This window comes from Pseudomonas sp. BNK-44-b (assembly GCF_047456245.1).
GTDB classification, from domain to species: domain Bacteria; phylum Pseudomonadota; class Gammaproteobacteria; order Pseudomonadales; family Pseudomonadaceae; genus Aquipseudomonas; species Aquipseudomonas machongensis.
In genome coordinates this window covers 5,622,031-5,679,701 of sequence record NZ_CP179908.1, presented here as the reverse complement: position 1 = coordinate 5,679,701, position 57,671 = coordinate 5,622,031, and the positions used below count along the sequence as shown (strand labels likewise).

The following is a 57,671-nucleotide window of genomic DNA, read 5'->3' as shown; positions in this document are numbered from 1 at the left end:
TCAGCGTGACGATGGCACGCCAGAGAGGGCCAGTCTTCCATCCCGGCCTCACTACCGGCTACATCCCCGCTGCCAGCCGCCCGCAGGTCGGCGACACTGTGGAGTTGGTGTCGCAGAGCTATCGCCTGGATCAGTTGGCCATGCTCAACGTCAGCTGGCTTGACGTCGACTACTGGCTGACAGCACGAGTCCACCGTACGGACGGCAGCCCCGTGTCCGAGATCACCCCGGCGCAGATCAAGCAGATGGTTCGCGCCCTGAACGTTGGCGAGAGCTACAGCCGCTACCTGCGCACGCACCTGCTGGAGTCACCGACGGCCAAGTGGCGACGCGACAGTTATGCCGCCATCAGCAGAGCGCGCATGCGCGCCGAGGCGGCCAAGGCGCGATACGCCGGCCATTACCTGGAAGACCCTTTCGAACGCGGCTATCTGTGGACCAGCACCGTGCTCGACCATCCCGACAGCGAGCAGCGCAAGGCACTGAAGGTTACGCGCCTGAGCGTGCAACAACTGTTGATCGACGGCCACACCGTGCAGGGGGTCATGCTCGTCACTCCCGAGAACGCCGGCATGCAGCGCTTTCTGGTCTATACACCGGATGCCCCGGATCGACGCGCCTGGCGTGAATATCGCAACGCTCGGCACATGCTGCGCACGCTACGCGAGAAGCCAGCCCTTCGTGACTATGTCAAAGAACGCATGCCCTTGGCCGACCCGGATAACGTCGAGCGCTGGCTGTCCAAGGGAGGGTTGGGCTCACGGGTAAGGCGCCCGGAAATCACCGGCGACTTTCAGCACGCACGCTATCGGGCCGAGGTCCACGCAGCACTCTCAGCGGTGGACGCGGCCACCAATACGAAACTGGAGCTGCTGGGCGATTTCAGCCTGCATGTGCTGTGGGTCATCCTCGACCTGCTCAGCCTGGTTCTGCCCAGCCGGGCCTTGGCAGTACTGTCGTTCGCCAGAGCCGCGATCTCGGTGCTCGACACCCACAAGGCGTACGTCGAAAGTGATCGCATCGGCATGCTGCGCTCGCTGGTGGATGCCTTCAGCTATGCCAGCGACGGCATCAACAGCGTCTCCGGTTCAACGGTGGTTCGCCGGGCAATTCGAGCCATGCCACCGACGCCGCCACTGTCACTCCCCCCGGCCATGGTCAGTGCGGTCAATACCAGCAAGCTTCGCTACCGAGTCGACGGCATCCACAAGGAGGGTATTTATGAACAGCCCTCACCCTATCCAGGATTGACCTTCTACTTCATCAAGGACAGCGCCGGCCAGAGTTACCAGGTCGCGTTCGACGGTTACCGCTGGCGAGTGGTCGATCCGCGCAAGCCGGACGCTTACACCAAGGTCCCGGTCAAGCGTCGCGAGGACGGCGAATGGGTCGTCGACTCCCCCGTGCTGTGGTATGACGGCCTGCCAGACCTGAAAGCATTGTTCGACACCTGTCGGCTCGCCGAAGTGCCTGCGGGGGAAAAACACGAAGATGTCGACGGGTTGTACCAAAGCGACCAAGGGCTTTACCTGCTTGCCGGTGGCCATGCCCTGCCGCTGCGCGCGCATCTGCTCAAGCACCACTACCGGCTGCTGCTTGACGGGCAAAACCACGAAAGCCCCGCCTCGGCCATCTTGCGCTGGCAAGACAGACAATGGAGCCTTCGCGTGCGCCAAGCCGGTCGCAGCAGCGACTGGCTGACGCTGCCGCAGGCTTATTCGGTGAGCCGAGGCAGCAACTGATCGAGGCGTTGGTGCAAGGCACTGCTGCTTGGCCAGTTGCGCAGCAAGCGCGCACGGTCACGTGCGTAGGCAGGAGCGAAGCTGAGCTGAGTGGCGTGCTGGGTCATGGCATCGAGGTCGATCAGCGACCACTGGCCGTTCTGCCAGAACAGGTTGTGGCCCTTGAAGTCACCATGGCTGATGCGTTCGGCAATCAGCCTCTGCATCAGTTTGACCAACGCCTGAACCTGTTCTTCAGGCACTTCGCCATTCTCGATGTAGGGCGCAAAACAGGCCGTGAGATCAGGACCGTCGGCGTATTCGGTCACCAGGTAGGCGGTGCTGCGCAACCCCAGCACCCGTTGCTCGAGCACCGCTAGCGGGCGCGGCGTGGCGATGTCGAGAAACTCGAGGCGATGGCCTTCGATCCAGGAATGCCAGGCACGACTCGGGCGCCAGAAACGCTTGAACCAGTGGGCGGTGTTCTTGATGTTGTAGCGCTTGAGCACCAGCGTGCGGCCACCGGCCTCGATACGTGCCACGCTGGCAGCACCGCCGGTCTTGTACAGGTGGCCCTGCTCGATCAGCGTATCGGCCTGCTCCAGTACCGGCACCAGGGCAGACACCTCCTCGCGCCGGATCGCACGCAGGCCCGAGAGGCTTCGCTCGACGCTGAACAGCGTGCAGTCGCGCCCGGCTTTGTCCAGGTAGTCTTTCAAGCGCCAACTGCGCACCTTGTCGACCTGCTTCTGCAGGGCTTCGAGCGGCAGCGCATGCTCGCCATTGGCCAGCAGATAATGCACCAGCGCCTCTTCGATGAACGGTTCCAGGCGCTTGGGCAACTGGGCGAACAATACCCCGAGGTTTTCCAGCACGCGCTGGCGCGACAGTTGCTGGCCCGGCGTTTCAGCCTTGATGCCGGCACCATCGATCAGGTACAGGTGGCCTTCGTGGCGCAGCAGGTTGTCCAGGTGCAGGTCTTCCTGCCACAGCCCTTTGGCGTGCATCTGCGCCACTGCGGTCAGCGCCTCGCCGAGCACCCCATGCTGCTCGTCCGCCAGCATCGGCAGATGCTCGACCTTGGCCCAGGCGTCGCCCAGGTTTTCGGCGTTTTCAAGGAACTCGAACAGCAGCCAACCACCCTCGCCATCCTTCAGGCCATCGGCCAGCAGTCGGGGCGTGGTCAACCCCTGCGCAGCCATCAAGCGCGCGCCCTCCAGCTCACGCTGGAAATGGCGGGCGGCGCTGCTGCCGACCAGCAGTTTGGCCAGCACCGGCGTGCCGCGCCAGATACCGGCACCGACATAGCGCTGCCCTGGCAGTACGCGCAGCAGGCTGAGCAACTGCAGCTCGGCACTGCCGGCAGCATCTTCGAGCGTCACGCTCAAGGGCAGGCTCGGGCTGCGCCCGGCATCCTTCAGTTCAGACAAGCGCATCAGCGGGCCTCTTTTTCACGACGGCGTTGCGTCAGGCGTTGCAGCCAGGTGCCGACCAGCGCGCTGTCGGCCGGCTGCGCCAGGTAGGCGGCGAGCAGGCTGCGCACGTCCGCCTCGCTCCAGGCACGGGCACGACGCAGCAAGGGCTCGAGGTCCTTGAGGCGGTCACGCATGCCGAACAGCAGTGGCCGGGTCTTTTCCAGGTCGATCAGCTGGGCCTGCCAGCCTTCGCGGCGTTCGCGCAGGAAAATATGCTTGGGATAGAAACAACCATGCACCTGGCCGGCGCCGTGCAGGGTACGCGCGAGCTCGCCACAGGCCGCGAGAATACCCTGGCGTCGAGGCTCGGGCAGTTGCGGCCATTGGCCGAGGAAACTCTCCAGGTCGTTCCAGTCGTCGAGCGCGCGGGTCATCAGGATCGCCCGATGCTGGCCGCCCTGCTTGCGCTCGCCATAGAACACCGCCTGCAGTGCCGGGATGTTGAGCTTTTCGTAGCGGCTGATATTGCGGAATTCGCGGGCGAAGGTGGGCTCGCCGAACGGCCGGTGCAGGGTACGCGTGAGGTAGTCGCTCTGGCGCTTGAGGTAGTAGCCCTTGCCCTCGAGTTCCAGGCGGAACACGCTGCTCCAGCCGCCGCGCCCGGTGTTGGGTTCGTCGACGGCATCCAGTTGCAGCGCCCACAGCGCCTCGAAGTCGTTCAGGCCATGGCGTTGCAGCAGCGCATGATCGGCGCTGGCCAGGTAATCGGTCATTCCCTTCCCTCGAAGAAGCTCACCACCTGGCGAATCCGTCGCTTGTCACGGGCATTGAGCCGCGCGTGCCCGCGATATTGCAGGTAGAAGCGCAGGCGCTGGGTGGCCGAGAGGTGATATTTGGCGACCTTGTCCAGGCACGCCAGATCCTTGATAAGCCGGTGGCGGAGCATGAAGCCACGCCAGAAATCGCCCGTCGGGCAATCGATGAAGAACAGCGTCGCCTGATCATCCACCAGCAGGTTGCGCCACTTCAGGTCATTGTGGGCGAAGTGATGATCGTGCATGACCCGGGTATGGCGAGCCAGTTGACGACTGACATGCTCGACCCATGTGCGATCAGCCAGGCGCGGATCGTTGCGCTCGGCCAGCGCCGAAAGGTCTTCGGTGCGCGGCAGCTCGCGGGTGATCATCGCCCCACGGCCGAACGACAGCCCCTTGCGCTCCAGCCCCCAGGCCACCACTTCGGCGGTAGGAATGCCCCACTTGGCGAACTGCTTGAGGTTCTGCCATTCAGCCTTGATCCGTGGCCGTCCGAGGAAGCGACGCATGTGCTTGCCGGCACCGGTGTAGCGTTTGACGTAGTAGTTGACCCCATCGCGCTCGATGCGGATGACCTCGCTGAGCGGGTCACGGGTCAGGCGCTCGCCGTCGAGGGCGAACACCGCGTCGATACTGCCGAAGTCCGCCGCCAGGTGTTCGTAGCCCGGCGCCAGTGTCCAACCCGCCATCAGAGCGCATCCCCATAGCGTTGCTTGCGATCGTAGAGTTTCTGCGCCTTGCGTTCGAGCCAGGCGAGCAGTGCGGCTTCCTCGGCGAGCACCTGGCGCAGCGGGCGCTGGAAATAGCCCTTGAGGAAGCGCAGCTTGTCGCGACGCGTCAGGCCGATGTCCAGGGCCGAGAAATACAAGGCGGCCAGGTCCTTGTCGCGCCAGCGACGGGTGATTTTCGTACGGGTCTGTGCGCGGTGCAGGTCGATCACCGACAGTTTGAAGTCTTCAGGCGTCACGGGCCGGTCGGTGTGCAGCAGGAAATGGCAGATGTAGCAATCACGGTGGTTGACGCCTGCACGGTGCATGCCGCCGACCATCTTCGCCACCTCATCGATCAGCGCACGCTTGAGACGCGGCTCGGGGGGCTGCCTGAGCCAGTCGATGCTGAAGTCTTCCAGGCTGACGGTGGGGGCCAGCTCCTCGGTGACGATGAACGAATGCTGGGTGGCCGGGTTGCTGCCACGCTCGCCATAGGCGACGGCGGTCATGGTCGGCACGCCGACCTCCTGCAAGCGCTGGATCGCCAGCCATTCCTGGCCGGCACCGAGTACCGGAAGCTTGGCGCTGAACAGGTTCTTGAAAATCTCGCCCCAGCCGATGCCGCGGTGGATCTTGACGAAATAGCCCTCGCCCTCGACCTCGGTGCGCAAGGTTCGGCGCCCTTCGAGCTCACGGTATACCTCGCCCTGCAGGGCTTCGACGGCGTCGAAGGGATCGCGCCCGGCCCACAGGCGCTTGAACGGTTCGGCCAGCATCAGCTTCATGCGTGCTCCTGGCCGAGAATCACATCGGCGGCATGCTGCGGCATGCTGTAGAGATCGGCGCTGTCGGCAAAGGCCAGGCCGTTGCGCGCCCAATCGGCGCGGGCCTGGGGGTCTTCGAGCATGCGCTGCAGGTAGGCGTTGAGCTGCTCTTGCTCGAACGGCTCGTCGAGCACCAGACCGCTGTCGGCCTCGGCGATGTAATGGGCGTAGCCACAGACCTTGGATACCAGCACCGGCAAACCGGCGACCAGCGCTTCGAGCAGCACGGTGCCGGTATTTTCGTTGTAGGCCGGGTGGATCAGCAGGTCGGCGCCGAGCAGGAAGCGCGGGATGTCGCTGCGCCCCTTGAGGAACTGCACCTGGTCACCCAGGCCGAGCGTGGCGCTCTGCAACTGGAACACCTTCGGGTCGTCCTGGCCGATGACCATCAGCCGGGTGCGCTTGCGCAGGCTCGAAGGCAATGCGGCCAGGGCCTTGAGGCTGCGATCGACGCCCTTGGTCTTGAACCCCGAGCCGATCTGCACCAGCAACAGGTCGTCATCGTCCAGCGCGAACTCCTGGCGAAACGCGGCGCGAATCTCGGCCGCATTGGCCGGCGCCCGACGATCCTGGGAGATGCCCGGTGGCAACAGGTGGAAACGCTCCACAGGGGTGTCGTAGTGCTTGATGAACAGCGGCTGTTGCACTTCAGAGATCATCAGGATCTCGGTGGCAGCATCCTTGGCGAACACGGCACGCTCGTATTCGGCAAAATGCCGGTAGCGGCCCCAGCGACGATACAGGCCGCCGCGCAGGGTCTGGGCCTTGTCCTCGAAGCAGCCGTCGGCAGCATAGTAGACGTCCAGCCCCGGCATCTTGTTGAAGCCAATCAGACGGTCGACCGGGCGCTTGGCCAGGTCGGCGGCCATCCAGGCGCTGAGTTTTTCGTTGCGGCGGTGATTGAACAGCGCCTTGACCGGCGCCACCAGCACTTCGAAGCCAGGGGGGATGTCACCTTCCCAGATGAGTGTATAGACGCGGATCTGATGCCCACGCTTCTGGCACTCCAGGGCGATGCGCATGAAATCGCGCTGCAACCCGCCGAAGGGGAAATATTTGTAAAGCACGAAAGCCAGTTGCATCAACGAACATCCTCAGCCAGCAGCAGCGCGCTCAAGCGGCCCGCCACATGCTCGGGATTCAGGCGAGTGAAGCACAGCGGCCACTCGCGTTTGAGATCGAACCGGCGCAGGTCCTCGGCGCTCGGTTTGTAGGTGCACTTCTTCTGCAGGCAAGGCGCACAGGGGAAGTTGCTGGCCTGGTGGATCTGGGCGCGTCCGTAGGCACCGGTCAGACCAGGATTGGTGGGGCCGAACAGCGAGATGGTCGGCACGTCCAGCGCTGCGGCCAGGTGGCCGAGGCCGGTGTCCACCGCCACGCAGGCCTTGGCCGCCGCGAGTATGCGAGCGACCCCTGCGAGGTTCAATTTGGGGAGTACCTGGCAGTTTTCCAAGCCTTGGGCGATGCGATCGGCACGAGCCTTCTCCGCAGGATTGCCCCAGGGCAGCACGACTTTCATCTTGCGCCGCCCCATGCGCTCGGCCAGCTCACGCCAGTAGGCTTCCGGCCAGTGCTTGGTGGCCCAGGTGGTGCCATGCAGGAACACCACGTAGGGGGCCGTCGGGGGCAGTTGCAGGCGGTTCAGGTCCAGGCCGTACTGGCCGATGCCTTCAGGCAGGTCGTAGGCCAGGGACAAGGCGAACAGCTGGCGTACCCGTTCCACCGCATGCTGGCCGACCGCTACCGACAGGCGTCGGTCATAGAAGCGGCTGGCCCAGCCTTCGCGCGCCGAATAGCGGTCGAGCCCGGCCACCGGCGCCTTGACGTAACGGGTCAGCCAAGCCGACTTGACCAGCCCTTGGGCGTCGATCACCAGGTCGTACTTGCGCTCGCGCAGGCGCTGCTTGAACGCCTTCCACTCGCCGCTCTTGAGCGTTTGCCAGAGATTCTTGCGCCAGCGCCGGATAGCCACCGGGATCACCTGGTCGACTGCCGGGTGCCAGCTCGGGATCTCGGCAAAGCCCTCCTCCACCACCCAGTCGAAACGAATGCCGGGGATGGCGTGGGCTGCGTCGGTCAGCGCCGGCAGGGTGTGGATCACATCGCCCAGCGACGATGTCTTGATGATCAGTACCCGCACTTAGTCGACCTCGGCCACGGTATCGATCAGGTTCGGACCACCCAGGCTGTGCAGGGCGGCAATGACTTTTTCGGGCTCGAGCAGGCGCAGGCAATTGTAGTGACCGAAGCGGCAGGTACGTTCGAAGCACGGGCTGCACTCGATACCGGTGCGCACCACCTCGACCTGGTCGGCCAGTGGCGGAGTGAAGCCCGGCGAGGTCGAACCATAGACCGCCACCAGCGGACGGTTCAGCGCCGCCGCCACATGCATCAGGCCGGAATCGTTGGACACCACCGCATCGGCGCAGGACATCAGGTCGATGGCTTCGGCAAGCGAGGTCTCGCCGGCCAGGTTGACGGACTCTTCACGCAAGCCCGGAATCAGGCGGTCGCGGATCTGCTCGCCGACCGGATGATCGTTCTTCGAGCCGAACAGCCACACCTGCCAACCCTGGCGAATCATCGCGTCGGCAACGGCGGCATAATGCTCCGCCGGCCAGCGCTTGGCCTCGCCGAACTCGGCACCTGGGCACAACGCAAGCACCGGGCGATCCAGTTCCAGGCCGAACTTGGCCAGGGCGGCCTCGCGGCTCTGGTCTTCGATACGCAGGCTTGGGCGGGGATAGGGTTGTGGCAGTTGAGCGCCCGGCTCATAGGCCAGGGCCATGAAACGTTCGATCATCAACGGGTAGCGCGCCTTGTCGAGCTTGCGCACATCGTTGAGCAGCAGGTAGCGCATCTCGCCACGCCAGCCGGTGCGCTGGGGGATGCCGGCGAAATAAGGCACGAGTGCCGACTTGAGCGAGTTGGGTAAGAGGATCGCCTGGTCGTACTGGCCGGCCAGTGACTTGCCGATGCGCCGGCGCGTGGCCAGCTCCAGGGCACCGTGGCCGAGCGGGAAGCTCAAGGCCTGGCGCACCTCGGGCATGCGCTCGAGGATCGGCCGGCTCCACTCGGGGGCCAGCACGTCGATCACGCAGTCGGGGTGACGCTGTTTCAGGCACTGGAACAGGGTCTGCGCCATCACCATGTCGCCGACCCAGCTGGGTCCAATGATCAGTATTCTCATGCTTTATCCAGAAACATTCGGGGAGGCTGCAGGCTGCTCTACAACCTGGCCTCCCCTCTTTATATTCAGGCTATGTGGCGGACAGTGTACCACTGACATGCCTCATTCGCGGGCAAGCCCGGTCCCACAGGTACCACACAGACCTTGAGTGCTGTGGAGTACCTGCAGGAGCGAGCTTGCCCGCGAATGAAGCCAGCACGATAGTCAGCTCAAACCCAGCTCACCCCAGATCCGCCGCACCTCGCGGCGCTCATCGACAAGCTGCCCGGCATCGATCACCCCGGCCTGCTTCTGCAGTGCCTGGCGGTGGGAGGCGGAGCGGAAGGTCTTGTACACCTCGCGCAACAAAATCGCGTCTTCGGCGGGCATCAACCCGGCCTGCTCCAACTCTTCGAGGATGCGAATGTTATCGGTCCAGCGCAGCAGGGCCGGATGGTCGTGAGACCAGGCCAAAGCGGCGTATTGCACCATAAATTCGATATCCACGATACCACCGGCATCCTGCTTGACATCGAACGGCTGGCCGGGCTCGAAGGCGTTGTCGGCGGTACCGGCAACGGTGCTCTTGCTGCCCAGGCTGGCGCGCATCTTGGCGCGCATCTCGCTGACCTCCTGACGCAGCGCGTCGAGATCGCGGGCCTTGCCCAGCACGCCGGCACGTACCGCTTCGAAGGCACTGCCGACCTGCTTGCAGCCCACCAGCACACGCGCCCGCACCAGGGCCTGGTGTTCCCAGGTCCAGGCCTCGTTCTGCTGGTAGCGCTCGAAGGCCCCGAGCGAGCTGACCAACAGCCCCGACGCACCGGAGGGGCGCAGGCGCATGTCCACATCATAGAGCTGGCCGGAGTTGGTCTGGGTAGTCAGCAGGTGGATGATGCGCTGACCCAGGCGGGTGAAGAACTGCGCGCCGTCGATGGGCTTGGCGCCATCGGTCTCGGCGTTCGGGTCGCCGTCGTGGATGAATACGAGGTCCAGGTCCGAGCCATGTCCCAGTTCGATGCCGCCGACCTTGCCGTAGCCGACGATGATGAAACTTGGGTCGCACAGGGTGCCATCACTGCGCTTGGGCTGGCCATGACGGGCCACGGTCTGACGCCAGGCCAAGGCCAGCACCTGGTCGAGGATGGCCTCGGCCAGCCAGGTCAGGTAGTCGCTGACCTTCATCAAGGGCAGGTTGCCGCTGATTTCAGATGCCGCCACCCGCAAGCTGTGGGCCAGCTTGAAGTGACGCAGGGCCTCCATCTGCTGCTCCAGGTCGTCCTCGGGAATGCGCGTCAATCTCTCGCGCAGCTCCGACGCCAGCTCAGGCGCCAGCGGCGGGCTGAACAGGCGGCCTTCGTTGAGCAGTTCGTCGAGCAGCAGCGGGAAGCGCGTGATCTGCTCGGCGATCCAGGGGCTGGCGGCGCACAGGGTCAACAGACGGCGCAAGGCGCCTGGGTTTTCGGTCAGCAGCACCAGGTAAGCCGAACGCCGAGCCACCGCTTCCACCAAGGGGAGCACTCGCTCCAGCACCAGGTCAGGGTTCTGGTGCTCCACGGTCTGCGCTAGCAGGCGTGGAATGAAGGCGTCCAGACGCTCGCGGCCAATGCGCTGCATCGAACGCAGCGACGGGCTGGCACGCAAGGAGGCCAAACGACGCAGGGCCTCACCCGACTGCTTGAACCCGGCCTCTTCCAGTTGGCGACCGGCGGCCTCCTCGTCCTGCGCCTGCTCCCACAGCGGCGACCACTCGCCGCCCACTACCAGCTCGCCCTCGGCTTCCTCTTCATCTGGATCGGCGATCACCTGGCGGAAGTGCCAGTCGACCCGTCCGCGCCACTGCATCAGTTGGTCGTGGAACGCCTGCCAGTCGGCAAAGCCAAGGATGTAGGCGACCCGTTCGCGGTCGACCTCCGAGTCCGGCAGCATCTGGGTCTGGCGGTCGGCGATGGCTTGGATCGCGTGCTCGGTGTAACGCAGGAACTGGTACCCATCACGCAGTTCGCTTACCACTGCCGGTGGCAGGTAACCCTGCCCCTCGAGCGTTGCCAGGACCTTGAGCAGCGGCCGCTGCTGCAGGCTCAGATCGCGCCCGCCGTGGATCAGCTGGAAGGCCTGGGCGATGAACTCGACCTCGCGGATGCCGCCGGCACCGAGCTTGATGTTCTCTGCCATGCCCTTGCGCCGCACTTCCTGCTGGATCAGCTGCTTCATGGTGCGCAGCGCCTCGATGGCAGAGAAATCCAGGTAGCGCCGATAGACGAACGGTCGCAGCATCTCCTGCAACTGCGCACCGGCCACCTGGTCGCCCGCCACCACGCGGGCCTTGATCATGGCGTAGCGTTCCCAATCGCGCCCCTGATCCTGGTAGTACTGCTCCAGGGCATTGAACGAGAGCACCAACGCGCCTGCCGAGCCATAGGGGCGCAGGCGCATGTCGACGCGGAACACGAAACCGTCGACGGTCACCGGGTCCAGCGCCTTGATCAGGCGTTGCCCGAGGCGGGTGAAAAACTCCTGGTTATCCAGCGAGCGCTTGACCCCTTCGGTCTCGCCGCCTTCAGGGAAGGCGAAGATCAGGTCGATGTCCGACGACAGGTTGAGCTCCACCGCGCCCAGCTTGCCCATGCCCAGCACCACCATGTGCTGCGGCTGGCCAGTGCGGTTGCCGATCGGCGTGCCGAACTGCTGGCAATGACGCGGGTACAGCCATTGATAGGCTTCGTCGATCGAGGCGTCGGCTAGCTCGGACAGGTCGCGGCAGGTCTCGCCCAGTTCGGCCTGGCGGGTAATGTCGCGCCAGATGATCCGCACCTGCTGGCGATTGCGCGCACGGCGCAAGTTGCGCGCCAGCTCGTCTTCGCTCTGGGCCGCGTCTGCGGCAGCTTTTATATGGGCACGCAACTGGCCGGGGCCATAGGTGCGGTCCATTTCGCCGCTGGCGAGCAGCTCGAACAGCGTTGCCGGTTCGCGCTGCGCCTGCTCGAGGACGAAATCACTGGCTGCAGCCACCTGATCGAACTGCAGGCGATGCACCGCGTTCCAACTGTCTGGATCAAGATCCGGATGCGCCGCCAGCGCCTCCTGCAGGAATTGTCGGTTACGGGCGACCAGCGGTTGCAGGGCGCCAGGCAGATCGAGCGGCAAAGGCAGGCGCATGGTCTATCCTTGATCGGCGTGAATGAGAGGGGTGAGTGCAGGCGAAAGAGGGACGGACCGCGGTTGGACTGTCATACAAAAGTTGTAAATAGCTGAAAAACTCGAATCATTGGTACGAAACATCAAGAAACCTCTTGTGCCAGTGCGATACCAACCAACAGGAACGTTTTTCTCCACAACCCGAAAGGCGGCCAAAAGCCGTTTTTCTGTAGTATTACTACTCCCCCGACTGCTCAAAAGCATGAAATGCCGAAGCATTTGTAGTAAAACTACACGGCGCCGGATGACTGTCCGGCAAATCCAAGAATTCACGACGTCTGCCCAAAAGGCCAGTCGCAAACTCAGGCTTCCGATTCTGGTTGCCTTTCCGCCCTGGAGCAAGCCATGCAAGACCTCGATCCTATCGAAACCCAGGAATGGCTGGATGCCCTGGAGTCGGTCCTCGACAAAGAAGGCGAAGACCGCGCTCATTACCTGATGACCCGCATGGGCGAGCTGGCCACCCGCAGTGGTTCCCAGCTGCCTTACGCGATCACCACGCCATACCGCAACACCATCCCTGTCACCCACGAAGCACGCATGCCTGGCGACCTGTTCATGGAACGCCGCATTCGCTCGATGGTGCGTTGGAACGCCTTGGCCATGGTCATGCGCACCAACCTGAAGGACTCGGACCTGGGCGGACACATCTCGAGCTTCGCCTCCAGCGCCACCCTCTACGACATCGGCTTCAACTACTTCTTCCAGGCCCCGACCGAAGAACACGGCGGCGACCTGATCTTCTTCCAGGGCCACGCTTCGCCAGGCGTCTACGCCCGCGCCTTCATGGAAGGCCGCATCAGCGAAGAGCAGATGAACAACTTCCGCCAGGAAGTGGACGGCAATGGCCTGTCTTCGTACCCGCACCCATGGCTGATGCCTGACTTCTGGCAGTTCCCGACCGTTTCGATGGGTCTGGGTCCGATCCAGGCGATCTACCAGGCACGCTTCATGAAGTACCTGGAAGCCCGCGGCTTCATCCCGGCCGGCAAGCAGAAGGTCTGGTGCTTCATGGGCGACGGCGAGTGCGACGAGCCGGAATCCCTGGGCGCGATCGCCCTGGCCGGCCGCGAGAAGCTGGACAACCTGATCTTCGTCATCAACTGCAACCTGCAGCGCCTCGACGGCCCGGTTCGCGGCAACGGCAAGATCATCCAGGAACTCGAAGGCGTGTTCCGTGGCGGTGGCTGGAACGTCAACAAGGTCGTCTGGGGCCGCTTCTGGGACCCACTGCTGGCCAAGGACACCAACGGTGCCCTGCAGCGCCGCATGGACGAAGTCATCGACGGCGAGTACCAGAACTACAAGGCCAAGGACGGCGCGTACGTCCGTGAGAACTTCTTCAACACCCCAGAGCTCAAGGCCATGGTCGAAGACCTGTCCGACGACGAGATCTGGAAGCTCAACCGTGGCGGCCACGACCCGTACAAGGTCTATGCGGCGTACCACCAGGCTGTGAACCACAAAGAGCAGCCGACCGTCATCCTGGCCAAGACCATCAAGGGTTACGGTACCGGTGCTGGCGAAGCCAAGAACACCGCGCACAACACCAAGAAAGTCGACGTCGACAGCCTGCGTCACTTCCGCGACCGCTTCGACATTCCGGTCAAGGACGCCGACCTCGAGAACCTGCCGTTCTTCAAGCCTGAAGAAGGTTCCGCCGAAGCCAAGTACCTGGCCGAGCGTCGCGCCGCACTGGGTGGCTTCGTGCCACAACGCCGCGCCAAGAGCTTCAGCGTTCCGACCCCGCCACTGGAGACGCTCAAAGCAATCCTCGACGGCTCGGGCGACCGCGAAATCTCCACCACCATGGCCTTCGTGCGCATCCTGGCGCAACTGGTCAAGGACAAGGAAATCGGCCAGCGCATCGTCCCGATCATCCCGGACGAAGCCCGTACCTTCGGTATGGAAGGCATGTTCCGCCAGCTGGGCATCTACTCGTCGGTCGGCCAGCTCTACGAGCCAGTCGATAAAGACCAGGTGATGTTCTACCGCGAGGACAAGAAGGGCCAGATCCTCGAAGAAGGCATCAACGAAGCCGGCGCCATGTCGTCCTTCATCGCTGCCGGTACTTCGTACAGCTGCCACAACCAGCCGATGCTGCCGTTCTACATCTTCTACTCGATGTTCGGCTTCCAGCGTATCGGCGACCTCGCCTGGGCCGCTGGCGACAGCCGCACCCGTGGCTTCCTGATCGGCGGTACCGCCGGCCGTACCACGCTGAACGGCGAAGGCCTGCAGCACGAAGACGGTCACAGCCACATGATGGCGGGCACCATCCCGAACTGCCGCACCTACGATCCGACCTACGGCTACGAGCTGGCGGTGATCATCCAGGACGGCATGAAGAAGATGACCGAAGAGCAACAGGACATCTTCTACTACATCACCGTGATGAACGAATCCTACCAGCAGCCTGCCATCCCGGCCGGTGCCGAGGAAGGCATCATCAAGGGCATGTACCTGCTGGAAGAAGACACCCGCGAAGCGGCGCACCACGTTCAGCTGATGGGCTCCGGCACCATCCTGCGTGAAGTCCGCGAAGCGGCGAAGATCCTGCGTGAAGAGTTCAACATCGGTGCCGATGTGTGGAGCGTCACCAGCTTCAACGAACTGCGTCGCGACGGCCTGGCCGTGGAACGCGCCAACCGCCTCAAGCCTGGCCAGAAGCCACAGCAGACCTACGTCGAGCAGTGCCTGAGCGGTCGCAAGGGTCCGGTCATCGCCTCCACCGACTACATGAAGCTGTTCGCCGAGCAGATTCGCCAGTGGGTACCAAGCAAAGAGTTCAAGGTCCTGGGTACCGATGGCTACGGTCGCAGCGACAGCCGTAAGAAGCTGCGTCACTTCTTCGAAGTCGACCGTCACTTCGTGGTGCTGGCTGCCCTGGAAGCCCTGGCTGACCGTGGCGAGATCGAACCGAAGGTTGTCGCTGACGCCATCGTCAAGTTCGGCATCGACCCGGACAAGCGCAACCCACTGGACTGCTGAGGAGTAACTTAAGTGAGCGAACTCATTCGCGTACCTGACATCGGCAGCGGTGAAGGTGAAATCATCGAACTGTTCGTCAAGGTCGGCGACCGCATCGAAGCGGACCAGAGCCTGCTGACCCTGGAGTCGGACAAGGCCTCCATGGAGATCCCGGCCCCCAAGGCCGGCGTCATCAAGGAGCTGAAGGTCAAGCTGGGCGATCGCCTGAAAGAAGGCGACGAACTGCTGGTCCTGGAAGCCGAGGGCGCCGCTGCGGCGCCTGAGGCTCCGGCCGCCGCTCCGGCTGCTGACGCCCCTGCGGCCGCAGCACCCGCCGCTGAAGCCGCCCCTGCTCCTGCGCCTGCCGCAGCACCGGCTGCCGCCAGCGTGCAGGACATCCACGTGCCGGATATCGGTTCGTCGGGCAAGGCCAAGATCATCGAAGTGCTGGTCAAGGTCGGCGACACCGTCGAAGCCGACCAGTCGCTGATCACCCTGGAGTCCGACAAGGCTTCCATGGAAATCCCATCGCCTGCCGCTGGCATGGTCGAGGAAGTCCTGTGCAAGCTGGAAGATGAAGTCGGCACTGGCGACCTGATCTTCAAGCTGAAAGTCGCGGGCGCAGCTCCGGCTGCCGCTCCGGCACCAGCTGCTGCCCCGGCAGCCGCCAAGGCCGAGGCTGCTCCGGCCGCCGCACCCGCTGCTGCCGCCCCAGCTGCTGCCCCTGCACCGGTTGCTACCGCACCGGCTGCTGGCAGCAACGCCAAGGTTCACGCAGGCCCTGCCGTTCGTCAGCTGGCGCGTGAATTCGGTGTCGACCTGGGCGCTGTTGCCGCCACTGGCCCGCACGGCCGCATCCTGAAAGAAGACGTGCAGGTCTACGTCAAGGCGATGATGCAGAAGGCCAAGGAAGCTCCGGCAGCCGCCGGCGCGACCGGTGGTGCCGGCATTCCGCCGATCCCGGCCGTGGACTTCAGCAAGTTCGGTGAAGTCGAGGAAGTCGCCCTGACACGCCTGATGCAGGTCGGTGCTGCCAACCTGCACCGCAGCTGGCTGAACGTGCCGCACGTGACCCAGTTCGATTCTGCCGACATCACCGAGCTGGAAGCCTTCCGCGTTGCGCAGAAGGCCGTGGCGGAGAAGGCCGGCGTCAAGCTGACCGTTCTGCCGCTGCTGCTCAAGGCCTGTGCCCACCTGCTCAAGGAGCTGCCGGACTTCAACAGTTCGCTGGCGCCGAGCGGCAAGGCCATCATCCGCAAGAAGTACGTCAACGTCGGCTTCGCCGTGGACACCCCGGATGGCCTGCTGGTCCCTGTGATCAAGAACGTCGACCAGAAGAGCTTGCTGCAACTGGCTGGCGAAGCAGCTGCGCTGGCTGAAAAAGCCCGCACCAAGAAGCTGTCGGCCGACGACATGCAGGGAGCCTGCTTCACCATCTCCAGCCTCGGTCACATTGGCGGCACCGGCTTCACGCCGATCGTCAACGCGCCGGAAGTGGCGATCCTCGGTGTTTCCAAGGCGACCATCCAGCCAGTCTGGGACGGCAAGGCCTTCCAGCCGAAGCTGATGCTGCCGCTGTCGCTGTCCTACGATCACCGTGTGATCAACGGCGCTGCCGCTGCGCGCTTCACCAAGCGCCTGGGCGACCTGCTGACGGACATCCGCACGCTGCTGCTGTAATGCTGCACCCCGCCTCCCCCAACCGGGGAGGCGGTACCGATTTCGAGCTGCCACGCTCGTACCTCAACCCCGCCCCTGGCGGGGCTTTTTTTGCCTGGAAACACCCTCCCCATGAAGGGCCGCGAGGCGCACAAGCTTCAGATTTCCCACGCCCAGCCGACAACCTGCATACGCTGCCCCATATGGCCGCTTGCCAGCCCACGGGACATGATGCACCCTTGCTCAACGCGCCGCCGCTTACCTGCGGCATACCGCGCCAAACGCCTTGTTCAAGCGAGTCTTCGATGAAAAGCCAACCCGATGCCGCCAGCCGTGTGGCGGCCGAGGTCGTGACGCAGTTACCCGTGCCCTCGCGGCTCGGGATGCTGCGTTTCGAGCGGCTGAACGAAGCCAGTTGGGCGATGCTCTACCTCGACCCTGGCTGCGATCGCCAGTTCGGCCTGCCCGCGGCCGAGCTCTGCGCCCTGATCGGCTCGCCCTATGCCAGCCTCATGGAGCCTGAAGCGCGCTACAAGCTGCATGACGAGATCCAACTGCAACTGGCGCGGCGCAACCACTACCGCGTGCGCTATACCCTGCACGCGGGCTCCGGGCCCCTGCGCTTGCTGGAAGTCGGCGAGGCCTACAAGCAGCACAATCGCCAGCTGCTGCGCGGCTACCTCACGGTGCTGGACGACCAGGCCGAGGAAACCCCAGGCCAGGACGCAAACGATCTCGAGTCACGCAACAGCCGCCTGCAGCTGGCCCTGCAACTCAACCAGCGCGCCCAGCAGGAGCAACTCGAACACCTGGAGCGGGTGCGTGCCCAGCAGGACCTGATCCTGCGCCTGGCACGCCAGCGCTACAGCGCCAGCAACTCCTTGCTCGAAGCGGCCGAACTGATCACCCGTAGCGCCTGCGAAATCTACAAACTCGACTGCGCCAGCATCTGGTACCTCAACGAGCAACGCCTGGAACCGATCACCGCCTGGTTCCAGCACGAGCAGGCCCACCGCCTGCCGCAGCCGATCGACGCCAGCCACTACCCGGATTACCTCGACGCCCTGCACGCCAGCCGCGCCATCGACGCCCACAACGCCAGCCATGACCCACGCACCCGGGACATGGTCCAGGGCCTGCTCAACACCGCCGACAATGCCATGCTCGATGCCAGTATCCGCGTCGACGGCCAGGTAGTCGGCGTGCTCTGTCTGGAGCAGACCGGCCAGCCGCGGGCCTGGCAGTCCGACGAAATCGCCTTTGCCGGTGAGCTGGCCGACCAGTTCGCCCAGGTCATCACCAACCACAACCGCCGCACCGCCACCAGCGCCCTGCACCTGTTCCAGCGCGCGGTAGAGCAAAGCGCCAGCGCCTTCCTGCTGGTCAACCGCGACGGGGTGGTGGAGTACGTCAACCCAAGCTTCACCGCCATTACCCAGTACAGCACCGACGAAGTGCAGGGCCACCACCTGGCCGAGCTGCCGGCACTGGAAAACCTCAGCCAGATCCTGTTCGACTCACCGTCGAGCCTGGCCATGGGCAACAGCTGGCAAGGTGAATTCAAGAGCCGGCGCAAGAGCCTGGAGCCCTACTGGGGCCAGTTATCGATTTCCAAGGTGTATGGCGACAACCGCGAGCTGACCCACTACATCGGCATCTACGAAGACGTCACCCAGAGCAAGCTTGCCCAGCAACGCATCGAGCGCCTGGCCTACACCGACAACCTCACCAGCTTGGGCAACCGCCCGGCGTTCATCCGCAGCCTCGACGAACGCTTCGCTCGCGACGGCGACATCCCGATCTGCCTGCTGCTGGTCGACATCGATAACTTCAAGCGGATCAACGACAGCCTCGGCCACCAGACCGGCGACAAGCTGCTGATCAGCCTGGCCCGCCGTCTGCGCAACAGCCTCAGCAGCGGTGGCAGCCTGGCGCGCTTTGCAAGCAACGAGTTCGCCGTGCTGCTGGACGACACCAGCCTCGAAGACGGCCAGAACATCGCCCAGCAGTTGCTGCGCACCCTCGACAAACCCATGTTCGTCGACAACCAGCTGATCAACGTCACCGCCTCCGTGGGCCTGGCCTGCGCGCCCCTGCACGGCGCCGACCCGCAGACCCTGATGAAGAACGCAGGCTTGGCCCTGCACAAGGCCAAGGCCAACGGCAAGCATCAGGTCCAGGTGTTCACCGAAGTGCTCAACGCCGAGGCCAGCTACAAGCTGTTCGTCGAGAACAACCTGCGCCGGGCCCTGACCCAGAACGAGCTGGAGGTCTTCTACCAGCCCAAGCTGTGCCTGCGCAGTGGTCGCCTGCTGGGCCTGGAGGCGCTGCTGCGCTGGAACCACCCCGAGCGCGGCATGATCCGCCCCGACCAGTTCATCAGCGTGGCCGAGGAGACCGGCCTGATCATCCCCATCGGCAAATGGGTGGTGCGCCAGTCGTGCCGCATGAGCCAGGAATTGCGCGAGGCCGGCATGGGCAACCTGCATGTGGCGATCAACCTGTCGCCCAAGCAGTTTTCCGACCCCGAGCTGGTCAGCTCGATTGGCGCCATTCTCAAGGAAGAAGCGCTACCCCCGCACCTGCTGGAGCTGGAGCTGACCGAGGGCCTGCTGCTTGAAGCTACCGAAGACACCCGGCGCCAGCTCGACGAGCTCAAGCAGCTGGGTCTGACCCTGGCCATGGATGACTTCGGTACCGGCTATTCATCGCTGAGCTACCTGAAGAAGTTTCCCATCGACATCATCAAGATCGATCGCAGCTTCATCAGCGAGATTCCCGCCAACCAGGACGACATGGAGATCACCTCGGCGGTGGTCGCCATGGCCCACAACCTCAAGCTCAAGGTAGTCGCCGAAGGCATCGAGACCTCCGAACAACTGGCATTCCTGCGTCGCCACCGCTGTGACGTCGGCCAGGGCTATCTGTTCGACCGGCCGATCCCCGGGCGCGAGCTGGTCGACAAGCTCAGGCGCTACCCGCGCGGGCCGGTGGCCTGACAGGCGCGCAAACCTCGGGCACTATAGGGGCCATGTGGGCCTCTTCGCGGGCAAGCCCGCTCCTACAATGGCAGACTGCAATGCAACCCTGCAGGAGTGGGCTTGCCCGCGAACAAGCCACAACCGCTCCCACTGTCAGACAGAGGAACAATCATGGTCCTGCGCTCGGAAATCCTCGTGAACAAAAACGTCATGCCCACTGCCGAACAGGCCCTGCCCGGCCGCGAAACTCCCATGCCCCTGCCCGAATTCCACTACGTGTTCGAAGGCACCCCGCTGCTCGGCCCATTCTTCGAGGGCAGCATCGACTTCGCCATCTTCGGCCTGGGCTGCTTCTGGGGCGCCGAACGACGCTTCTGGCAGCGTGAAGGCGTGGTCAGCACCGTGGTCGGCTACGCCGGCGGTTTCACCCCGAACCCAACCTACGAAGAGGTCTGCTCGGGGCTGACCGGCCACACCGAGGTGGTACTGGTGGTGTTCGACAAGGACAAGGTCAGCTACCGCGAACTGCTGGCGATGTTCTGGGAACTGCACAACCCGACCCAGGGCATGCGCCAGGGCAACGACATCGGCACCCAGTACCGCTCGGCCATCTATTGCACCTCGCCCGAGCAACTGGAACTGGCCAAGGCCAGCCGCGATGCCTTCCAGGTCGAGTTGAACAAGGCCGGTTTCGGTGAGATCACCACCGAGATCGACCAGGCGCCGACCGTGTACTTCGCCGAGGCCTACCACCAGCAGTACCTGGCCAAGAACCCCGAAGGCTATTGCGGCATCGGTGGCACTGGCGTGTGCCTGCCGCCCAGCCTGCAGGGTAATTGACATGGGTATGGTGCTGTTCCATGCGCCGCTGTCGCCTTTCGTGCGCAAGGTCTTGCTGGTGCTGCACGAGACCGGTCAGCTCGACCGCGTACGCCTGCAAACCGTCAACATCAGCCCGGTGAGCGGTGACGAGCAGCTCAACCAGGACAATCCGATCGGCAAGATCCCGGCCCTGCGCCTGGAAGACGGTAGCGTGCTGCACGACAGCCGGGTGATCTGCGAGTACCTCGACAGCCAGCACGTCGGCAACCCGCTGATCCCCCACGAGGGCTCGGCGCGCTGGCGGCGCCTGACCCTGGCCTCCCAGGCCGATGCGATCATGGATGCGGCGGTGTCGAGCCGCTATGAAAGCTTCCTGCGTCCTGAGGACAAGCGCTGGGATGGCTGGCTGCAGGCGCAGTCACAGAAAATCCGCCGAGGCCTGGCGGATCTTGAGCAGCATCACCTGGCAGAGATCGCCTCCGGCTTCGATATCGCCGCGATCGGCGTGGCCTGCGCGCTGGGCTACCTGGACCTGCGCCAGCCGGAGTTCGGCTGGCGTGAACAACAGCCTGGGCTGGCTGAATGGTATGCCCAAGTGAGCCAGCGCGCGTCGATGCTGGCTACCGTGCCGGTCGCCTGAAACCCCTTCGCGGGCAAGCCCCTCCTACAGACATATCCCCTCTGTAGGAGCCAGCCTGCCCGCGAATGCTTCACCCCGGCCTGGCAGGAAACAACGACCCCACCCGAACCGCCAGCCAGCGCCCGATTGCCTTGTCCTCTCTCATGCCGCCCTCCCCACCCGCGACCAGTCCAGCCGCCGGGTCAGCACCATGAATACGCCAAGCAAGCCAAAGCACAGCAGCGAGCCCATCAACAGCGCATAGTCCTCCGCGCTCAGCAGCCCGGAGAGCAGCCCATACAGCGCCGCCAACCCCGCCGCAAAACCCACCCCGCGTACCGGGCTGTGCAGCACATGGCTCAAGTAGAAGCCGATCAGCAGCACGCAGGCCCCTGCCGACAAGCCATAGGCCAGGCCAAAACCCAGGTGTTCCGACAGTGACAGCAGCAACAGGTAGAACAGCGCCAGCGCCGCCCCCACCAGCACGTATTGCATAGGGTGCACGCTGAGGTTCTTCAACACCTCGAACAGGAAGAAGCCTGCAAAGGTCAGTGCGATGAACAGCAGCGCATACTTGATCGCACGCTCGCTCCTGAGGTACTGGTCCACCGGATCGACAAAGCTCACACCGAAGGTGCGCCCACTGAAATCCGCGCACTTGTCCGCACCGGCGCATTGGCGCAGCGCGTCTTCCAGGTTGGTGGCAAAGAACGAGGTCTGCCAGCGCGCGGTGAAACCCTGGGCATCGATCTCACGACTGGCCGGCAAGTAGCTGCCGATGAAGCTCGGATGGGGCCAGTTGGCGTGCATCTCGACCCGGCTGCTGCGCCCCACTGGCAGCACATGGAGTTGTCCGGTGCCCTGCAACGCCAGGTCGAAGGCATAGCCGAACTCGCGGGCAGCCTGGCCATCCAGCCCAGGCAGGGTGACGTGCACTCCACCGGCCATCCAGTCCAGGCCGGTTCCCGCTTCGAACGGCAGGCGCTGATCGTCGAGGCTCAGTTCCAGGGCGTTCTCGATGCCTCGGATATCGCTGATGCCCACCACCATGAACGGCTTGTCGAACCGGTAGTCTTCGTAGTCCTTGTCGACGCCCCAGCGCTCAGGCAGCTTGAAGCGGCCACTGACACGGTTCCTGGCATGGAACAACCGCGCCTGGTAAATGCCGCGGGCGCGCAGTTCGGTATCGACCTGGCTGTCGACCTCGAAGGTTTCCGGCAGGAAGTACAGGTGGCCGCTGACGGTGCTGGTTTCCTGCACACTCTTGCCGTCCTTGTCGATCCAGCGGCGCTGGTACTTGCGGTACGGCACCACCAGCAGCGGGCCGCTGATCTGCTGGTCGAAGCTCGAACTCTGGGCGATGTCCTGCAGCACACCATCGCGCACGGCCTGACGTTCATCGATCAGGCCACTGATCATCAACAGAGGGATCAATAACAGCAGCATCAGCAGGACGATCATGCCGAGCTTGAAACTCAGGGGCTTGTTCATGGGGCTTTGGCTCCAGTTGTGATGGGCGCAGCTTGCGCCGCGCACATGGAGCCGATAGGGAGGGTTTGTGCAGATTGTGTGGAGATGACGAGGCGGACAGCAGGAATCAGCTCACGCGCCGCGCAGGCAGCCACAGCCTGACCCGCACCCCGCCCTCGACGTTATCCACCGCCAGCGCTCCGCCATGCAGTTGCATCACTTCCTCGACAAAGTTGAGCCCAAGCCCGGTGCTCTTGCGCCCGGTGCCTGGCCGGGGCAGGGAATAGAAGCGCTCGCTGACCCGCTCGATGGCGTAATCCGGAATCGCCTCCCCCTGGTTGAACAGGCTCAACGCGACCCGATCACCGTCGTGCACCAGCTCGAACGACAAGGTGCCGCCTGCCGGCGTGAAGTCGAGTGCGTTGTCCACCAGGTTTGCCAGCGCCTGACGCAGCAAGAAGGGGTCGCACAGCAACAACACCCCGCCCGTCACCTGTTGCCTGATCTGCAACCCGGCACTGTCGATCCGCGCCGCATACCCGTGCAGCAACTCGTCGACCAGCGCAGCGAGCGGCACCTGCTGCTCGTCTTCCAGCGCCTGCATCTGCTCGACCCGCGCCAGGTTGAGCAAGCGCTCGATCATCTGCTGCAAACGCTCGCTCTCGCGTTCGATATTGCTGGCAAAACGCGCCCGCTGCTCATCCGGCATCGGCCCCTGCAACAGCTCGGAAGCGCCACGAATCGCCGCCAGCGGGCTTTTCAGCTCATGGGTGAGGGTATGCACATAGCGCTCGACATACGCCTTGCCCTCCAACTGGGTGCGCATGCGCTCCACCGCCGTGGCCAGTTGCAGCAGTTCACCGCCCTTGTAGTGCGGCAGCGCCGCGCGCTCGCCCTCACTCACCGCCTGGGCGTACCGGGTGAGACGGCGCAACGACCGCGCCAGCCACCAGGACAGCGCAGCGCCCACCAACAGCCCGAGCACGATCAACCCCAGGCCTAGCGTCAGCAAACGTTGCTCGGAGCGGTCGATATAGGGCTGTAGCGAACTGTTGGGCTTGGCCACCGTCACCACACCGATGACCTGGCCGTTGTCCATGATCGGTGCCGCCACATGCATCACCGAGGTGCTTTCGTCGTCCGGGTCGCTGCGGGTCGAACGCGCGCCATATTGGCCGCGCAGGGTCAGGTAGACGTCGTTCCAGCGCGAGTAATCCTTGCCCAGGGCCTGGCCACTGGAGTCGAGCAGGACGATGCCCTTGGCGTCGGTGACATAGATACGGTGGCTGACCTGGTTTTTCGCCAGCCCCCAGATATCCGCACCTGGGCGGCGCTGCCCGTAGGATTCGAGTACTTGAGGCAGACGACTTTGCCCAAGCGTGCCGGCCTTTACGTCATCGTGAAGGATTTCTGCCAACAGGTTGGCGGTGTCCACCAGGGTTTCCTCGGAAGACTGGCGCACCACCGGGCGAATCTGTTCGCGCACGGTATTGAGCAGGAAGTAACCCGACAACCCGACGAACAGGAAGTACACCAGAAAGATCCGGATCCCCAGGCGCATCAGGCGTGATCCGGGCTATAGCTATAGCCCAGGCCGCGATGGGTCTGGATTGGTTCGGCATCGCCAGACACCAGGCGCAACTTCGCGCGCAGGCTCTTGATGTGGCTGTCGATGGTTCGCTCGTAACCGGCATCTGAAGCCACGCCCAGCCCGTCGAGCAATTGCTCGCGGCTGAACACCCGACGGGGTTGCTCGAGCAGGCATTGCAGCAGGCGGAATTCATGGCGAGTGAGCGTCAGCGCCTGGCCACGATAGAGGATGCGCATCCCCAGCGTATCGACCTCGAACAGCTTCGCATCGCCTGCCGTCTCGGCTCTGGGCGCCATGCGCTTGAGGATCGCCCGCACCCGCGCAGCCACCTCACGCGGGCTGAACGGCTTGACTACATAGTCGTCGGCACCGATTTCCAAGCCTACGACCCGATCGATCTCACCATCGCGGGCACTGAGGAACATCACCGGCACCTCGCTGAAGCGGCGCAGCTGGCGGCAGGTTTCGAAACCACTGATATCTGGCAGGCCGATGTCGAGGATGACCAGGTCGGCCGGGCGCTGGCGCATCTGTTCGAGCGCGGCGCTGCCCAGGGTCACCCAGGTGGTGCTATGGCCGTCGGCCTGGAGGGCGTAGACCAGGGTGTCGGCGATGGCGGACTCGTCTTCGACGATGAGGATGTGGGGCATGGGTGAGGCTCTGAGGGTCTGGTCGTCGATTGTCTGACCGGACCCTGTCGCGGGACAAGCCCACTCGCACAATTGCAGATTGACACTGCACCTGCGGGAGCGAGCTTGCCTGCGAGAGGCGAGCCCGGGCGGTCAGCAGTCCGGCTTGTCCGCCGTATACCGCCGCGCCGGGTTCACCGCTGCCTTGAACTCACGCAACGCCTTGGCGCCGATCAGCAGCGGGTAGTTGAAGTTGCTGCGGTCGGTCAGGTTGACCTCCACCGTGCGCTTGACGTCGCCCAGGCACAACTCCAGGTCCACCACCGGACGGCGGGCAGCCTCGGCCGGTTCGTCCTCGTCTTCCTCATCGCCTGAGCGGGCCTTGATCTTGCTGATGCGCGCCACCTTGTGTTCATAGACCTTGCCGTCGGCATCCTTGGTCGCCAGGCGGAAACGCACCCAGTCCTCGCCGTCGCGGGTGAAGGTCTCGATATCCTTGGCCGACAGCGACGCGGTTAGCGCACCAGTATCCATCTTGGCCTTGAGGGTCTGGCCGATCTCGGGGAGCTTGATGTACTCATAGCGGCCATAGAGTGTCGGCTCGGCGGCCATCACCGGCAACGCCAGCAGCGACAGGAGGGCAAGCAGTGGTTTCACGGGAAGCATTCCTTGAGATGAGACAGTGCTTAGACTACGCGGGGAGGATAGGTTCGTTGTCACAGCCTATCCAACATAATGTGAAACATTTGTACCTTCCATTGGGCACTGGACGTTTGGCGTAGGACGTTACCCTGCTTATCATTGCCAACCGCAAATCTCACACAACACTTTCATACAACAAGAGTCTCCTTATGCGTCGCCTGCTGACCGGCATCCTTACAACTGTCCTGCTGCTGCTCAACACCCTCGTGTTGATCTGCCCGCTGATGGTCTTCGCCCTGCTCAAGCTGGTGCTGCCCGGCCGTGGTCGCGACTATGCCTCCTGGGCGGTGATGTGGATCGCCGAGACCTGGTCGGAAATCGACAAGGCCATCTTCGCCCTGTGCATCCCCACGCAATGGGACATCCGCGGCATCGAGACGCTGAACGCGAACACCTCCTACCTGTGCGTCAGCAACCATCAGAGCTGGGTCGACATTCCAGCACTGATCGAAAGCCTCAACCGTCGTGTGCCGTTCTTCAAGTTCTTCCTCAAGAAGGAGCTGATCTGGGTACCGCTGCTGGGCCTGGCCTGGTGGGCGCTGGACTACCCCTTCATGAAGCGCTACAGCAAGGCCTTCCTCGACAAGCACCCCGCGCTCAAGGGCAAGGACCTGGAAATCACCAAGGCCGCCTGCGAGCTGTTCAAGCGCCAGCCGGTGACGGTGGTCAACTACCTCGAAGGCACGCGCTTCACCGAAGCCAAACGCGAACAGCAGCAATCGCCGTACCGCCACCTGCTCAAGCCCAAGGCCGGCGGCGTCGCCTTCGTGCTCGCCGCACTGGGCGAGCAACTCGACGCCCTGCTCGATGTGACCATCGTCTACCCCGGCAACAAGGCCCCAGGGTTCTGGGACCTGCTCAACGGCAGCATCAGCCGGGTAATCATCGACATCCGCGTGCGCGAGCTGGACCCGGCATTATGCGAAGGCGACTACGAGAGCGATCCGGCGTTTCGCCAGACCGTGCAGGCCTGGGTCAACCAGCTGTGGGAAGACAAGGACGCCCGAATCCAAGCATTACGCGCGGAATTGACGTGAAGCGAGCGAACACTGGCATGAAACAACTTGCCGAAAAGCCAGGCGGAGGGGGCTTTTCGGCAAGCCGGACGATTAATCGTAGAAACGGATATTATCGATACGTCGTTCGAAGTCTTGGAATTCGATGTATCTTATTTTCTTTCCAGCAGGTGCACTGAAATCAAACCCAGGGAATGGAGAGTTGATCCCATGCCCTGTTCCATCCGTGTATTGGACCGAAGAGTGATTATAGGGGCGATCCCTAGAAGGATTGTCCACATCCAAAACTATACGACTCGCTGGCGTAATAGGCATGATGATCAGCTCTGCGCGCAAATTATCAGTATTATTTGTCATGTGCAGAAAACGCCCCGCAATGCCATTTGACGGGGCGCCAGCGTTGCGTATTGCCAACTTACTATTGCCGCCGTTGGAGGAAAAATAAAACCGCGCTTGTGGAAGCGATATTTCCGTTACCCCTTCCTGAAAAGCAACGTTCTCAAAATCGATAAATCTCGACGAGCCACCGCCACCTACGACTTGATCGCTCTCACGATAGACAAAAGCCGCTTTTTCGCTCACATTCGACGGCAACGTGAGTTGAATAACGGGCACTGTTTGCTGATAGCTCTGGAAATAACGCCGTTGGTCATCTTGCGCACTGATCAGACCGTCGCTGCCTGCGAGGTAGAAGAACGATTGGATAGGCAACTTCGCCCCGCTCCCCGTCGCCCAGGTTGCGACACGCAACTCATCGTTGGCCGTCCGATAGAAGCCCGTGAGCAGATTTTTCGCAACTATCGTCTGATTGAAACGATCGGCCGTGTTGGCTTGCCCCTGACGCAGATCCCAGCCACATTGAGCTTTATGCTTATCAGAGACAGAGTTGAAATGGGACAGCCACTGCGCAGCCGCATCGATCCCCTGCTCATTGCAAGGCTTGCTCTGAGCAGGGTACTCGGGTGATATCCCGCACCCCTGTTGTTGACGATTGTCCGTCCAGCCGTCGAACGGAAAAGAACACAGCACCTGGACAGCTGTCTTGGACGCTGGCACTTCCTGCGCTGGATATAATATATAACCGTTATTGTAGTTGAGCGGCAATGTAGAGAAATTCATATCCGCCCTGATCCACGCAAACGACACGCCACCACTGGTAATTGAGGGAGGGCTGGGATCCCAGGGTAAATAGCTCTGCCGGCTCAACGTTCCGCGAAGCATGATGCCCGAACATAAATAGGCTGGTAGCGCCGCGCCACCGCAATTCTGACGCACTTGGTTATACCAGCCCGTCAATTGCGCCGCAGCGTCTGCACCTTTGACGCCTACATCCTGTGCTGCTGGGGCTTGCGCTGGACTTTGAGTGATCATAGTTCCCGAAGGCTGCGCGTCCGGAACTCCAGAAGTTCTGGCGCAAGCCGCCAGTAACAACAATACTCCGGGAATGGCAACGTATCTTATCCGCATGTGAACACCTCACGTATCGACTGGCACACCGTGTCCGCTTTAGACTCTTGAACCATCCCACCGAAACATCAGATGGTCGATGTTTGCCAGCCGAACCTAACAAGACTGACAGTCACGCGAAACTGGTAAATATGCCAGGTGACAGCGAGGAAATTGCTGAGCAATATAGTTGATTAATTCGCGCTCACAATCACGATGTCACTCATGACCACGAGGCTCTATTATTTGAAGCGGCGGTAATACGGGGGGAGATAAAATGCCTTCAAACAAGAAGGCACGCATGATGATTATCTGATGGACTCAGTACCCTCAAGCTACCGGCCCCTCCAGATCTTAGATCGAGGGTATCGCGCCGGGAGCCTGCCACAATCCGGCCAGATTCTGCAGCAACGAGCCGGCAATGCCCTGCTGCCCCAGATATTGCAGGATCAACGGCGCGAACTGGCCAATCATGCCGGTATCCATGCCCAGCGCCTTGAAGGCGTTATCCAGGTCGTTGCGATTCTCGACATTGCCCAGGGCATTGCTCAGCGCCGACGAGCGCTGGCTGTTCTGCCCCAGCAACTCGCCCAGCCCGTTGAGCCCGCCCAAGGCGTTGGCACCGGACAACAGGTCAAGACCGGGCACCGCCTTGGTCAACTGGCCATAGTCGTCATTGCTCAGGTTGTTGCGCGCAAGGCCCAGCATGGCGCCAGCGCCGCCGACAGCCTGTTCGGGGGTGATCTTCAGTTCGCTGCCCAGGGTATTGAGCAGATTGGCCTGGGCGGCCGGCGCCTGGACCTGGCCTTTCGGGGTCTGCATGGCCGAGACAGCGTTGGCGGCATCGTTGAGGTTGAAGGCGAACACCGGGCTTGCGGCCAGGGTCATCAGGGTTGCCAGGGTGAAGGCTTTCATCGGAGGACCTCGTAGGCCGGGATGGCCTGGGAAACGAGGCGTTGGACTGGGGGGCTGGAGCTTTGTTCCGGGCCGGATGTCGGTAAGGGACGAACCCGCCCCCACAGGCAGTCACCCCACCTGTGGGAGCGGGCTCGTCCCGCGATTGGCCCGCAAAGCGACGCCAAAGGCCTCAGGCAGCGCTGAAGGTCCTGTGCGGATCGATCACGAATTTCTTCGGCACGCCCGCATCGAACTCGCCGTACCCTTCCGGCGCCTGGTCCAGGCTGATCACCTGAACACCGACCACTTCGGCAATATTGATCCGATCCCACATGATCGCCTGCATCAGCTGGCGGTTGTACTTCATGGTCGGGGTCTGGCCGGTGTGGAAGCTGTGCGACTTGGCCCAGCCCAGGCCGAAGCGGATGCTCAGCGCACCGATCTTCGCCGCCGCGTCTACCGCACCCGGATCTTCGGTCACGTACAGGCCCGGAATACCGATCTTGCCGGCCACACGGGTGACCTGCATCAGCGAGTTGAGCACGGTCGCCGGAGCCTCGTGCTTGGCGCCTTCATGGCCGTGGCCGCGGGCTTCGAAGCCTACTGCATCGACGGCGCAGTCCACTTCAGGCTCACCGAGGATGTCGATGATCTGCTCGTGCAGCGGCGTGTCCTTGGACAGATCGACCACCTCGAAGCCCTGGGACTTGGCGTGGGCCAGGCGCAGCGGATTGAGGTCACCCACGATCACGCACGCGGCGCCCAGCAGGCGTGCCGAAGCGGCAGCGGCCAGGCCGACCGGGCCGGCGCCAGCCACGTAGACGGTGCTGCCCGGGCCGACGCCCGCGGTGACAGCGCCGTGGTAGCCGGTGGGCAGGATATCGGACAAGCAGGTCAGGTCACGGATCTTCTCCATGGCCTTGTCGCGGTCGGGCAATTTCAGCAGGTTGAAGTCGGCGTACGGTACCAGCACGTATTCAGCCTGGCCGCCGGTCCAGTCACCCATGTCGACATAGCCGTAGGCACCGCCGGCACGGGCCGGGTTGACGGTCAGGCAGACGCCGGTATGCATCTCCTTGCAGGAACGGCAGCGCCCGCAAGCAACGTTGAACGGCACCGACACCAGGTCGCCGATCTTCAGGCGCTCGACATCACGGCCCAACTCGACGATTTCACCGGTGATTTCGTGGCCGAGCACCAGGCCGACCTGAGCGGTGGTGCGGCCACGGACCATGTGCTGGTCGGAGCCGCAGATATTGGTGGAGACCACCTTGAGGATCACGCCGTGCTCGATCTTCTTGCCGCGCGGATCCTGCATCTTGGGGTAGTCGATCTTCTGCACCTCGACCTTGCCTGCGCCGAGATACACCACTCCACGATTACCAGACATGCTCTTACCTCGCTTGATTTGTATTTATGCAGCGGTGGTTGAAGCGCCGCCATCCTTGGGCGGCCTGTGTTACTGGAATGAGGGGAATTGTGGGCTTGATGGGGGATGTCGCAGTGACTGGATGCGACAGGGGGTTGTCTGTTTACGGCAGGTCGAAATTGGTGAGGCCATTCGCGGGCAAGCCCGCTCCTACAGGCACAGTGCCGTTCTCAGACACGCGATCCCCCGTAAGAGCGGGCTTGCCCCGCGATAGGGCCAATCAGAGCACCACTGTCCTGTTGGCGTTCAAAAACACCCGTCGCTCGATGTGATACCCCACCGCCCGCGCCAGGGTCAGGCATTCGATATCGCGCCCCTTGGCGATCAGATCTTCGGGATAGTGGCTGTGATCGACCACCTCGACGCCCTGGGCGATGATCGGCCCTTCGTCGAGGTCGTTGTTGATGTAGTGCGCGGTCGCGCCGACCATCTTCACGCCCTTGTTGTACGCCTGGTGATAGGGCTTGGCGCCCTTGAACCCCGGCAGCAGCGAGTGATGGATGTTGATCGCCCAGCCATCCAGGCGCCGACACAGCTCTGGCGACAGCACCTGCATGTAGCGGGCGAGAATCACCAGTTCGGCGCCGGTTTCCTCGATCACCTTGAGCACCTTGCGCTCCTGGCCCGGCTTGTCGTTCGGGTCGAGCGCGAAGTGGTAGTAGGGGATCTTGTGCCAGTGCGCCAGCGGCTCCAGGTCGGGGTGGTTGGAGATCACTGCGACCACCTCCATGCCCAGTTGGCCGATGCGCTGGCGATACAGCAGGTCGTTCAGGCAATGGTCGGCCTTGGACACCATGATCACCACCTTGGGGCGGTGATTGGGTGCGGTCAGCTCGAAGGCCATGCCGAACGCTTCGCTGCGCTCGGCGAATCCGGCACGGAAGGCATCTTCATCGAAACCGTCAGGTGCGCGGAACTCGACACGGATGAAGAAACGCCCCGACAGTCGATCATCGAAGGAATGGTGCTCGGTGACGTAGCAGCGCTGCTCGAAGAGATGACGCGTGACCACATCGACCGTGCCGAGCATGCTCGGGCAGTCGGCGGTGAGAATCCAGGTGTCCGGTGCCCGACTCATGATCTGCGCTCCTTATGCCTCGATGGCCAGGCCGTACTCGGCCGATGCGTCCTGCAGCCACAGCCACCAGTAGTCGGAGAAGCTGCGGCGGATCACCAGCTCCCAGGTGTCTTCGGCAGTGCGACGGATCACCAGTTGCGACTTGGCGAACACGGTACCCACGGCCTTGCCGACCGGGAAGTTGTTCGGGTGTACATCATAGCTGGTGGATTTCATCAGCACGTCGCGCACGTTCGGGCCGCGCAGCTCGAGCAGGGTCTGCCCGCCACTGACATTGACCACCTGGACGTGCTGGCCTTCGAGGGCATCGCGCAGCTTCTGCTCGACGCTGAACTCCTGGCCGCCCGGGACGATCAGCAGCCATTCGTCGGGGCCCACCCACTGCAACGACATTTCACTGTTGGCGACCACCGTCAGCGCCACCGGCAGCTCCAGGCCCAGGGCCTTGTGCACGGCACCGGCGAACTGCGGGTCATGGCCGTCGCCACGAAGGGTCAGGTGACCGAGGAATTTCTTCTCGCGCAGGGTCACGCCTGCGTTGTTGCGGCCCTTTCCGACCAGGCTGGCCAGGTCTGCATGGTGCAGCGGCGATTGGGCCTTGGCATCACTGCCGGGGTTCTGCTGGAAGACGTTGATAGCGCTCATTTCTTACCTGCCTTGAATTCTTGTGCCAGGAACGGCGCCGACCTGTAGGAGCGGGCTTGTCCCGCGATTGGGGCGCAGAGGCCACCATCGCAATCGCGGGGCAAGCCCGCTCCCACAGGGTCCGGCGTGGTCTTCCAATGCCTTAGACGTTCTGCCGCTCACCCTTCGGATCGAAGAACACCGAAGACACGATCTCTGCCTCGATCACGCTGCCATCGGCCTGTGGCGAATAGACCCGCTCGCCGAGGCGCTTGAGGCCACCCTTGACCACGCCCATGGCAAACGAATAGCCCAGGGAGTTGGCCTTGTAGCTGGAGGTGACGTGACCGACCATGTCCATCGGGATTGGCTGCTTGGGATCGAATACCAGCTGGGCGCCTTCAGGCAGCCACACGTTCGGGTCGACAGGCTTGAGGCCAACCAGTTGCTTGCGGTTCTCGCGGGTGGTGTCCTCGCGGTTCATACCGCGCAGGCCGATCCACGAGTACGGCTTGTTGCGCCCCACGCACCAGCTCATGTTGAGGTCGTCCGGAGTCATCGAGCCGTCGGTGTCCTGGCCGACGATGATGAAACCCTTCTCGGCGCGCAGCACGTGCATGGTCTCGGTGCCGTATGGCGTGAGGTTGTACTGCTTGCCCGCCTCGATGATCTTTTCCAGCACGCCCATGGCGTAGTTGGCCTGGACGTTGACCTCGTACGAAAGCTCGCCGGTGAACGAGATACGGAACACCCGCGCCGGTACACCACCGACGTTGCCTTCCTTCCAGCTCATGAACGGGAAGGCGTCCTTGTCCAGGTCGATGTCGCTGATCTGCTCCAGCAGCTTGCGGCTGTTGGGGCCGGACAGGGTCATGGTCGCCCAGTGGTCGGTCACCGAGGTGAAATACACCTTCAGCTCCGGCCATTCGGTCTGGTGGTACAGCTCCAGCCACTGAAGCACACGGGCGGCACCGCCAGTGGTGGTGGTCATGATGAAGTGGTTGTCGCCGACGCAGGCGGTCACGCCGTCGTCGAAGACCATGCCGTCTTCCTTGCACATCAGGCCGTAACGGGCCTTGCCCACATCGAGCTTGGTCCAGGCGTTGGTGTAAACGCGGTTGAGGAACTCGCGCGCATCCGGGCCCTGGATATCGATCTTGCCGAGCGTGGAGGCATCGAGCAGGCCCACGCTGTCACGCACTGCCTTGCACTCACGTGCCACGGCGGCGTGAATGTCTTCGCCAGGCTTGGGGAAGTACCATGGGCGCTTCCACTGGCCGACATCCTCGAACTCGGCGTTGTTCTTCACGTGCCAGGCGTGCAGCGCGGTGAAGCGCACCGGCTCGAACAGGTGGCCACAATGACGGCCCGCCACCGCGCCGAACGTGACCGGCGTGTAGTTGGGGCGGAACATGGTGGTGCCCATTTCCGGAATGGTGATACCCAGCGAGCGGGCGGCGATGGCCAGGCCGTTGATGTTGCCCAGCTTGCCTTGGTCGGTACCGAAGCCCAGCGCGGTGTAGCGCTTGACGTGCTCGACCGACTCGAAGCCTTCGCGGGTGGCCAACTCGATGGCGGCCGCAGTGACGTCGTTCTGCTGGTCGACGAACTGTTTCGGCGCGCGCGCAGTGCCCTTGTCGTGCGGCACCTGGAACAGCGCCACAGTGGCCTCTTCCTTGCGTTGCAGGGCCTTGGGCAGGCTGCCGACGCTGGCCTTGAAGCCGGCCTCGGTGGCGGCGCGAGCCCCACCTTCGAAGCCATCGGCGAGGGTGTCGCCCAGCGCATAGACGCCGTTCACGCCACCGACGCACACGCGCTTCTGCGGCGCGTCGCCCGGCACGAAGCCGAGGATATCGTCACGCCAGACCGGGCGTCCGCCCAGGTGCGAAGCCAGGTGCACCACCGGGCTGTAGCCCCCGGACGTGGCCACCAGGTCGCATTCGAGCCATTCGCCAGGGCTGGTGACCTTGTGCGCAGGCACATCGATGGCCGCCACACGGGCACCGGTGACGTGCTTGCCGCCACGGGCTTCGATCACTGCACTGGAGGTGAGGATGCGGATGCCCTTGGCACGTGCCTCCTCGACCAACGAACCGCGTGGGTTGTGGCGCGCATCGGCGATGGCGATCACCTGCAGGCCGGCATCGTGCCAGTCCAGGGCGGTGCGGTAGGCATGGTCGTTGTTGGTCGACAGCACCAGCTTGCGGCCCGGCGCCACGCCATAACGGCGCACATAGGTGGAAACCGCTCCGGCCAGCATGTTGCCCGGCAGGTCGTTGTTGCCGTACACCAGCGGACGCTCGTGGGCGCCGGTGGCCAGCACCACACGCTTGGCCCGCACACGGTGCACGCGCTGGCGTACCTGGCCGATCGGCGCGCGATCGCCGAGGTGGTCGGTGAGGCGCTCGTGGATGGTCAGGAAGTTATGGTCGTGATAACCGTTGACCGTGCTACGCGGCAGCAGGGTGACTTCCGCCAGCCCCTGCAGCTCGGCAAGGGTCGCAGCCACCCAGTCGGCGGCCGGCTTGCCGTCGAGGGTCTCGCGGCTGTCGAGCAGGCTGCCGCCGAACTCTTCCTGTTCGTCGGCCAGGATCACCCGTGCACCGCTACGGCCAGCCGCCAGTGCGGCGGCCAGGCCTGCCGGGCCCGCGCCGACGATCAGCACGTCGCAGTGCTGGTTCATGTAGTCGTAGCTGTCCGGGTCGTTCTGCAGCGGTGCACGGCCCAGGCCCGCCGCCTTGCGGATGTACTTTTCGTAGGTCATCCAGAACGACTTGGGATACATGAAGGTCTTGTAGTAGAACCCCGGCGGCATCATGTTGCCGCCGACCTTGCCAATGATGCCCATGACGTCGTTGTTGACGTTCGGCCAGCCGTTGGTGCTGCTGGCCACCAGGCCCGAATACAGCGCCTGCTGGGTGGCACGCACGTTGGGGATCTGGGTGGCTTCGCTGGAGCCGATCTGCAGGATGGCGTTCGGCTCTTCAGTACCGGCGGCGATGATCCCGCGTGGGCGCGAATACTTGAAGCTGCGCCCAACGATCTCGACACCGTTGGCCAGCAGCGCGGCGGCCAGGGTATCGCCGGCATAACCCTGGTAGGTCTTGCCGTTGAAGGTAAAGTTCAGAACCTTGCTGCGGTCGATGCGACCGCCGCTGGCGAGGCGATAGACCTGGCTCATACTTTTTCTCCCTGGCCCTTGGCGGTCGCCGGTGCGGCGCTTTGTCTGGATGCGGCGGTCACCTGAGGTTTCTCACCGATCTTGTAGGTTTCGAGAATCTCGTAGGTCACCGTGTCGCGGGTCACGTTGAAGTACTGGCGGCAACCGGCGACGTGGTCCCACAGCTCATGGTGGATACCGCGCGGGTTGTCGCGGAAGAACATGTAGGTGCCCCACTCTTCGTCGGAGCAGGCGTTCGGGTCCAGCGGGCGGGCGATGTGCGCCTGGCCTGAAGCGTGGAATTCTTCTTCGGAGCGCAGCTCGCCGCAGTGGGGACAGAAGATTTGCAACATGACGATTGTCTCCGGGTCAGTGGGCGACGGCAGCAGCGCCGTGTTCGTCGATCAGCGCGCCGTTGTAGAAACGGTCGATGGAGAAAGGCGCGGCCAGCGGGTGCATCTCGCCCTTGGCCAGGCTCGCCGCAAAGACGTTGCCCGAACCTGGCGTGGCCTTGAAGCCGCCCGTGCCCCAACCGCAGTTGAAGAACATGTTCTTGACCGGAGTCTTGGAGATGATCGGGCAGGCATCCGGGGTGGTGTCGACGATGCCGCCCCACTGACGGTTCATGCGCACGCGCGACAGGATCGGGAACATCTCGACGATCGCCTGCAGGGTGTGTTCGATGATCGGGTACGAGCCACGCTGGCCATAACCGACCCAGCCGTCGATGCCGGCACCGATCACCAGGTCGCCTTTGTCGGACTGGCTGATGTAGCCGTGCACGGCGTTGGACATGATCACCGAGTCGATGATCGGCTTGATCGGCTCCGACACCAGTGCCTGCAAGGGGTGCGACTCCAGCGGCAGGCGGAAGCCAGCCAGCTTGGCCATGTGCCCGGAGTTACCGGCGGTGACCACGCCGACGCGCTTGGCACCGATGAAACCCTTGTTGGTTTCCACACCGATCACTGCACCGTTCTCCTTGCGGAAACCAATGACTTCGGTCTGCTGGATCAGGTCCACACCCAGGGCGTCGGCGGCCCGGGCGAAGCCCCAGGCGACCGCATCGTGACGGGCCACGCCGCCGCGACGCTGCACGGTGGCGCCCAGAATGGGGTAACGGGTGTTCTTCGAGCAGTCCAGGTACGGGATCTCGGCTGCGACCTGGTCGGTGAGGATCAGCTCGCCGTCAACGCCATTGAGACGGTTGGCGTTGACCCGTCGCTCGGAATCACGGATGTCCTGCAGGGTGTGGCACAGGTTGTAGACGCCGCGCTGGGAGAACATCACGTTGTAGTTGATGTCCTGCGACAGGCCCTCCCACAGCTTCATGGCATGCTCGTAGAGGTGCGCGGACTCATCCCACAGGTAGTTGGAACGCACGATGGTGGTGTTGCGCGCGGTGTTGCCACCACCCAGGTAACCCTTCTCGACCACCGCGACGTTGGTGATGCCATGTTCCTTGGCCAGGTAGTAGGCCGTGGCCAGGCCATGACCGCCGCCGCCAACGATGACCACGTCGTAGACCTTCTTGGGAGTTGGCGTGCGCCACATGCGCTGCCAGTTCTCGTGGTGGCTGAGGGAGTGCTTGAGGAGGCCGAAGCCCGAATAGCGTTGCATGGTGTTCTACTCCACTCAGCGGTAGACCGGGAAGTCGGCGCACAGGGCGGCGACGTTCTTGGCGACATCGGCTTCGACGTCGGCGTCGCCCAGGTTGTCCAGCACATCGCAGATCCAGCCAGCCAGCGCCACGCACTGGGCAACCTTGAAGCCGCGGGTGGTGACGGCCGGGGTGCCGATGCGCAGGCCCGAGGTGACGAACGGCGACTGCGGATCGTTGGGCACGGCGTTCTTGTTGACGGTGATGTGAGCGCGGCCGAGGGCGGCGTCGGCATCCTTGCCGGTCAGGCCCTGGCGAATCAGGCTGACCAGGAACAGGTGGTTGTCGGTACCGCCGGAGACCACGTCGTAGCCACGCTCGATGAACACCTGGGCCATGGCCTGGGCATTCTCGATGACCTGCTTCTGGTAGGTCTTGAACTCGGGCTCCAGCGCCTCCTTGAAGCACACCGCCTTGGCGGCGATCACGTGCATCAGCGGGCCGCCCTGGGCGCCGGGGAACACGGCGGCGTTGAGCTTCTTCTCGATCTCTTCGTTGGACTTGGCCAGGATCAGGCCGCCACGAGGGCCACGCAGGGTCTTGTGGGTAGTGGTGGTGACCACGTCGGCGAAAGGAATCGGGTTCGGGTACAGGCCCGCAGCGACCAGGCCGGCAACGTGGGCCATGTCGACGAACAGCAGCGCACCGACTTTATCGGCGATCTGGCGGAAGCGTGGGAAATCGAGGGTTTTCGAGTAGGCCGAGAAACCTGCGACGATCATCTTCGGCTTGTGCTCGACGGCGAGGCGCTCGACTTCGTCGTAGTCGATCAGGCCGGTATTGGTGTCGATTCCGTATTGAACGGCGTTGTAAAGCTTACCCGAGGACGACACCTTGGCGCCGTGGGTTAGGTGGCCGCCGTGGGCCAGGCTCATGCCCAGGATGGTGTCACCGGCCTGCAGCAGGGCGAGGTAGACCGCACTGTTGGCCGAGGAGCCGGAGTGCGGCTGGACGTTGGCGTAATCAGCGCCGAACAGCTGCTTGGCGCGCTCGATGGCCAGCGCCTCGACCTTGTCGACGTGCTCGCAACCACCGTAGTAGCGCTTGCCCGGATAGCCTTCGGCGTACTTGTTGGTCAGGCCGCTGCCCTGGGCCTGCATCACGCGCTTGCTGGTGTAGTTCTCCGAGGCGATCAGCTCGATGTGATCTTCCTGGCGCTGTTCCTCGGCATTCATCGCCGCCAGCAGTGCATCGTCGTAACCCTGGATCTGGTCTTGCTTGCTGAACATCGTGTTTCTCCCGGCAGCGATCGCTTCTTGTCTGATGAGGGTCTTCTCACCCTTTGCAGCGATGGTATGACTGGGCCGGGGGGCACAGATGCCTGCGCGCGCCTTGCAATGGCGCGTTTACGACATTGTGGTGCAGGGACCGTGGTGCCCCTGCAGGAGCGGGCTTGTCCGCCAAGAAGCCGGCACTGACACCCCACACCCGGCTTGTATAGGCAACTGCTGAATCGATGGTTTAGAGTGCTGCCTTGCGTCGTAAAAAGGACAGGCGTCATGACCGATAACAACCAACAATTCGCCAGCGACAACTATTCCGGCATCTGCCCCGAAGCCTGGGCGGCGATGGAAAAGGCCAACCAGGGCCATGAGCGCGCCTACGGCGACGATCAGTGGACCGAACGCGCCTCGGAATACTTCCGCAAGCTGTTCGAGACCGACTGCGAGGTGTTCTTCGCCTTCAACGGCACCGCCGCCAACTCCCTGGCCCTGGCCTCGCTGTGCCAGAGCTACCACAGCGTGATCTGCTCCGAGACCGCCCACGTCGAGACCGACGAATGTGGCGCGCCGGAGTTCTTTTCCAACGGTTCCAAGCTGCTGACCGCACGCAGCGTCAACGGCAAGCTGACCCCGGACTCGATCCGCGAGGTCGCGCTCAAACGCCAGGACATCCACTATCCGAAGCCGCGCGTGGTCACCATCACCCAGGCCACCGAAGTCGGCAGCGTGTATCGCCCCGACGAGCTCAAGGCGATCAGCGCCACCTGCAAGGAACTGGGCCTGAACCTGCACATGGACGGCGCACGCTTCTCCAACGCCTGTGCGTTCCTCGGCTGTTCGCCGGCGGAGCTGACCTGGAAGGCGGGCGTCGATGTACTGTGCTTCGGGGGCACCAAGAACGGCATGGCGGTGGGCGAGGCGATCCTGTTCTTCAACCGCGAACTGGCCGAAGACTTCGACTACCGCTGCAAGCAGGCCGGGCAACTGGCCTCGAAGATGCGCTTCTTGTCGGCGCCCTGGGTCGGGCTGCTGGAGGATGGCGCCTGGTTGCGTCACGCACGACATGCCAACCACTGCGCGCAGTTGCTGGCGTCGCTGGTCAGTGACCTGCCGGGTGTCGAGCTGATGTTCCCGGTGGAGGCCAACGGGGTGTTCCTGCAACTGCCGGAGTTCGCCATCGAAGCCCTGCGTAACAAGGGCTGGCGCTTCTATACCTTCATTGGCAGCGGCGGCGCACGCTTCATGTGCTCATGGGATACCCAGGAAGCACGCGTGCGAGAGCTGGCGGCGGATATCCACGCGATCATCAACGGCTAAGCGAGAAGGCTGGCGGCGGGAGCGGGCTGTCCCACTCCCCGCAAAACGCCTCAGTTCAAGATCATCAGCAGGACAGTCGCCCTGCCTAGAGCCTGGTTCAGGCCTCGCCAATGGTCCGGGCGATAGCGTCCACCGCAGCATCCACCTTCGCCTGGGTGCGCTCCAGCGTCTGCGCGTGCTCGCGCTGCAACTCGATCTGCTTGGAGCACAGGTTCAAAGCCGCCAGCACCAGCAACTTGTCGCCGATCAATGTGGGGTAGTTGCGCTTGGTCTCGGCCAGAGCGACGTTGAGCATGCGCACGGCCTGCGAGAGCGTCTCTTCCTGGCCCTCGGGCGCCTTCAGCGAGTAGTCGGTGCCGAGAATGTTCACCACATTGATCGGCTGCGCTTGCAGTCTCATGCGCCTACGACACCTGCACTGGCACGCTCGACCAGCGCCTGGATACGTGCGGCGGTAGCGCCGTGCTTCTCTTCCTGCTCCATCAGCGACAGCTGCAGGGTCTCGTTCTCTTCCTTGGCCTGGGCCAGTTCCTGATCGAGCTTCTGGTTCTGCTCGGTCAGTTGCGCGTTCTTGTGCATCAGGTCGCCGACCAGTTGCTCCAGTTGATTCAGGGATGCTTCCAACATGCGTCTATCTCGGTTGTTGCAAAGGGCGCACACGATAAAGAAAAGCTCGCGCCCCCGCCATTAAAAATCAGGTAAGGGAGGGTGTGTTCCGGCAGATTGACAGGCTTGCGGGCACCTTGTTCCGGCCTGGATCAACCGCCTGTCAGGAAGAACGAGTGTAAATCCTCGTTTAGCCCCCCGTTGCCTAAAGACTCGTGCGTTCCGACCGATAGGCAGGTAGGTCAAATTCCTTCGCATGGACGCGAGCCTTCCCTCCGGATCTCGACGTCATGTCCCTACGCAATCTGAATATCGCCCCACGCGCCCTGCTCGGCTTTTCCCTGATCGGTGTGCTGATGCTTAGCCTGGGTATTTTTTCCCTCATCCAGATGGGCAACATCCGGCAGGCGGGCATCATCATCGAGCAGGTCAATGTCCCGAGTATCAAGCTGCTGGATGAAATGACCGCGCTCAACCTGCGCCTGCGCACCCTGTCCTATCGCCTGCTGGTCAACCGGGAATCCCAGGCCGATACCATTCGCCTGATGGACGAACGCAACGCCCAGATCGACAAGGCCCGCAGCGCCTACGCGCCACTGATCGCCGAGCCTGAGGAACAGGCCGCATTCGACCAGTTCGGCCAGTTGCTGACCCAGTACCGCCAGCTCGAAGCGCGCATGCGCAGCCTGAGCCAGGCCGGCCAGCTCGACCCTATGCGCGAGATGCTCAACCGCGACCTGCTGGCCAACTCGGACCAGATCAACAAGGCCATGGAACACCTGCTGCAGATCAACACCACGCAGACGCGCAAGACCAACGAGGAAGCCGCACGCCAGTACGACAGTGCCTTCATGCTGGTGATCGGCCTGCTGGTCGCTGCCACGGTGCTCACACTGCTGTTCGCCCTGATCCTGACTCGCAGTATCGTGGGTCCGATCGACGACGCCCTGCGCGCCGCCGAGCAGATCGCCGAAGGCGACCTCACCCAACGCGTCACCACCGACGGCACCGACGAAGCCGCTCGTCTGCTGCAGGCCATGGCCAAGATGCAGGACAAGCTGCGCGACACCCTGCAACTGATCGCAGGCTCTGCCACCCAGCTCGCCTCGGCCGCCGAGGAGCTCAACAGCGTCACCGACGAAAGCGCGCGCGGCCTTGCCCAGCAGAACAACGAGATCCAGCAGGCAGCGACTGCGGTTACCGAGATGACCAGCGCTGTCGAAGAGGTCGCACGCAATGCCGTCAGCACCTCGGAGGCCTCGGGTGAAGCCAGCCGCTCCGCTGGCGATGGCCGCGACCTGGTGATCGAGACGGTCGGCGCCATCGAGCGCATGAGCAGCGACGTGCAGACCACCGCCAGGCTGATCGAGGACCTGGCCGGGCAGTCCCGCGATATCGGCAAGGTGCTGGACGTGATCCGCGGCCTGGCCGACCAGACCAACCTGCTGGCACTCAACGCCGCCATCGAAGCGGCACGTGCCGGTGAAGCTGGACGGGGCTTCGCGGTGGTAGCCGACGAGGTGCGGGCATTGGCCCACCGCACTCAGCAGTCGACCAGCGAGATCGAGCGGATGATCGGCAGCATCCAGGGCGGCACCGAGCATGCGGTGGAGTCGATGCGCACCAGTACCGATCGAGCCGAATCGACCCTGAACATCGCTCGCGGCGCTGGCCTTGCATTGGACACCATCACCAGCGCCGTGGCGCAGATCAACGAACGCAATCTGGTGATCGCCAGCGCCGCCGAGGAACAGGCCCAGGTGGCCCGCGAAGTGGACCGCAACCTGGTGAACATCAATGACCTGTCGGTGCAGAGCGCGACCGGCGCACACCAGACCAGCATGGCCAGCGCCGAGCTGTCACGTCTGGCGGTGGATCTGAACGGGTTGGTGGCGCGGTTCAGGACCTGAACACGCAAATCCTGCAGGAGAGGCGGTTCGCCGCTCCTGCAGGTACGGTGCAACGAATCAATACTCGATCCGCACATCCCCCTTGGGCACGCTGCAGCATGACAGGATGTACCCTTCGGCTTCGTCTTCCTCGGTGATCCCGCCGTTGTGGTCCATCTCTACCTCACCGCCGAGCTTGAGCACCTTGCAGGTGCCGCAGATGCCCATGCCGCAGGCCTTGGGAATCATCAGCCCGACCTTCGCCGCCGCCGCGTGCACCGTCTCGCCCGGGGCGATGCGGATGCTCTTCTCGCTGCCGACGAACTCCACCAGATTGAGGTCGGCCACATCCACTTCCGGCGCCTCGGCGGCCGCTTCGGCGTGCTCGACCGCATCGGCCTTGGCCTCGGCCGGCGTCGCACCGAACGATTCCTCGTGGTAGTTCTTCATGTCGAAGCCGACCGCTTCGAGCATGCGCTTGACCGCGTTCATGTAGGGCGTCGGGCCACAGCAGAAGATCACCCGCTCGAGGTAATCCGGCGCGATAAGCTCCATCAGCCGTTGGTTCAGGTAGCCGCGATAGCCCGCCCAGGGCTCGCCCAGGCCGTGCTTCTCGCAAATGATGTGCAGGCTGAAGTTGGGAATGCGCGAGGCCATGTGTTCCAGCTCGCGGTGATAGATGATGTCCTTGGGTGAGCGGGCGCTGTGCACGAACACCATGTCGACGTTGGCGTTGGTGTCGTAGAACCAGCGCGCCATGGACATCACCGGGGTGATGCCGACGCCGCCGGAGAGGTACAGCGCCTTGTTGGCCGGGAAGTCGATGGCGTTGAACAACCCCACCGGGCCGTGCACGGGAAGCTCTGCGCCTTCGTGCAAGGTGTCGTGGAGGAAGTTCGAAACCAGCCCGCCAGGCACACGCTTGACCGTGATCGAGAAGCTGTAGGGGACTGAAGGCGAGCTGGAGATGGTGTAGGAACGCATCACCGGCTTGCCTTCGATCTCCAGCTCCAGCGTCACGAACTGGCCCGGCTTGAAGAAGAACATGATCGGCTGGTCGGCCATGAAGCAGAAGGTGCGCACGTCCCAGGTCTCCTGGATGACCTTGACGCAGCGCACGATGTGGCGGCCGTTGGCCCAGGTCTGGGTGGTGACCGGATTGAGGAAGGTTTCGGACATGTTCTTCTCCAGCAGCCGACTATCGGCCTTCTTATGGCTGCGATAATGCGCAACGCCGAGACGTCGCACATTCCCATCCGCGACATCGGCGTGCTTATCGCGACCAGCCCCGAGGTACAAGGGCTGGCGCGTCGGAATTCGATTCGGCCATGTCGCCCATGGATATGGTTCGCGAACGGCGCGAACGCACACTCCTCGGCAAATAGAACCGCTGTTCTTTCGCTGACAGCCTTGCGCCAACCACAACAACGATTAGCCACCTTTCGCCGGCCGACAACGGCCTTGAGGATATAACGATGGACGTCACCGCAACCCTGAGCCTGGGCGATCCACTGGAACCTGCACGCAAGGCCACCGCCGAGATGCTGCAGACCCGCGAGCGGACCTACTCGCTGCCGCAGCCGTTCTACTGCGACGAGCGCCTGTTCCAGATCGACATGCAGGAGATCTTCCACAAGGAGTGGCTGATCGCGGGAATGACCTGCGAGATTCCGGCGAAAGGCAACTACCTGACCCTGCAGATCGGCAAGAACCCGGTGATCGTGATTCGCGGCACCGAAGGCAAGGTGCACGCCTTCCACAACGTCTGCCGCCACCGCGGTTCGCGCCTGTGCGTCAGCGACAAGGGCAAGGTGGCCAAGCTGGTCTGCCCATACCACCAGTGGACCTACGAGCTCGACGGCCGCCTGCTGTTCGCCGGCACCGAGATGGGCGCCGACTTCGACATGAACCAGTACGGCCTCAAGCCGATCAACGTGAAGACCGCTGGCGGCTACATCTTCATCAGCCTGGCGGAAAATCCGCCGGCCATCGACGAGTTCCTCGCCACGCTCGACCACTACATGGAACCGTACGACATGGAGAACGCCAAGGTGGCCGTGCAGACCACCTTGATGGAAAAGGCCAACTGGAAGCTGGTCCTGGAAAACAACCGCGAGTGCTACCACTGCAACGGTTCGCACCCCGAATTGCTCAAGACCCTGCTGGAGTGGGACGACACCAACGATCCGCGCGCCGACCAGGCGTTCAAGGACCACGTCGCCGCGTCCGCCGCTGCCTGGGAAGCCGAGAAGATTCCATACCTGCACAAGAGCCATGGCCTGCGTAACCGCATCGTGCGCATGCCGCTGCTCAAGGGCACCGTATCGATGACCATGGACGGCAAGCAGGCGTGCAAGAAGCTCATGGGCCGCATCAAGAACCCCGACCTGGGTTCGATGCGCATCCTGCACCTGCCGCACTCCTGGAACCACTGCATGGGCGACCACATGATCGTCTTCACGGTGTGGCCGATCAGCGCCCAGGAAACCATGGTCACCACCAAGTGGCTGGTGCACAAGGATGCCGTCGAAGGCGTCGATTACGACCCTGAGCAGATGCGCAAGGTGTGGGACGCCACCAACGACCAGGACCGCCGCCTGGCCGAAGAGAACCAGCGCGGGATCAACTCCACCGCCTACCAGCCGGGCCCGTACTCCAAGACCTACGAGTTCGGTGTGGTCAACTTCATCGACTGGTACAGCAACCGCGTCCTGGCCAACCTGGGTGCAGAGCCCGCGCCATACCTGAAGGAAGTCAAGGTTCAGTAAGCCTTCACGGAGGGTGATAAACGCCACGACCGAGTGATCGGCCGTGGCGTTTTACATTGCAATCCAGAGGAACTGAACATGTTATCCACAGAGTTGTTCAGATGGGTTGTGGACAGGAATCGAATATCTGCCGAAAGCCGATTGATCATTATTTGATCAAATCCTTGCAAGCCTTTGATTCAAAGGCCTGCAGGCAATATGGAACACCTTGTCCACAGATACGCCAACAGATTTTGTGGGCATATGCAGGGTTGTTGGAAAAGTGCTGTGGATAATGGCCCAGGAGCCTTATCAATCATGATCTTGAGAGTGATCATCGGGGTTTTGATCAATTATTGATCATTATCTTGCAGGCCAATGAAATCAAGGCATCTAGCGGTTGCCCAACATATTATCCACAGAGCCGCCAACAGTGATTGTGGGAAACATCATGGGAATGACCCGTGATTGCCACGGACGATTCACGAAGCGGGCTGTATGTTTTTTGATCAACCCCCTACAGGCTTTGATTTCAAAGGGCTGTAGAGAAGCGCGAACACTTTATTCACAGGGTCGCGAACAGATTTGGTGGGCAACTCTCGTCTTGGTGAAGACCAGGCGTACGGCGGGTGCGGTACCTCTGGGGGCAGATGTCTTGTTCAAAATCTAGAAGCCAGCCCAATCCCCGTGGGAGCAACTGTCTTGCTCAAAATCTAGAAGCCAGCCCAATCCCCTGTGGGAGCGGGCTTGTCCCGCGAACACGGGCGTAGCCCGTGCCAGGCAGCGCGGTGTCTTTTTCGCGGGTAAACCCGCTCCCACACGTACGGCGTTCGGATTTACGCCGGTGTTGCGCTCTTGCACTGAGGCAATTCCACATCCTGCCAGGGGGTACCCGTTCTTAGCATCGCATTGAGTCGTACGATGAAAACTCTCATGCAGGCCACAATCGCGACCTTGGCTGCCTTGCCCCTTTCACGCAGTGCTTGGTACTTCGCCTTAAGCGAGGGGTTTTGCCTTACGGCCACCAAACACGACATGTACAACGCGCACCTTATCCCGAAACGGCCTCCCGAGATCGAGCGCTTGCCTACGGATGTTCCACTGTCGTGATTGAAAGGTGCCACCCCAACCAGCGAGGCTATTTCTCGGGCCTCCACATGGCCCAACTCCGGCAGCAGCGTTACAAGCTTCCCAGCCGTCACCAGCCCGATACCTTTGACCTGGACTAGTTGAGCAATTCGTTCATCACCCAGCCCTTCGGCATGCAGCTTGAGCTCATGCTCAATCTGTCTGATCTGAGACCTGAAGTGCTGGAGGTTGGACTTCAGGAAGCGAGCGACCACCTCAGACTGAGCCTGTTTCAGGCGCCGCCGGTCGTCGTCTCGCTGCTGGACCAGACGATCACGCTGCTGCAGCAGCTCGCGCAGCAACGCCCTCTGCGGACTGACCTGCAGAGTAGGTTTATCGGGGATAACTTCGGCGAAATGCGCCAATACCGCTGCATCGATGGCGTCGGTCTTGGCTTTGATATTCATGGACTCGGCAAACGACCTGGCTCGCCTGGGGTTGACGCGAATGACCTTGTAGCCAGCGCTCTGCAGAAAGCTCAGAACCTCACGCTCGTATCCGCCTGTCGCCTCCAGCAGGACACGCTTGACCTTGAGGCCTCGAAGGCTCTTCTCCAATACCTCGAACCCTGCCTGATCGTTGGTGACATTGATCTTGAGGCTCTGGGGACGGACCGCTATGTCCAGCGTGCGACTAGAAACATCGATACCCACAAAGGAAACCATCACCAAAATCTCCTAGACTCAACAGAGTGAGAGGACTTTGGCTTGGCCCACGCTTGTGATTCGAGATCAAGGCCGCATCCAACTGTTCGGGCTCTCGCCAAAGTGGAACGGTGAATGGCAGCTTGTGCTCCCACTCGTGCTCAAGGCACACGCGGCATTCAGCTTGCCATTCACCGCTCTCACTCCAGATTCTAATCCCCTATCAAGACACAAGCGGCGGTTCGCCGCTGCGACTTGTCCCGCGAACACGGGCGTAGCCCGTGCCAGGCAGTGCGGTGTTCTTTTCGCGGGCAAGCCCGCTCCTACAAGCCCCAACCAGTCAGCGCAACACGCCTTCCTCCACCAACAACTTGAGGATCGCCTCGGCGCCCTCCTGTGGAGAAACATCCTTGAGCACCTTGCCGCCGCCACCGCTGGCCTTGGCCGTGGCCGCCTTCATCCGGTCGGCACCGCTCTTGGCCTTGATCACCTTGAGCCGCTTGGGCCGCGGGCGGGCAGGCTGCAAGGCGTCGCCTTCGAGCAACTGATCCTCCACCACCGCCACGTTACGCGCCGCCAGCACACCCCGCCGTGCAGGGCCAAAGGCGCTCTGGCGCGGCTTGGGCGCCGCGTTATCCACAGTCGCCAGCAACGGCAGGCGCACCTTCAACCGGCGTCGTTGACCGCGCGGCAAGGCTTGCAGGACCTGGGCGGTGCCATTCTCGATCGATTCCACCTCGGCCAGGCCCACCACCAACGGCCAGCCCAGCCGCTCGGCCAGCAGAAACGGCAACATGCCCGAGCCTTCACCCGTCTCGGCCTGGCTGCCGGTGAGCACCAACTGGGCACCGGCATCGCGCAGGTAATCCCCCAGTACCCCCAGCACATCGGCCCCCGCAGGCTGCTCGAGGACATCCAGATGCTCCAGGCCCATACCCAGATAGGCGCGCAGGGCCTCTTCGCGCGGGTCGCCGGCATGCACCACCTGCAAGTTATCCCCAGCCAGCTGCAAGCCCAATTCGACGGCGCGTGCATCCTGCTCGGCGCGGCGGGCGCGGCCAGAGCTGGGGTGGGCACCGATGGAAACCAGGCTGATGACTTTCGTACTCATGCTCGTGCCCTTATGCCGCGTCGCGCTGAGCGCCGCTGCGGTAGTTGTCCACAGCCTCGATCAGTGCCTGAAGAATCGCCGCGCTGTCGCCAATCACAGACAGGTCGGCCCGTTTGATCATGTCGCAACCGGGGTCCATGTTGATCGCCACCACCTTGTCGCAGGCACCGATCCCCTGCAGGTGCTGGATCGCCCCGGAGATACCCACAGCCACGTAGACCCGCGCCGTGACCCAGGTACCGGTAGCGCCGACCTGGCGGTTGCGCGGCATGAAGCCGTCGTCCACCGCCACCCGCGAAGCGCCTTCGGTAGCGCCAAGCGCCACGGTCGCCCTGTGGAAAAGCTCCCAGTCTTTCACGCCGTTGCCACCGGAGACGATGAATTCCGCCTCGGCCATGGCGATCGAGGCTGGATCCACCGCGACTGGCCCCAGGTCTTCGATACGCGACAGGCTGCGCGCCACGCCTGTGGACAACTCCACCGGCAACGCTTCGTGACGGGTTTCGCTGACCGGCTCGGCGCATTCGGCGGCGGCCAGGATCAGGCGCGGCAGACCTCTCTGCAGGTCCTGCTGACCGGCACCGGCGCGGCCGATGCACTGGCCGTCCTTGATCTGCCAGACCCGCGTCGCCGGGCGCTCGCCCAAGGCGGCGCCCAGACGCCGACCCAGTTCGCCGCCACCGGTGCGGCTGTCGGGTAATAGCCAGTGTCGTGGCGCGAACTGGTTATCCACAGCCCGCAAGCCCTGGACAAGCTGTTCGGGCACATAGCCTTCGAACGCTTCGCCTTCAATGACCAACAGGCGGTCGACGCCGGCTGTGGAAAAGTTGCTTTCCTTGTGTTCACCGAACACCACCGCCAGCACCGCACCGTCAGTGCCGGCAAGGCTACGGGCAAGGCCGAGCAGGTCGCGGTCGTGGCTGCCGAGGCGGCCACCGACCATGTCAGGCACCACGGCGATGTAGAACGCCGGATCCGCCACTTGATGCAAGGGCAATTGCACCTCGGCGGCTGCCGTGCGCCGACCACCAATCGCCGTGCCCTGCTGGGCGCCGCTGCGGTCGATACGCTTGAGGCCACTGGGGCCGATGAAACCGGCGGCGATGGCGTGAGGATTCTTGCGGATGAGCCCATGGGGGCCCATCCAGCGGGTCTGTTGCGTCTGCATCGCCGCGTGCAGCGGATGCAGGCGGTTACGGGCAATCCACTCGGCGCGAGGATCGCGGCGGATGATGTCGCTCATCAGTGCACCTCCGCAGGTTCACGTTTTACCTGGTTCGATTTGCTCGCGGCGGCGGGGGCGTCGTCCTCGATCAGCACGTCGGCGACCAGCTCGGCCAGGTCCTTGATCTGTGGCCGCGGTTCGACCACACCTTCAAGCATTGCCGTGCACTGTGGACAACCCACCGCCACCAGTTCGGCCTCGGTCTCGCGGATATCGTCCATGCGCATGTCGGGAATGCGCTGCTTGCCTGGGATGTCGGTGATCGGCGCACCGCCGCCACCGCCGCAGCAACGCGAACGGAAGCCCGAGCGCTGCATCTCGCGCACCTCGATACCCAAGGCCTTGAGCACGTCGCGCGGGGCTTGGTACTCGCCGTTGTAGCGCCCCAGGTAGCACGGGTCGTGGTAGGTCACGCTACCGCCCTTGTGCTGGCCGAGGTTGAGCTTGTTGGCGGCGATCAACTCGGCGATGTAGGTGCTGTGGTGCTGCACCTGGTACTCGCCGCCCAGGGCGCCGTATTCGTTCTTCAGTACATGGAAACTGTGCGGATCGCAGGTGACGATGCGCTGGAAGCGGTATTGGCCCAGGGTCTGAATGTTGCGCTTGGCCAGTTGCTGGAAGGTCGCTTCATCGCCCAGGCGGCGGGCTACGTCTCCGCTGTCGCGCTCCTCCAGGCCCAGCACGGCGAAGTCCACACCCGAGGCCTTGAGCACCTTGACGAAGGCACGCAGGGTGCGCTGGTTGCGCATGTCGAAGGCGCCGTCACCGACCCAGAACAACACCTCGGTGGTCTTCACGTCCGACAGCAGTTTCAGGTTCAGGTCGGCGGCCCAGTTCATCCGCCCACCGGGGTTGAAGCCGCCGGGATTGTCGGTGGCGATCAAATTGTCCAGCACCTCGGCGCCTTTGTTCGGCGTCGCGCCCTTTTCCAGCGTGAGGTGACGGCGCATGTCGACGATGGCATCGACGTGCTCGATCATCATCGGGCACTCCTCGACGCACGCGCGGCAGGTAGTGCACGACCACAGCGTCTCGGCATCGACCAGGCCGTTGACGATCGGCTGGTGCGGATGACCGCCGTGCTCACCCACCGGTTTACCGGGGTACGGGCTACCGGCAAAGGTCGCATCGGTGCCACCGGCCAGGCCGATGACCATGTCCTGGATGAGCTTTTTCGGGTTCAGCGGCTGGCCGGCGGCGAATGCCGGACACATCGCCTCGCACTTGCCGCACTGCACGCAGGCGTCGAAGCCCAACAGTTGGTTCCAGGTGAAATCGACCGGTTTCTCCACACCCAACGGTGCGTTCGGATCTTCCAGGTCGAGCGGCTTGAGGCCAGTGGAGCGGCCGCCACCGAAACGCTCGGCACGGCGGTGCCAGGCCAGGTGCAGGGCACCGGCGAAGGCGTGCTTCATCGGCCCGCCCCAGGTCATGCCGAAGAACAGCTCCGACACACCCCACAGCACGCCCAGGCCGAGAATGCCGACCATCACCCAGCCGCCGGTATTGGCCGGCAGGATGCCCGCGACCGGCAAGGTGGCGATGAAAAAGCTCGCGGCGAACACCAGCAGGCTTTTCGGCAGGCGCATCCACGGGCCCTTGGACAGGCGCGCGGGCGGATTCAGACGACGCTTGAAGACGAAAATCGCGCCGCTGAACATGATCACCGTGGCCACCAGCAGTGCGTAGCCAAGGATCTTGCTCTGCAGGCCGAAGCCGTGCACCAGGATCGCCAGCAGGGCCGACAGCACGAAGCCGCCTGCGGTGGCGACGTGGGTCTTGGACATGTACTTGTCGCGCTCGACCACATGGTGCAGATCGACCAGGTAACGCCGCGGCATGGCCAGCAGGCCACCGAGCAGGTCGACCTTGCTTGGCCGCCCGCGTCGCCACATGCGCACGCGGCGCAGGGCGCCGAGCACCGCCAGGGCGAGTGCGGCGAACAGCAGGATGGGTAGAAGGGTGTTCAACATGGGAGGCTCCCACAACAGCGGTTGCAAGGGGTTCAGGCCCCTGGAATCCTGCACCGGCCCTGTGGGAGCGGGCTTGCCCGCGAATGCGCCAGGTCAGACAACCCTGTTGTTGGTGCTGACGCTTTCGCGGGCAAGCCCGCTCCCACGGGGGCCGGTGTGTGCCGACAGATCGATCAGAAATCCTTGCACAGCCGCAAGGCGTCATAGATCGCCGCATGCACGTTGCGCTGGGCCACGCAGTCGCCGATGCGGTACAGCAGGTAGCCCTCGCCAGGCTGGCTGAGGATCGGCTGCGGCTGGATCGCGAACAGGGCATCGATGTCGATCTGGCCCTTGTTGCGCGAACCTTCCTTGAGCCCGTAGTACAGCGCCTCGTCCGGACGCACGCCGTTCTCGATCACCACCTGGTCGACCACACGCTCTTCCTTGGCCCCGGTGTATTCGTTCTCGAGCACCGCCACCAGCTTGTCGCCCTCGCGGTAGACCTTCTCCAGCATCATGTCCCCGGTCATGATCACTTCCTTGGGGTAGATGCTGCGGTAGTAGGTCGGGAAGGTCGTGCCGCCCATGGCTACGCCCGGCTTGATGTCGTCGGTGACGATCTCGACCTGGCTGCCCTTGTCGGCGATGAAGTCGGCGGTGGACATGCCGGTGAATTCGCAGATGGTGTCGTAAACCAGCACGTTCTTGCCCGGTGCGACCTTGCCGTCGAGCACGTCCCAGCTACTGACCACCAGCCCTTCGGCGGCGCCCCAGTGCTCGTTCTGCTCGATGAACGGATGACCGCCCACCGCCAGCACGATGATGTCCGGGCGCAGGTCCTGGATGGTCGCGATATCTGCCGCAGTACCCAGGCGCAGGTCGACCTTCAGGCGCGCGAACTCCAGCTGGTACCAGCGGGTGATGCCGGCGATCTGGTCGCGCTGCGGTGCCTTGGCGGCGATGGTGATCTGCCCGCCGATCTGCTCCTTCTTCTCGAACACGGTGACGTCATGGCCACGCTCGGCAGCCACTCGTGCGGCCTCCATGCCGGCAGGGCCGGCGCCGACCACCACCACCTTGCGTTTCGGCCCGGTGGACTTCTCGATGATGTGCGGCACACCCATGTATTCACGGGACGTCGCGGCGTTCTGGATGCACAACACGTCCAGGCCCTGGTACTGACGGTCGATGCAGTAGTTGGCACCGACGCACTGCTTGATCTGGTCGATCTGGCCCATCTTGATCTTGGCGATCAGGTGCGGGTCGGCCATGTGCGCACGGGTCATGCCGACCATGTCGACGTAGCCGCCTTCGAGAATGCGCGTGGCCTGGTTCGGGTCCTTGATGTTCTGCGCGTGCAGCACCGGGACCTTGACCACTTCCTTGATGCCGGCCGCCAGGTGCAGGAACGGCTCCGGCGGATAGCTCATGTTGGGGATGACGTTGGCCAGGGTGTTGTGGGTGTCACAACCCGAACCGACCACGCCGATGAAGTCGATCATGCCGGTGGCGTCGTAGTACGCGGCGATCTGCTTCATGTCCTCGTGGCTCAGGCCATCGGGGTGGAATTCGTCACCGCAGATACGCATGCCCACGCAGAAATCGTCACCGACCTCGGCGCGTACCGCCTTGAGCACTTCCAGGCCGAACTTCATGCGGCCTTCGAAGCTGCCGCCCCATTCGTCGGTACGCTTGTTGACCCGCGGGCTCCAGAACTGGTCGATCATGTGCTGGTGCACCGCCGACAGCTCCACGCCGTCCAGTCCGCCTTCCTTCGCCCGGCGCGCGGCCTGGGCGTAGTTGCCGATCACCCGCCAGATCTCTTCCACCTCGATGGTCTTGCAGGTGGCGCGGTGCACCGGCTCGCGGATGCCGGACGGCGACATCAGCGTAGGCCAGTGGAAACCGTCCCAGCGTGAGCGACGGCCCATGTGGGTAATCTGGATCATGATCTTGGCGCCATGCTTGTGCATGGCGTCGGCCAAGTTCTGGAAGTGCGGAATGATGCGGTCAGTGGACAGGTTCACCGAGGCCCACCATTGCTGCGGGCTGTCGATGGCCACCACCGACGAGCCGCCACAGATGGCCAGGCCGATGCCGCCCTTGGCCTTCTCTTCGTAGTACTTCACGTAGCGCTCGGTGGTCATGCCGCCGTCGGTGGCGTAGACCTCGGCGTGCGCGGTGCTGAGCACCCGGTTGCGGATGGTCAGCTTGCCGATCTGGATCGGCTGGAACATTGCTTCGAATGCCATGACGCTCTCTCCGGCTTACAACGGCTTTGTAACGAACAGGCCATCTTCGTGACCTTCTTCAGAACCGCCATAGACCTGCTCCGCCACAGTGCGGATCGAGCTGCCACGGGCAGCGAGGATCTGGTCCATGGCACCGGCGAACCAACCGGTGAACATGTAGTCGACCTTGCGGCCGCATTTGCCATACACGTAGACGAACGCCGAGTGCTTGAGCTTGACGCTGCATGTGCCTTTGTCGAGGTCGATGTCCTGGATCTCGAACAGGCCCCAGCCACGCTGGCTCAGGCGCTTCATGTAGTGCTCGAACACCGCCACGCCTTCCAGGCCATGGCATTCGGCCTCTTTTTCGCACCAGTGCCAGGCGGATTTGTAGCCAGCCTTGTAGAGGATCTCGGCATAGGCGTCGGCGCCCAGCACCTCCTCGATGCCGATGTGGTTGTTGACGAAGAAATGCCGCGGTACATACAGCATCGGCAGGGCATCGGACGTCCAGACACCGGTCTCGCTGTCGACTTCGATTGGCAATTGCGGGGCGATCTTGGCCATGGAAACTCAACTCCATAAAATTTTTTGTTTGGATGCCCCGGCGTTGCTGGCAGGGGCTTTCAGGCTCGGAGTGCGGCTTTATTCGCCCCACACATCCTTGAGTACGTTCACCCAGTTCTCGCCCATGATCTTGCGTACCACGCGCTCGGAATGGCCGCGCTTGAGCAGGGTTTCGGTGAGGTTGGGGAATTCGCCCACGGTGCGGATGCCCAGCGGATTGATGATCTTGCCGAAGTTGGTCAGGCGACGGGCGTAGCCCTTGTCGTGGGTCAGGTACTCGAAGAAGTCCTGGCCATGGCCCTGGGTGAAGTCGGTGCCGATACCGATGGCGTCTTCACCAACGATGTTCATGGTGTACTCGATGGCCTCGGCGTAGTCGTCGATGGTCGAGTCGATGCCCTTGGCCAGGAACGGCGCGAACATGGTCACGCCGACGAAGCCGCCATGGTCGGCGATGAACTTCAGCTCTTCATCGGACTTGTTGCGCGGGTGTTCTTTAAGGCCCGACGGCAGGCAGTGGGAGTAGCAGACCGGCTTTTTCGATTCGAGGATGACTTCCTCGGAAGTCTTGGAGCCCACATGCGAGAGGTCGCACATGATGCCGACACGGTTCATCTCGGCGACGATCTCGCGGCCGAAGCCCGACAGACCGCCATCACGCTCGTAGCAACCGGTGCCGACCAGGTTCTGGGTGTTGTAGCACATCTGCACGATGCCCACGCCCAGCTGCTTGAACACGTCGACGTAGGCAATCTGGTCTTCGAACGCATGGGCGTTCTGGAAGCCGAAGAGGATGCCGGTCTTGCCCAGCTCCTTGGCCTTGCGGATGTCGGCAGTGGTGCGCACCGGCATCACCAGGTCGCTGTTCTCGCGGATCAGCTTCTGGCTGGCCGCGATCTGGTCGACCGTGGCCTTGAAACCTTCCCAGACCGACACGGTGCAGTTGGCTGCGGTCAGCCCGCCTTTACGCATGTCTTCGAACAGCTCGCGGTTCCACTTGGCGATGATCAGGCCATCGATGACGATGCTGTCGGCGTGTAATTCGGCTGGGCTCATCAGGCTGTCCCCTTTTGTCGAGTTGGGCGACGCCGAATCGTGTGCCGGCGCTTTGGGGCCAGCATATGCCTGCGGCCCTTGTCGCCCCGATGCAAAAACGACAGGGGGTTTGCCGAAAGCGTCAATGAGCGACATGGCATGCTCTGGCACGCCGCTTGGCAATGAGAGCAAGTCTCGACTAGAACCGTTCATGAACATTTTCCCTGCCCTCTACCACCCGGCTCTAGGCTGAGCGAGAATCTCGACGATTCGTCAGCCTGTTCAGGAGAAAACGGATGAAATCAAAGGCATGGCTGGTACTGCTGTTCGTGGCGCTGGGCGCCCAGGCCGCCGAAGAAGAAAGCACGCCCTGCGACAACGTCGAGACCGACCAGCAGACCTATGCGTGCGCGGCGTACAACAAGCAGACCGCCGAACGCGAACTGAAGGCCGCCTACGACGACCTGATCCAGCGCATCCGTGACCAGTACGCGGATGAAAACGACAAGGCCGTTGCGCTCAGCGGACGCATGGAGGCGGCCGAGAAGCTCTGGACCCAGTTGCGCGATGCCGACTGCAAGGTCGAGACCTATGCCGAGAAACCTGGCAGCAAGGCCTTTGAAGCGGCGTGGAATACCTGCGTGGCGCAGCGTAGCGACGAGCGCTCGGAGTATCTGCAGTCGGTGGGGCAGCAGTGACTCTAATGGCCCTTTCGCGGGCAAACTCGCGAAAGGGCCAGCGCTGACCCCATCACACCGCCCTGGCCAACCTGTCCTCCCGCGGGCAGCGCTCGAACCGCGCCCGATAACAGCGGGTGAAATACGACGCCGACTCGAACCCGCACGCTACCCCCACTTCAAGCACGCTCATATCGGTCTGGCGCAGCAGTTGCCGAGCCTTGTCCAGCCTCAGTCGCAGGTAGAAACCACTGGGCGTGTCGTCCAGGTGCAGGCGAAACAGGCGCTCCAACTGACGACGGGTCACCTGCACGGCATCGGCCAGTACCTGGGTGTTGAGCGGCTGCTCGGTGTTGCGCTCCATTTCGCCGATCACCTTCACCAGCTTCTTGTTGCGAATGCCGTAGCGCGTGGCGATCTCCATGCGCTGGTGATCCTGGCGCGGCCGGATGCGGCTGACCACGAACTGCTCCGACACCTGGATCGCCAGTTCGCTGCCGTGGGCCTGGGCGATCAGGTCGAGCATCAGGTCGATGGAGGCGGTCCCCCCGGCGCAGGTGATCCGTCGACGGTCGATCTCGAACAGCTCCTGGGTCGCCTGCAGGCGTGGATAACGCTCCTTGAACGCTTCCAGCGCCTCCCAGTGCAAGGTCGCGCGATAGCCATCGAGCAGGCCCGCTTCGGCCAGCACCAGCGCACCGGTATCGATACCGCCGAGCGTGCCGCCGTCATGCTCTACGCGCCGCAGCGCCTGTTGCAGCACCGGGCCGTAGCAGGCCAGCGGCTCGAAGCCGGCGACAACCAGCAGCATCCCTCCCCGCTCTCTGTCAGACAGCGCCTGGTCGGCATTGACCGACATGCCGTTGCTGGCCTGCACCGGGCCGCCGTCCAGGCTCAGCACCTGCCAGCGATACAGCGCTCCCCGAAAGCGATTGGCCACCCGCAAGGGCTCCACTGCACTGATGAAGCCCAACGCAGAAAACCCCGGCAAGAGAAGAAACTGGATCGTTTCCGGCATCGCTTACTCCTGGGAAGTGGGTGGTCGCTGCAGTGCAACTCTTGGTCGCCAGCGTGCGATTGCCCACTGTGCCATGGGCGTAACTTTTTTCCCACGGCCCGCAGAGGCCGGATCCCATAACAATACGCACTGCCGATGGAGAGCCACCATGCATCGCTTTATCCGCCGCAGCCTGTTGTCCCTCGCTCTCAGCACCACCGTGGTCACCCCGCTGTTCGCCGCCGAGCCCGCCGCCTGCAAGAACGTGCGCCTCGGTGTGGTCAACTGGACCGACGTCATCGCCACCAGCGCCATGGCCCAGGTCCTGCTCGACGGCCTGGGCTACCAGACCAAACAGACCAGCGCCTCGCAACAGATCATCTTCGCGGGCATCCGCGACAAGCGCCTGGACATGTTCCTCGGGTACTGGAACCCGATCATGACCCAGACCATCACCCCGTTCGTCGATGCCAAGCAGGTCAAGGTCCTCGACCAGCCTAGCCTGGAAGACGCCCGCGCCACGCTCGCAGTACCCAAGTACCTGGCCGACAAGGGCCTGAAGAGCTTTGCCGACATCCACAAGTTCGAGAAGGAGCTGGGCGGCAAGATCTACGGCATCGAGCCAGGTTCGGGCGCCAACACCCAGATCAAGGCGATGATCGCCAGCAACAAGTTCGACCTGGGCAAGTTCCAACTGGTCGAGTCGAGCGAGGCCGGCATGCTCGCCGCCGTCGATCGCGCCGTGCGCCGCAATGAAGCCGTGGTGTTCTTCGGCTGGGCGCCGCACCCGATGAACGTGAACATCGACATGGTCTACCTGGGCGACAGCCAGGACGCCCTGGGCCCGGACGAAGGCCGTGCCACGGTGTGGACCGTCACCGCGCCCGACTACGCCGAACGCTGCCCCAACGCCAACCGCCTGCTGGCCAACCTGAAATTCAGCGCCGAGGACGAGAGCCGCATGATGCAGCCGCTGCTCGATCACAAGGACCCGCTGGAGTCGGCACGCCAGTGGCTCAAGGACCACCCGCAAGACAAGGCCCGCTGGCTTGAAGGCGTGACCACCTTCGACGGCAAGCCGGCGGCTGACAACCTCAAGCTCACCGCCAACTGATCCGGCCTCTTCGCGGGCAAGCCCGCTCCTGCAGGTTATGCGCATGCCATGAGCATGTAGGAGCGGGCTGCCCGCGAAAAGCCCAACACCGAACTCACAGAACAGAAAAGCCTGAAGGATTTACCCCATGAACCACGACGTCATCATCACCTGTGCCCTGACCGGAGCCGGCGACACCGTTGCCAAAAGCCACCTGGTCCCGGTCACCCCCAAGCAGATCGCCGAAGCCGCCGTCGAGGCCGCCAAGGCCGGCGCTACCGTGGTCCACTGCCACGTCCGTGACCCACAGACTGGCCGCTTCAGCCGCGACGTCGCGCTGTACCGCGAAGTGATGGAGCGTATCCGCGAGTCTGACGTGGACGTGATCGTCAACCTGACTGCCGGCATGGGCGGCGACCTGGAGATCGGCCCGGGCGAGGCACCGATGGACTTCGGCGCCGGCACCGACCTGATCGGCCCGCTGGAGCGCCTGGCCCACGTCGAGGCGCTGCTGCCGGAAATCTGCACCCTGGACTGCGGCACGCTCAACTTTGGCGACGGCAACTCGATCTATGTTTCCACCCCGGCGCAACTGCGCGCGGGTGCCAAGCGCATCACCGA

The 57,671-nt window shown here is 63.2% G+C and carries 45 protein-coding genes and 1 pseudogene (2 of these 46 only partly in view); 14 read left to right on the top strand and 32 right to left on the bottom strand.

The window, feature by feature from the left end; genetic code table 11:
- Window positions 1-1,742, top strand: partial view of a dermonecrotic toxin domain-containing protein gene (locus tag ACMGGG_RS25745; RefSeq protein ID WP_414154651.1) — the 3' portion only. Its footprint begins 1,057 nt before the window's first position; 1,742 of the gene's 2,799 nt are visible here — the last part of the coding sequence; its start codon lies off the left edge, out of view; the stop codon is at window positions 1,740-1,742.
- On the opposite strand, the gene ACMGGG_RS25740 is transcribed toward ACMGGG_RS25745, so the two are convergent.
- The 8 genes from ACMGGG_RS25740 to glnE all read right to left on the bottom strand — a co-directional run bounded on the left by ACMGGG_RS25740 (window position 1,715) and on the right by glnE (window position 11,813).
- On the bottom strand, window positions 1,715-3,157 hold the full coding sequence (locus ACMGGG_RS25740; protein WP_414154650.1) for a lipopolysaccharide kinase InaA family protein: 1,443 nt from the start codon (window positions 3,155-3,157) through the stop codon (window positions 1,715-1,717). The genes ACMGGG_RS25745 and ACMGGG_RS25740 overlap by 28 nt on opposite strands.
- Window positions 3,157-3,909, bottom strand: coding sequence for a lipopolysaccharide kinase InaA family protein (locus ACMGGG_RS25735; protein ID WP_414154649.1), 753 nt, complete (start codon window positions 3,907-3,909; stop codon window positions 3,157-3,159). Before ACMGGG_RS25735 ends, ACMGGG_RS25740 begins: the two co-directional genes overlap by 1 nt.
- A complete protein-coding gene (locus tag ACMGGG_RS25730; protein WP_054892170.1) occupies window positions 3,906-4,640 on the bottom strand; it encodes a lipopolysaccharide kinase InaA family protein in 735 nt (244 codons plus the stop codon). The genes ACMGGG_RS25735 and ACMGGG_RS25730 overlap by 4 nt, the downstream gene beginning before the upstream one ends.
- A complete protein-coding gene (rfaP, locus tag ACMGGG_RS25725) occupies window positions 4,640-5,446 on the bottom strand; it encodes a lipopolysaccharide core heptose(I) kinase RfaP (protein ID WP_054892169.1) in 807 nt (268 codons plus the stop codon). Before rfaP ends, ACMGGG_RS25730 begins: the two co-directional genes overlap by 1 nt.
- Window positions 5,443-6,567 carry a glycosyltransferase family 4 protein gene (locus tag ACMGGG_RS25720; RefSeq protein WP_414154648.1) on the bottom strand — a complete coding sequence of 375 codons (1,125 nt, stop codon included), beginning with the start codon at window positions 6,565-6,567 and terminating at the stop codon, window positions 5,443-5,445. Before ACMGGG_RS25720 ends, rfaP begins: the two co-directional genes overlap by 4 nt.
- Complete coding sequence (waaC, locus tag ACMGGG_RS25715) at window positions 6,567-7,625, bottom strand: lipopolysaccharide heptosyltransferase I (protein ID WP_054892167.1); 1,059 nt, start codon at window positions 7,623-7,625, stop codon at window positions 6,567-6,569. Before waaC ends, ACMGGG_RS25720 begins: the two co-directional genes overlap by 1 nt.
- On the bottom strand, window positions 7,626-8,675 hold the full coding sequence (gene waaF / locus ACMGGG_RS25710) for a lipopolysaccharide heptosyltransferase II (RefSeq protein WP_323453497.1): 1,050 nt from the start codon (window positions 8,673-8,675) through the stop codon (window positions 7,626-7,628).
- 204 nt (window positions 8,676-8,879) lie between these two features.
- The gene (gene glnE, locus ACMGGG_RS25705; protein WP_414154647.1) at window positions 8,880-11,813 is read right to left on the bottom strand and encodes a bifunctional [glutamate--ammonia ligase]-adenylyl-L-tyrosine phosphorylase/[glutamate--ammonia-ligase] adenylyltransferase; all 2,934 of its coding nucleotides are present in this window, start codon (window positions 11,811-11,813) and stop codon (window positions 8,880-8,882) included.
- A 384-nt stretch (window positions 11,814-12,197) separates the two neighbouring features.
- Here glnE and aceE point away from each other — a divergent pair, with 384 nt between their 5' ends.
- The 5 genes from aceE (at window position 12,198) to ACMGGG_RS25680 (ending at window position 20,924) form a co-directional block, all read left to right on the top strand.
- Window positions 12,198-14,843 carry a pyruvate dehydrogenase (acetyl-transferring), homodimeric type gene (gene aceE / locus ACMGGG_RS25700; protein WP_054892164.1) on the top strand — a complete coding sequence of 882 codons (2,646 nt, stop codon included), beginning with the start codon at window positions 12,198-12,200 and terminating at the stop codon, window positions 14,841-14,843.
- Window positions 14,844-14,855: 12 nt separating this feature from the next.
- Window positions 14,856-16,502 carry a dihydrolipoyllysine-residue acetyltransferase gene (gene aceF, locus ACMGGG_RS25695; RefSeq protein WP_414154646.1) on the top strand — a complete coding sequence of 549 codons (1,647 nt, stop codon included), beginning with the start codon at window positions 14,856-14,858 and terminating at the stop codon, window positions 16,500-16,502.
- A gap of 284 nt (window positions 16,503-16,786) precedes the next feature.
- Window positions 16,787-19,480, top strand: coding sequence for a putative bifunctional diguanylate cyclase/phosphodiesterase (locus ACMGGG_RS25690; protein WP_054892162.1), 2,694 nt, complete (start codon window positions 16,787-16,789; stop codon window positions 19,478-19,480).
- 153 nt (window positions 19,481-19,633) lie between these two features.
- Window positions 19,634-20,302, top strand: coding sequence for a peptide-methionine (S)-S-oxide reductase MsrA (msrA, locus tag ACMGGG_RS25685; RefSeq protein WP_112897150.1), 669 nt, complete (start codon window positions 19,634-19,636; stop codon window positions 20,300-20,302).
- A gap of 7 nt (window positions 20,303-20,309) precedes the next feature.
- Window positions 20,310-20,924, top strand: a complete 615-nt coding sequence (locus ACMGGG_RS25680) for a glutathione S-transferase (protein WP_153772513.1) — start codon at window positions 20,310-20,312, stop codon at window positions 20,922-20,924.
- A gap of 141 nt (window positions 20,925-21,065) precedes the next feature.
- Here the strand turns inward: ACMGGG_RS25680 and creD are convergent, their stop codons facing one another.
- From creD to ACMGGG_RS25660, 4 genes are all read right to left on the bottom strand, one after another.
- Window positions 21,066-22,394, bottom strand: coding sequence for a cell envelope integrity protein CreD (gene creD, locus ACMGGG_RS25675; RefSeq protein WP_414154645.1), 1,329 nt, complete (start codon window positions 22,392-22,394; stop codon window positions 21,066-21,068).
- 106 nt (window positions 22,395-22,500) lie between these two features.
- Window positions 22,501-23,934, bottom strand: a complete 1,434-nt coding sequence (gene creC / locus ACMGGG_RS25670) for a two-component system sensor histidine kinase CreC (protein WP_054892159.1) — start codon at window positions 23,932-23,934, stop codon at window positions 22,501-22,503.
- Entirely contained in the window at window positions 23,934-24,614 is a 681-nt protein-coding gene (creB, locus tag ACMGGG_RS25665) for a two-component system response regulator CreB (protein WP_414154644.1), read from the bottom strand. Before creB ends, creC begins: the two co-directional genes overlap by 1 nt.
- A gap of 132 nt (window positions 24,615-24,746) precedes the next feature.
- Entirely contained in the window at window positions 24,747-25,250 is a 504-nt protein-coding gene (locus ACMGGG_RS25660; protein WP_054892157.1) for an ATP-dependent zinc protease, read from the bottom strand.
- A 194-nt stretch (window positions 25,251-25,444) separates the two neighbouring features.
- On the opposite strand from ACMGGG_RS25660, the gene ACMGGG_RS25655 reads away from it, so the two are divergent.
- Window positions 25,445-26,332 carry an acyltransferase gene (locus ACMGGG_RS25655; protein WP_414154643.1) on the top strand — a complete coding sequence of 296 codons (888 nt, stop codon included), beginning with the start codon at window positions 25,445-25,447 and terminating at the stop codon, window positions 26,330-26,332.
- 72 nt (window positions 26,333-26,404) lie between these two features.
- On the opposite strand, the gene ACMGGG_RS25650 is transcribed toward ACMGGG_RS25655, so the two are convergent.
- The 9 genes from ACMGGG_RS25650 to ACMGGG_RS25610 all read right to left on the bottom strand — a co-directional run bounded on the left by ACMGGG_RS25650 (window position 26,405) and on the right by ACMGGG_RS25610 (window position 37,834).
- The gene (locus tag ACMGGG_RS25650; protein WP_414154642.1) at window positions 26,405-27,778 is read right to left on the bottom strand and encodes a hypothetical protein; all 1,374 of its coding nucleotides are present in this window, start codon (window positions 27,776-27,778) and stop codon (window positions 26,405-26,407) included.
- A 333-nt stretch (window positions 27,779-28,111) separates the two neighbouring features.
- Window positions 28,112-28,672 (bottom strand): DUF2780 domain-containing protein, encoded by a 561-nt coding sequence (locus ACMGGG_RS25645; protein ID WP_112897144.1) that lies wholly within the window; start codon window positions 28,670-28,672, stop codon window positions 28,112-28,114.
- Window positions 28,673-28,844: 172 nt separating this feature from the next.
- Window positions 28,845-30,044, bottom strand: coding sequence for a formaldehyde dehydrogenase, glutathione-independent (gene fdhA, locus ACMGGG_RS25640; RefSeq protein ID WP_054892154.1), 1,200 nt, complete (start codon window positions 30,042-30,044; stop codon window positions 28,845-28,847).
- A 259-nt stretch (window positions 30,045-30,303) separates the two neighbouring features.
- The gene (purU, locus tag ACMGGG_RS25635; RefSeq protein ID WP_054892153.1) at window positions 30,304-31,161 is read right to left on the bottom strand and encodes a formyltetrahydrofolate deformylase; all 858 of its coding nucleotides are present in this window, start codon (window positions 31,159-31,161) and stop codon (window positions 30,304-30,306) included.
- 12 nt (window positions 31,162-31,173) lie between these two features.
- Window positions 31,174-31,806, bottom strand: a complete 633-nt coding sequence (locus ACMGGG_RS25630; RefSeq protein ID WP_054892152.1) for a sarcosine oxidase subunit gamma — start codon at window positions 31,804-31,806, stop codon at window positions 31,174-31,176.
- A 142-nt stretch (window positions 31,807-31,948) separates the two neighbouring features.
- Window positions 31,949-34,966, bottom strand: a complete 3,018-nt coding sequence (locus tag ACMGGG_RS25625) for a sarcosine oxidase subunit alpha (RefSeq protein ID WP_054892151.1) — start codon at window positions 34,964-34,966, stop codon at window positions 31,949-31,951.
- Window positions 34,963-35,298, bottom strand: a complete 336-nt coding sequence (locus tag ACMGGG_RS25620; RefSeq protein WP_054892150.1) for a sarcosine oxidase subunit delta — start codon at window positions 35,296-35,298, stop codon at window positions 34,963-34,965. The genes ACMGGG_RS25625 and ACMGGG_RS25620 overlap by 4 nt, the downstream gene beginning before the upstream one ends.
- Window positions 35,299-35,314: 16 nt before the next feature.
- Entirely contained in the window at window positions 35,315-36,565 is a 1,251-nt protein-coding gene (locus ACMGGG_RS25615; RefSeq protein ID WP_054892149.1) for a sarcosine oxidase subunit beta family protein, read from the bottom strand.
- Between the two features lie 15 nt (window positions 36,566-36,580).
- A complete protein-coding gene (locus tag ACMGGG_RS25610; RefSeq protein WP_063542290.1) occupies window positions 36,581-37,834 on the bottom strand; it encodes a serine hydroxymethyltransferase in 1,254 nt (417 codons plus the stop codon).
- Window positions 37,835-38,104: 270 nt separating this feature from the next.
- Between ACMGGG_RS25610 and ACMGGG_RS25605 the strand changes: the two genes are divergently transcribed.
- Window positions 38,105-39,145 carry a low specificity L-threonine aldolase gene (locus tag ACMGGG_RS25605; RefSeq protein ID WP_054892147.1) on the top strand — a complete coding sequence of 347 codons (1,041 nt, stop codon included), beginning with the start codon at window positions 38,105-38,107 and terminating at the stop codon, window positions 39,143-39,145.
- Window positions 39,146-39,242: 97 nt separating this feature from the next.
- Here ACMGGG_RS25605 and ACMGGG_RS25600 read toward each other — a convergent pair whose 3' ends face one another.
- Both ACMGGG_RS25600 and ACMGGG_RS25595 read right to left on the bottom strand, forming a co-directional pair.
- Window positions 39,243-39,545, bottom strand: a complete 303-nt coding sequence (locus ACMGGG_RS25600) for a cell division protein ZapA (protein WP_054892146.1) — start codon at window positions 39,543-39,545, stop codon at window positions 39,243-39,245.
- Window positions 39,542-39,772: a hypothetical protein gene (locus ACMGGG_RS25595; RefSeq protein ID WP_054892145.1), complete on the bottom strand. Its 231-nt coding sequence runs from the start codon at window positions 39,770-39,772 to the stop codon at window positions 39,542-39,544. Before ACMGGG_RS25595 ends, ACMGGG_RS25600 begins: the two co-directional genes overlap by 4 nt.
- Before the next feature lie 269 nt (window positions 39,773-40,041).
- Between ACMGGG_RS25595 and ACMGGG_RS25590 the strand changes: the two are divergent.
- Together ACMGGG_RS25590 and ACMGGG_RS25585 are read left to right on the top strand one after the other, a co-directional pair.
- Window positions 40,042-40,806, top strand: a pseudogene (locus ACMGGG_RS25590) (MCP four helix bundle domain-containing protein); the annotation flags it as partial.
- Window positions 40,789-41,661, top strand: coding sequence for a methyl-accepting chemotaxis protein (locus ACMGGG_RS25585; RefSeq protein ID WP_370671078.1), 873 nt, complete (start codon window positions 40,789-40,791; stop codon window positions 41,659-41,661). The pseudogene ACMGGG_RS25590 and the gene ACMGGG_RS25585, both read left to right, overlap by 18 nt.
- A 57-nt stretch (window positions 41,662-41,718) precedes the next feature.
- Here ACMGGG_RS25585 and gbcB read toward each other — a convergent pair whose 3' ends face one another.
- A complete protein-coding gene (gene gbcB / locus ACMGGG_RS25580; RefSeq protein WP_063542284.1) occupies window positions 41,719-42,819 on the bottom strand; it encodes a glycine-betaine demethylase subunit GbcB in 1,101 nt (366 codons plus the stop codon).
- Window positions 42,820-43,115: 296 nt separating this feature from the next.
- Between gbcB and gbcA the strand changes: the two genes are divergently transcribed.
- Complete coding sequence (gbcA, locus tag ACMGGG_RS25575; protein WP_054892142.1) at window positions 43,116-44,408, top strand: glycine-betaine demethylase subunit GbcA; 1,293 nt, start codon at window positions 43,116-43,118, stop codon at window positions 44,406-44,408.
- A gap of 815 nt (window positions 44,409-45,223) precedes the next feature.
- On the opposite strand, the gene ACMGGG_RS25570 is transcribed toward gbcA, so the two are convergent.
- The 7 genes from ACMGGG_RS25570 to ACMGGG_RS25540 all read right to left on the bottom strand — a co-directional run bounded on the left by ACMGGG_RS25570 (window position 45,224) and on the right by ACMGGG_RS25540 (window position 54,304).
- Window positions 45,224-46,180 carry an IS110 family transposase gene (locus tag ACMGGG_RS25570; protein WP_063545967.1) on the bottom strand — a complete coding sequence of 319 codons (957 nt, stop codon included), beginning with the start codon at window positions 46,178-46,180 and terminating at the stop codon, window positions 45,224-45,226.
- Between the two features lie 319 nt (window positions 46,181-46,499).
- Window positions 46,500-47,270, bottom strand: a complete 771-nt coding sequence (locus tag ACMGGG_RS25565) for an electron transfer flavoprotein subunit beta (protein WP_054892141.1) — start codon at window positions 47,268-47,270, stop codon at window positions 46,500-46,502.
- A 10-nt stretch (window positions 47,271-47,280) separates the two neighbouring features.
- Entirely contained in the window at window positions 47,281-48,513 is a 1,233-nt protein-coding gene (locus tag ACMGGG_RS25560) for an electron transfer flavoprotein subunit alpha/FixB family protein (RefSeq protein WP_414154641.1), read from the bottom strand.
- Window positions 48,513-50,468, bottom strand: a complete 1,956-nt coding sequence (gene dgcB / locus ACMGGG_RS25555; protein WP_414154640.1) for a dimethylglycine demethylation protein DgcB — start codon at window positions 50,466-50,468, stop codon at window positions 48,513-48,515. Before dgcB ends, ACMGGG_RS25560 begins: the two co-directional genes overlap by 1 nt.
- 173 nt (window positions 50,469-50,641) lie before the next feature.
- Window positions 50,642-52,702: a dimethylglycine demethylation protein DgcA gene (gene dgcA, locus ACMGGG_RS25550; RefSeq protein ID WP_112897139.1), complete on the bottom strand. Its 2,061-nt coding sequence runs from the start codon at window positions 52,700-52,702 to the stop codon at window positions 50,642-50,644.
- Window positions 52,703-52,717: 15 nt separating this feature from the next.
- Entirely contained in the window at window positions 52,718-53,248 is a 531-nt protein-coding gene (locus ACMGGG_RS25545; RefSeq protein WP_054891724.1) for a DUF5943 domain-containing protein, read from the bottom strand.
- Window positions 53,249-53,326: 78 nt separating this feature from the next.
- Window positions 53,327-54,304, bottom strand: coding sequence for a dipeptidase (locus ACMGGG_RS25540; RefSeq protein WP_009404077.1), 978 nt, complete (start codon window positions 54,302-54,304; stop codon window positions 53,327-53,329).
- Window positions 54,305-54,579: 275 nt separating this feature from the next.
- On the opposite strand from ACMGGG_RS25540, the gene ACMGGG_RS25535 reads away from it, so the two are divergent.
- A complete protein-coding gene (locus ACMGGG_RS25535) occupies window positions 54,580-54,981 on the top strand; it encodes a lysozyme inhibitor LprI family protein (protein ID WP_054891723.1) in 402 nt (133 codons plus the stop codon).
- Window positions 54,982-55,033: 52 nt separating this feature from the next.
- On the opposite strand, the gene ACMGGG_RS25530 is transcribed toward ACMGGG_RS25535, so the two are convergent.
- Complete coding sequence (locus tag ACMGGG_RS25530) at window positions 55,034-55,978, bottom strand: GlxA family transcriptional regulator (RefSeq protein ID WP_054891722.1); 945 nt, start codon at window positions 55,976-55,978, stop codon at window positions 55,034-55,036.
- 148 nt (window positions 55,979-56,126) lie between these two features.
- Between ACMGGG_RS25530 and choX the strand changes: the two genes are divergently transcribed.
- Both choX and ACMGGG_RS25520 read left to right on the top strand, forming a co-directional pair.
- Window positions 56,127-57,071: a choline ABC transporter substrate-binding protein gene (gene choX, locus ACMGGG_RS25525; RefSeq protein ID WP_054891721.1), complete on the top strand. Its 945-nt coding sequence runs from the start codon at window positions 56,127-56,129 to the stop codon at window positions 57,069-57,071.
- 127 nt (window positions 57,072-57,198) lie between these two features.
- Window positions 57,199-57,671, top strand: the 5' portion of a protein-coding gene (locus ACMGGG_RS25520) for a 3-keto-5-aminohexanoate cleavage protein (RefSeq protein ID WP_054891720.1). Its footprint extends 415 nt past the window's final position; only the first 473 of its 888 coding nucleotides appear in the window; it begins with the start codon at window positions 57,199-57,201; the stop codon falls past the right edge of the window.

Bases quoted from the DNA above. Each gene is read 5' to 3' on its own strand.
- ACMGGG_RS25740 (WP_414154650.1), bottom strand. From the start codon at position 3,157: ATGCGCTTGTCTGAACTGAAGGATGCCGGGCGCAGCCCGAGCCTGCCC.
- ACMGGG_RS25735 (WP_414154649.1), bottom strand. From the start codon at position 3,909: ATGACCGATTACCTGGCCAGCGCCGATCATGCGCTGCTGCAACGCCAT.
- ACMGGG_RS25730 (WP_054892170.1), bottom strand. From the start codon at position 4,640: ATGGCGGGTTGGACACTGGCGCCGGGCTACGAACACCTGGCGGCGGAC.
- rfaP (WP_054892169.1), bottom strand. From the start codon at position 5,446: ATGAAGCTGATGCTGGCCGAACCGTTCAAGCGCCTGTGGGCCGGGCGC.
- ACMGGG_RS25720 (WP_414154648.1), bottom strand. From the start codon at position 6,567: ATGCAACTGGCTTTCGTGCTTTACAAATATTTCCCCTTCGGCGGGTTG.
- waaF (WP_323453497.1), bottom strand. From the start codon at position 8,675: ATGAGAATACTGATCATTGGACCCAGCTGGGTCGGCGACATGGTGATG.
- glnE (WP_414154647.1), bottom strand. From the start codon at position 11,813: ATGCGCCTGCCTTTGCCGCTCGATCTGCCTGGCGCCCTGCAACCGCTG.
- aceE (WP_054892164.1), top strand. From the start codon at position 12,198: ATGCAAGACCTCGATCCTATCGAAACCCAGGAATGGCTGGATGCCCTG.
- ACMGGG_RS25690 (WP_054892162.1), top strand. From the start codon at position 16,787: ATGAAAAGCCAACCCGATGCCGCCAGCCGTGTGGCGGCCGAGGTCGTG.
- msrA (WP_112897150.1), top strand. From the start codon at position 19,634: ATGGTCCTGCGCTCGGAAATCCTCGTGAACAAAAACGTCATGCCCACT.
- ACMGGG_RS25680 (WP_153772513.1), top strand. From the start codon at position 20,310: ATGGTGCTGTTCCATGCGCCGCTGTCGCCTTTCGTGCGCAAGGTCTTG.
- creD (WP_414154645.1), bottom strand. From the start codon at position 22,394: ATGAACAAGCCCCTGAGTTTCAAGCTCGGCATGATCGTCCTGCTGATG.
- creC (WP_054892159.1), bottom strand. From the start codon at position 23,934: ATGCGCCTGGGGATCCGGATCTTTCTGGTGTACTTCCTGTTCGTCGGG.
- creB (WP_414154644.1), bottom strand. From the start codon at position 24,614: ATGCCCCACATCCTCATCGTCGAAGACGAGTCCGCCATCGCCGACACC.
- ACMGGG_RS25655 (WP_414154643.1), top strand. From the start codon at position 25,445: ATGCGTCGCCTGCTGACCGGCATCCTTACAACTGTCCTGCTGCTGCTC.
- ACMGGG_RS25650 (WP_414154642.1), bottom strand. From the start codon at position 27,778: ATGCGGATAAGATACGTTGCCATTCCCGGAGTATTGTTGTTACTGGCG.
- ACMGGG_RS25645 (WP_112897144.1), bottom strand. From the start codon at position 28,672: ATGAAAGCCTTCACCCTGGCAACCCTGATGACCCTGGCCGCAAGCCCG.
- fdhA (WP_054892154.1), bottom strand. From the start codon at position 30,044: ATGTCTGGTAATCGTGGAGTGGTGTATCTCGGCGCAGGCAAGGTCGAG.
- purU (WP_054892153.1), bottom strand. From the start codon at position 31,161: ATGAGTCGGGCACCGGACACCTGGATTCTCACCGCCGACTGCCCGAGC.
- ACMGGG_RS25630 (WP_054892152.1), bottom strand. From the start codon at position 31,806: ATGAGCGCTATCAACGTCTTCCAGCAGAACCCCGGCAGTGATGCCAAG.
- ACMGGG_RS25625 (WP_054892151.1), bottom strand. From the start codon at position 34,966: ATGAGCCAGGTCTATCGCCTCGCCAGCGGCGGTCGCATCGACCGCAGC.
- ACMGGG_RS25620 (WP_054892150.1), bottom strand. From the start codon at position 35,298: ATGTTGCAAATCTTCTGTCCCCACTGCGGCGAGCTGCGCTCCGAAGAA.
- ACMGGG_RS25615 (WP_054892149.1), bottom strand. From the start codon at position 36,565: ATGCAACGCTATTCGGGCTTCGGCCTCCTCAAGCACTCCCTCAGCCAC.
- ACMGGG_RS25610 (WP_063542290.1), bottom strand. From the start codon at position 37,834: ATGTTCAGCAAGCAAGACCAGATCCAGGGTTACGACGATGCACTGCTG.
- ACMGGG_RS25605 (WP_054892147.1), top strand. From the start codon at position 38,105: ATGACCGATAACAACCAACAATTCGCCAGCGACAACTATTCCGGCATC.
- ACMGGG_RS25600 (WP_054892146.1), bottom strand. From the start codon at position 39,545: ATGAGACTGCAAGCGCAGCCGATCAATGTGGTGAACATTCTCGGCACC.
- ACMGGG_RS25595 (WP_054892145.1), bottom strand. From the start codon at position 39,772: ATGTTGGAAGCATCCCTGAATCAACTGGAGCAACTGGTCGGCGACCTG.
- ACMGGG_RS25585 (WP_370671078.1), top strand. From the start codon at position 40,789: ATGGCCAAGATGCAGGACAAGCTGCGCGACACCCTGCAACTGATCGCA.
- gbcB (WP_063542284.1), bottom strand. From the start codon at position 42,819: ATGTCCGAAACCTTCCTCAATCCGGTCACCACCCAGACCTGGGCCAAC.
- gbcA (WP_054892142.1), top strand. From the start codon at position 43,116: ATGGACGTCACCGCAACCCTGAGCCTGGGCGATCCACTGGAACCTGCA.
- ACMGGG_RS25570 (WP_063545967.1), bottom strand. From the start codon at position 46,180: ATGGTTTCCTTTGTGGGTATCGATGTTTCTAGTCGCACGCTGGACATA.
- ACMGGG_RS25565 (WP_054892141.1), bottom strand. From the start codon at position 47,270: ATGAGTACGAAAGTCATCAGCCTGGTTTCCATCGGTGCCCACCCCAGC.
- ACMGGG_RS25560 (WP_414154641.1), bottom strand. From the start codon at position 48,513: ATGAGCGACATCATCCGCCGCGATCCTCGCGCCGAGTGGATTGCCCGT.
- dgcB (WP_414154640.1), bottom strand. From the start codon at position 50,468: ATGTTGAACACCCTTCTACCCATCCTGCTGTTCGCCGCACTCGCCCTG.
- dgcA (WP_112897139.1), bottom strand. From the start codon at position 52,702: ATGGCATTCGAAGCAATGTTCCAGCCGATCCAGATCGGCAAGCTGACC.
- ACMGGG_RS25545 (WP_054891724.1), bottom strand. From the start codon at position 53,248: ATGGCCAAGATCGCCCCGCAATTGCCAATCGAAGTCGACAGCGAGACC.
- ACMGGG_RS25540 (WP_009404077.1), bottom strand. From the start codon at position 54,304: ATGAGCCCAGCCGAATTACACGCCGACAGCATCGTCATCGATGGCCTG.
- ACMGGG_RS25535 (WP_054891723.1), top strand. From the start codon at position 54,580: ATGAAATCAAAGGCATGGCTGGTACTGCTGTTCGTGGCGCTGGGCGCC.
- ACMGGG_RS25530 (WP_054891722.1), bottom strand. From the start codon at position 55,978: ATGCCGGAAACGATCCAGTTTCTTCTCTTGCCGGGGTTTTCTGCGTTG.
- choX (WP_054891721.1), top strand. From the start codon at position 56,127: ATGCATCGCTTTATCCGCCGCAGCCTGTTGTCCCTCGCTCTCAGCACC.